Source organism: Mucilaginibacter litoreus, from assembly GCF_042676805.1.
In the GTDB taxonomy this organism is placed as follows: domain Bacteria; phylum Bacteroidota; class Bacteroidia; order Sphingobacteriales; family Sphingobacteriaceae; genus Mucilaginibacter; species Mucilaginibacter litoreus.
In genome coordinates, this window is sequence record NZ_JBHTHZ010000001.1 from 57,672 (window position 1) to 115,342 (window position 57,671).

A 57,671-nucleotide genomic window follows, 5' to 3' on the forward strand; every position below is an offset into this window, starting at 1 on the left:
CACCTCCTTATACCTGCGTTTCGGATCATTCGCCCGGTTCATTGACAGAATGATGGCCCGGTCCTTATCCGTGAGCCCCATCAGCTCCTGGATCGCATCGAACTTGTTCTGGTACTTGCTCTGATCCAGCAGGATCTTACAATCCGCGTTATTGATGATCGCCTGTTTCACAATGGGTGAAGAGATGATATCCTCCACCTCCTGGGTGACCACCACCGCTTCACCGAAGAACTTCCGCACGGTCTTGAAAAGATACTTGATATACTCTGACATGCCTTCCTTGGCGATCGCTTTCCAGCACTCCTCGATCAGGATCATCTTGCGTACCCCTTTCAGCTTCCGCATCTTGGAAATGAACACCTCCATAATGATCAGCGTGACCGCCGGAAACAGGATCGGATGATCCTTGATCGCATCGATCTCGAACACCACCAGCCGCTCATTCAGCAGATCCAGGTTCTCCGTCGCGTTCAGCAGGTAATCAAACTCCCCGCCGCGGTAATAAGGGTTCAGCACATACAGGAAATTAGCCACATCAAAGTCCTTCTCCTTCACCCGGCCCTTTTCCAGCACACCCAGGTAATGCTCCTGTAAGTACTCATAAAAGGTATTGAAGCAGGGAAATACGTCCGGATAAGCAGCCAGGTGTTCGAAGTAACCCGTCAACGCATTCGATAAGGCCACGTACTCCGAACGGCGGAAACTTTCATCATCCTTCTTCCAGAGCGCCAGCAATAAGGTCTTGATACTTTCTTTCTTCTCCGTATCCAGCGTATCCCCTTCCGTCAGATAAAAAGGATTGAAACGGATCGGGTTACCTTCCCCGTACGTAAAATAATAGCCACTCACCAGGTCACACAAGCCTTTATAACTATGCCCCACATCCACCAGCACGATGTGCGTACCCTGTTCGTAATACGACCTGACCATGTGGTTGGTAAAGAAAGACTTACCCGAACCCGAAGGCCCTAAAATGAACTTATTGCGGTTCGTTGTCCAGCCGCGTTTCATCGGCTCATCCGAGATATCCACCTGTACCGGTCTGCCGGTTAAGCGATCACCCATGCGGATTCCGAAGGGACTTAAACTGGAACGGTAATTCGTTTCCAGGTTAAAGAAACAGGTCGCCTGCTCCAGGAACGTATCAAACGTATCGTTCATCGGAAAATCCGCCGCATTGCCCGGAATACCCGCGAACCAGATCTGCGCCTGTCCGTCCGTTTCCAGTTTTGCCACCGCGTCCATTTGCGCCATCGCCGACGAGACCTTATTCTTCACTTCCTTCAGCCGCGCAGGATCGTCCGACCAGGCCAGCACATTGATATGCGCCTTGACCGGCAGACGGCCTTCCGCGATCGCTTCCTGCAGGAAATCATTACAGGCGTCCCGGCCCACCGCATTTTCCCTGGAATAACCCGACAAAGACTGCAGACGCAGCTTCTTCGCTTCCAGGCGTTTGATCGTCTGCTGCGCATCATCGATCAGCACATACTGGTTCAGGATATGGTTGCAGTCCAGCAGCGCCCCCAAATGGCTGGCAAAGCCGATACTGAACTTTGTGCGGTCCGTCGAATACTTATCGTAACTGATCCGGCTGCCGCACAGCGCAGGCAGGTCATCCGCATCTGCCAGCGTATACAGCTCACAGCTTTTCTCACCCACCTTCAGCCCCTCCTTCACCCGGATATCCCGCAATAAAGGAATCGTCTCACCCGCCGATAAAAAGCAATACTGCTCGATCACTCCTGCGCTGAGCGTCGTACCCGCCAGTTCTTCATCACCCAAGCGACGTAGCCCTACAAAACCCGTATCCGATAAGATCCGCTCGAACTGACCCGCCTTATCCAGGAAATCCTGCTGTAGCAATGGATTTAACAATTGCGGCGGCACCATGGATTTGCGTAATACATTCGAATACACGGAGGAAGATACCTTGCGTCCTTCCGGCTTCTTGGTCAGAAAGATCAGACAGCGGTGATCCAGGAAAGGCCGTTCATTAAAGAACCGTTCACTTGACCGGGATAAAAAGCGCTCTCCTAAAGCCTTAAAATCAGCCTGTACCGCGCTCTCTGTGAACCAGTCCTGCTTATGAAACACCGAATGCTGCGGCAGGACCCTGATCGCCCTGACCCGGGCCTGGTGATAGGCCTCATACTCCCGGTCGGACAGCGTAAACAGCTCCGGCAGTTCCACGGCATAAGCGACCGTGACATCACCCTGCATCGAGACGATACAATTGTGTTCTACCTTGAACACCGGCAACAGATCAGCAGCCTCTTTCATCATCGCCTCCTTTGCCATTGATAATTTTATGGATACGACCACCGCACAAGCCCACAAATAAAGACCGCGAATCAAAACGAATATAAGCCGGTAATCCCCGTCTGGCCAGAAACTTCATCAGGCCAGGCTCACCGAAGCGGTGGCTCAGCCGAAACACGGAGAACACCAGCAGGCCGCCCGAACCGAACACCAGCGGTAAAATGAGCCACAAGGACAGCCCGCAGATATAAAGCACCGCGAACAGAATCAGCAGGACCACCAGCCCTATGGCCAGATAAGCGATATACTGCGCTTTCAAACCCTTGAACACGATGGGTTTGGACACCCCTTTATTGATATGATAGATCGAACTCATAGCAGAAAAAGAAAATAAAAACCAACAAAAACCACGCGCTAAGCCTCCAATTATGAAACCTATGCCGGTCATCATTTAAAAACCGGATCAGATCCCGAAAAAGGATTTTAAGACAGTTGCCACGATCACCAGGAAAACACAGGAACCAAACCAAGCCGCGGCCACCTTATTCGTATCCGGCTCCCCGGCGTTCCATTTATTAAAGACCTTGATCGCCCCGATGATCCCGACCACCGCGCCGATCGCATACATCAGGCTGCAGCCCGTATCGAAATATCCCTTGACCTTATTGGTCGCCTCCTGTATACCCGCGTTGCCATCCTGCCCGTAACCAAGCGTGGCCAGCAGATCCAGGCCAATGACGGCCACTGCGAAATACACCCGCCTGAGCGATACCTGAAACGGCCTGTTCCAACTATTTTTGTTCATAAAAGCACTCCTATTTTAAAAGATCCGGCAACAGTTCTCCGATCAGCATCAGGAGCTGCTGTCTGCCGGAAACCAGAAATCAGTAAATCATTAGTTTAACAACCAGGCTACTCAGCCCTGATGGCGAACCCTTCCGGGTCATCCAGGAAAGCTTCGACATCCGCAGCCTGCAATTCAAAAGGCAATTGCTCCGTACCCAGCCCGACGATATGCGCCAGCACCGCCTGCCAGTTCGGGCTTTGCCGGATCTCCGGATAACGGCCCAGTAAAGCCTCCAGGTGTTCCAGAAAAGTAAGCAGCCCTTTGCGGTAACGCCCCGCATAATCAAACACCGGCTTCAGCTCTTCCAGGAAATCCGCCACCGTCCCCTGCAGAAAGCCGGGCTGATCCGCCGCCGGGTAAACCACTTCCGGCACCGCAAAACGGATATCGGACATACTCACCCGACTCAAACCCGGTACTTCCTGCGCCTTACCCATCAGCTCCTCCTCGCTGCTTTCCAGCACATCCACGCCGCGTTCCCACTGGTGCGGCAAAGGTTCATTGGCTACCAGAGACGAATCCGCAGCGCCGCCTGCCCTTCGGCCGATAACAGCCTGGTCAGCACTACCACCCGTCTTCCCTTTCAGGTACCAGGAGATCAATAAAAAGCCGTGCCAGACCAGGGTCAGCACAGCGGCAGCGATCAGAAAATGCTGCCAGGTGAATTGATGTAAGATCATCGCATTTGGATTTAACTGCCGCTGCATCGCGACAGCATTAACGAAAGCAAAGTTGTACCGAATCGAAAAGGCAATTAGGCAAGTTGTCACAAATAGCCAGAATCTACGTGAAAAACAAGACTTTAGAAACCGACTGCAAATCCGGAATCTGTTCTTAAAACCAAATCTTCCTTTACCCATCAGCCCCTCCATCCTTAGTCCCATTTTGAATTTCCTTTACCCGGTACATAAGCATCCCCCTCATCCGCCTTCTTATTCACCGCATCTCTTAAGCTATCCAGGAACTTCGTCCGGCTCAGCCGCTTGCGGCGGCTGATCTCCACAAAGCGGCGGGCCGGTATCCCGATACTCACCTGCAGGTTTTCCTCCAGCCAGGAAAAGATCTCGCCGATCCCGGCCTTACCGTTGTTGAACTGACCGGAATAGAACAGCCCGTAACCCAGCTCCACCAGGTTGATACTTTCGCCTGTCCAGCGCAGCGAACGCAGGCGTTTGACCGGACCGCCCTGCGGTTCCAGCGCGCTGATCTGCGCCAGCAGCCATTCCTGCTGCCGTTCCAAAGCCCTGAATTTTGAATAGAGATAATCCGCCGCGGTCGAAAAATTAGGGTCGGGTTCCGACACATCCGGCAGCAGCAGGTGCTGCACCCTTTCCCCGCGGATAAAATACAGATGATCCATTTCCATCATCCCCTGGCGGAAATAGGCATACAGAAAAGCATACTGCCGGAAAAAACGACGGATCGCCTCCAGCTCCTGCAAATAATAATCGCGCAGCCCTCGCGGGTCGCTGCCGGCTGCTGCTGTTCCAGGTTATAGCGCGAAACCTCATAGATCAGCAGCGCATAAAACTGCGGCTTCATCGTCTTAAAGAACCAGATCTCTTCCGCCGCATCCGCAAAACCGGAACCCGACACCAAAGCCCGCAGCTCCTGCAGCTCTTCCCTGACCGCTGTAACAGCGGTCGTCATTCGCTCCAACGCCGGGGCGTCCTGTACGGCAATTCCTTCCAGCAGGTCCTTCAGACGGACATACCGGTTTTCACAATCTTCTCTGAACATCATACTACATTTAGTGAGCGCCGGGCGAACGGTGCGTTCCCGCACCTGACCATTCGACCCGGCAAAAAGTAGCCGTCATCTCATAAACATTAGAATTAAATTTTTAACAAAGGCGTAGCCGGACCCAGGCAAAAGCATGCGTCAGAGCAAAACCATCAAATAAACTGTAATTAAAAAACCCGCTTAATACCGGCAGGGCTGCCGAAGGAAACCTTAAAAAGGCGCGGGACATTGCCTGAATCAACAGAAAGGGAGTCGAAGCCCTAAAGGAAAAGACAAGCAAGCCCGCGCTTTGGCAGGCGTTGCACTCTTGTTCTTCCTTTTTATAAATTTCGACTTTTATCTATTGGAACGTAGTGAACGCTGTAGGTTATCTATATGTAATTAAAACGTATTTCTGTGTTGTGGTATTATGTTAAATCCTCCGTAAAAATATAAATAAAAACCAGTTTAACCCGCCTTCTTTTCCGTCGCCTTCTCCCAGGCCCAGGTCAGCACCTGTTCGATCGCGTCGAGCACCTCCTGCCGATCCTTCTCACGACGGATATCAATACCGGCCACCGTACTCTTATTACTTTCCGCATGCAGCACCAGATAATAGATCCCGCCTAACAATAAGGCCACGATCGCCCGAAAACTGATCGTTGTATCCGCGAAGTGCGCATTCGTCAGCGCGAGCAGCTTCGCGCCTTCCTCTTCTCTTTTCTCCGAGATGCTCCGCATCAGCGTATTCACCTCTGAGATCTGCCAGAGAATGAACTTCTGCATCTCCGGCTCCGCATAAAAGAACCGGAACTGTTCCTGCAGCAGACCCACAAATAAGCGTAGCAGCTCATCTTCCGTCTCCAGCCGCGCGGTATTTAACTGCTCCAGCAAAGGCATCCAGTAATCCTTACCGCCGATATACGTTCGGAGTAAGTTGTTCAATCCATCAAAATACCGATAGATCAGCTCTTTCGCTACCCCCGCCTGTAAGGCGATCTTATTGATCCCCAAGCCTGTGTAACCCTTTTCCCTGAGGATCTCGCCTACCGCGGCGACCAATCGCTTCATTGTTTCGTCCTTGTCTCGTTTTGCCATATATAGATTTAAGTAAATGCTTCATTCACCTCCTTTCTCAAAGAAAGTTTCTTACCTACCCATTCCCAGGCGTTCAGTACCCTGTCCAGGTGCTCCCGCGTATGCGTCGCCATCAGGCTCATCCGGATCCGGGCATTCTTGCGGGGCACCGCCGGATAACCGATCTGGTTCGCATACACCCCTGCTTCCATCAGCAGCTTACAGGCCTCCGCATTCAAAGCCGGATCCCCCGTCATCACCGGGATAATGGCCGACTGCGTATTCCCCGTATCCACTCCCAGCTCCCGCAGACCCGCCTTCAGGTATTCAATATTGTTCCACAGCCGCGTTTTCCAGAACGGCTCCTCATCGATCAGATCGATACTTTTCAGGATACCAACCGAAGCGGGTGTCGCGGTTACCGAAAAGATATGCTGCCGCGCCTGGAACTTTAAAAAGTTGATCAGGTTCGTATCCGCCACCACATAACCGCCCAGGTGGGCAAAGGTCTTGCTGAACGTCCCCGTAATAATATCTACGTTCTTAAACTGGTCATACAGCTCGATCACCCCGCGTCCCGTTTTTCCCAGCACGCCGACACCATGCGCATCATCCATCGCCAGGTAAGCGCCGTAATGTTTGACCAGTCTGACGATCTCATCCAGAAAAGCGATATCCGCCTGCTGCGAATACACCCCGTCAATGATCACCATCCGTGTCCGGTACATATCCTGCGTCTCCTGTAAGATCCTTTCCAGCTTTTCCATATTGTTATGCGGAAAGGTCTTCACGTTCGTCAACTGGCAACCCTCGTAAATACTCGCATGCACACCCATGTCCAGGATCGCCAGATCCTCCTTTTTCAGCAGGGCCTGCATCGTTGCGCTGTTGGCGGTATAACCCGTCGTATACAGCATCGCCGCCTCCCGTTTAAAGAAAGCCGCGATCTTCTCCTCGATCTCCCGGTGATAACTCATATGCCCGCCGATAGCCGGACTGGCCGCAGCGCCCACCCCATACTTTTCAATACCCGCGATCGCTGCCGCCTTCACTTGCGGGTGCTGCGCAAACCCCAGGTAATCATTGAATACCAGCGCCACAAAGGACCTGTTCGGATTACCCGGCAGGTTCAGTTCCACCTCCGGCGCACAACCCGTCAGGCTCTCCTGCTGGTAGTTCCAGTGGCCCCGCCTGTTCCAGTTCGCTACATAGCCCGCAAACTCCCTGGCCCAGCCGTAAGCATTCAGCCCGGGCATATTCTCAAAGTCCTTGAAACTCGCTTTTTCCAGTTCTAATTTTTTCATAAGCATCCTTTATTTTATAGGTTCAACTCAAAATTAAAGTACAACCTCCGGTGGTAGTGGTCACATAGCCGCGCTTTTCTTAACTTTTATTTAAAAATTTAACCGACTAAAATAAAAACGCTCATAACCAGCACTTTACTATTTAAATTTCACTACTTGCCTATTCCAATCCAGCTACCAACAACCAGCGATAAACCCAATAACGGGCTATCAAAAAAGCGCACCCGGCTACCCGGCATGCGCTCCCCTAATTAAACAAACTATTCAACTGCCTGTACAAACAGATGCAGAAGAGCGCAGACAGTAATACACTGCCCTCTTCCCCACCTTTGCTTCAGCTTCCGCCATACCGAATCCGGAACCTGCCATCCAACAGGGCATTAAATAAGGAGCCCGTCACGCCTTGACGGCGCTCCCTTATTTTTTTAACTATTTTTTTAACTGAAATCATTTTAACGGCAAATGAAAAAAACGATAAAGAACGAAGCGAATATTATCAAAGCAATGGCGCCCCGACTTGCGGAGCTGCCAAAGCACCTAAACCATCAATTTTATTGGAGCACGCCCAGCTCCTTACCTACCCGGACAAAAGCCGTAACGGCCGCCGCCAGGTGATCCGGCTCATGTGCCGCCGAGATCTGCACCCGTATCCGGGCCTTGCCTTTCGGCACCACCGGATAACAGAAACCCACCACATAGATCCCTTCCTCCAGCATCCGGGCCGCAAAACGCTGCGTCAAAGCCGCATCATACAGCATCACCGGAACGATCGGATGCCCGCCTTCCTGAATATCAAACCCCGCCGCTGTCATTCTGGCCCGGAACAAAGCCGTATTCCGCTCCAGCTTATCCCGCAGTTCCGTACGCTGAGCTAACAGATCCAGTACCGCCAGCGAACCGCCTACGATCGCCGGTGCCAGCGTATTGCTGAACAGGTAGGGGCGTGAACGCTGACGCAGCATTTCAATGATCTCCTTACGTCCAGAGGTGAAGCCACCGGATGCCCCGCCCAAAGCTTTTCCCAGCGTACCTGTGATGATATCGATCTTATCGATCACCTGATGGTATTCATGCGTACCCCGGCCCGTCTTCCCCAGGAAACCCGTACAATGACTTTCATCGATCATCACCAGGGCGTTATACTTCTCCGCCAGCGCGCAGATCTTATCCAGCTGCGCGATCGTACCATCCATACTGAAGGCACCATCGGTCACGATCAGCCGGTGCCGGTAATTCACCGCCGCCTGCAGACATTTTTCCAGGCTTTCCATATCATTATGCGCATAGCGGAAGCGGTGCGCCTTACACAAACGAATGCCGTCAATAATCGAAGCATGGTTCAGCTCATCCGAAATGATCGCATCCTGCTCAGTGAACAAAGGCTCAAACACCCCGCCATTGGCATCAAAGGCCGCCGCGTACAGGATCGTATCCTCCATACCCAGAAACTCACTGAGCTTCACTTCGAGCTGCTTATGGATATCCTGCGTACCGCAGATGAAGCGAACAGAAGACATCCCATACCCGCGATAGCAAAGCGTATCCACTGCTGCCGATACGATCCCCGGATCCGCCGATAAACCGAGGTAATTGTTCGCACAAAAATTGATCAGCTCGCGGCCATCCGCTAAAGAGATGGAGCCCCCCTGTTGCGAGGTAATCATTTGCTCCACTTTATACAGGCCCAGCGCCTGCAGATCCCGCAGCTCCTGCTGCAACTGTAATTGTAAATCTTTATACATGGCCGGTAAGTTCCTTATAGGCCGCTGCGTTCAACAGCTGGTCCAGATCGTTCAGGTTATTGAGTTTCACTTTGATCAGCCAGCCTTCGCCATAAGGGTCCTGGTTTACCAGTTCCGGTTCATCGGCGAGCAAATGATTTACGGCCAGGAGTGTGCCTCCGGCAGGCAGGAACAGATCAGATACCGTCTTAACCGCTTCAATACTGCCAAAGACCGCGTTGGCTGCCAGCGTTTCCCCGATCTTGTCCACATCCACATAGACAATATCGCCCAGCTCCCCTGCGGCAAAATCGGTGATACCGATCACGGCCTCATCGCCTTCGCGACGCAGCCATTCGTGATCCTTACTATATAATAATTCTTCAGGTGTCATTTCTTTTCAGGTTCAGATTTTAACAAATTTTTCAGCATATCCTCAACAATTGACGGCAGGTCAAACTGCGGCTTCCAGCCCCAGTCCCTGCGTGCGTATCCGTCATCCAGCCCTTGCGGCCAGGTATCTGCGATACGCTGCCGGAAATCGGCCAGATAATTCACCCTGAAATTTGGCAATCTGGCGCGGATATGCGCTTCAAATTCCAGCGGGCGCACGCTCACGCCCTGCAGATTGTAACTTGTACGGACCGTCAGCGTATCGGCCGGTGCGGACATCAGTTCTAACGTTGCACGCACAGCGTCGGGCATATAAAGCATCGGCAAGGTGGTCATGGGTTTAAGGAAACACGTATAAACTTCGCCCTTCGCCGCGTGCAGAAAGATATCAACCGCGTAGTCCGTCGTTCCGCCACCCGGTGGCGCACTATAGCTGATCAGACCGGGATAACGTAAGCTGCGTACGTCCACCCCGTATTTTTCAAAGTAATATTTGCACCATAGCTCGCCGCTGGCCTTACTGATACCGTAAACGGTCGCCGGCTCCAGGATACTGAATTGCCTGGTAAATGTGCGGTCGATATGAGCGCCAAAAACAGCGATGCTCGACGGCCAGAATACCCGCAAAGCATGCGCTTTGGCTATTTCCAGCACATTGATCAGGCCCTGCATATTCAGGTCCCAGGCTACCAGAGGCGATTGTTCGCCGCTGGCAGATAACATCGCAGCCAGGTGATAGATCTCCGTGATGCCTTCGTCGATCACCATACGGTGCAAGGCGATCTTATCCATCACGTTCAGGGGATTGCCGCCGCGGATATCTGTTGCAATGACTGCCGCATTACCATGACGTTCCCGCAGCGCGTTCGCCAGTTCCGTTCCCAGCTGACCGGCAGCTCCCGTAACCAATATTCTGGTAGCTCTGGTTTTCATCATCAGGTGGTTTGAGGGTTAAGCGCAGCAGGAGCCCCGGAGAGAGGCCCGTCTGCGACAACCAATTGATGAGCAGCGTTATGACCTGTCACCTGCGCGCCATCTGCACTTTTTAACAAATAATGCTTCAGGTCCTTTCCGCTGAACTCAGCGTATTCTTTGCCCAGGCTGGCCAAGCCGCCCGAAGCAGGCATTTTGGTCAGGTTCAGCGTGCAGCCGCCGAAGCCGCCACCCATCAGGCGCGCACCCAGAAAATTGTCGCGCACCGCCGCCATCCGCCAGAGCTTTTCGATCTCCGGACAGCTGACCTGGTATAAATCAGCCAGCCCACGGTGGCTTTCATTCAGCAACCGGCCGAATGCGGCCATATCCCTGGCTTTCAAAGCGGCGACGGCTTGTTCCACCCGGCTGTTCTCCTCCAGGAAGAAGCGTGCGCGCTTATAGGCAACCGCATCCTCGTGCAGGACACATTCCTGCAGGTGGCTGACCGACAGATTCCGCATGGCGGTAACGCGCGGGTAACGCACCTGCACCAGTTCCAGCGCCCGGCGGCACTCCTGTTTACGCAGGTTATATTCTGTGGCAGCCAGGCTGTGCTTCACCGCGCTGTCCAATAGCAACAAACTGTGCTTGGGTAGTTCCACCCGGATATAATCGAATTGCAGCGTGCTGAAGTCCATTTTCAGCGCATAGCCCTTTTTGGCGAACAGGCAGGCATACTGGTCCAGCAGGCCGCACTGTACACCGGCAAAAGTATGTTCCGCCCTTTGGGCCAACAGCGCCATTTCATGGCGGTTCAGCTTTAATTCAAATAAGGCATTCAGCGCCATCACCGTTGCGCAGCACAGCGCGGCCGACGAGGACATCCCTGTACCGACCGGTATATTGCCGCCGGCATCCAGTTCAAAGCCTCCGAGGCGGTGACCGGCTTCCAGCAGCGCATGACAAACGCCCTGCACATAAGTATGCCAGGTACCCGGCGCCGGCCGAAGGTCCTGCAAAGGCAGGTTGATACCACCAAATTCGGGTGACCATAGCACCAGAAGTTCATCGGTTCGCGGGCGAACCGTGACCTCGATATAACGATCGATAGCCATCGGTAAGGCCAGACCACCATTGTAGTCGGTATGCTCACCGATCAGGTTGATACGGCCGGGGGCACGTACAATAATTTTTTTTCTTAAACTCATGACAGTTCAGGTGTTGTTTTGAAGGTCTGCTGAATATAGGTCGCCAGGGTCAGCAGCACACCGGTCATCCCGGCCAATGCCCAGGGACCGGGTGGCCGAAGCTGACGCACCAGACTCTCGCCTAATAAAGTAAAAAAGATCACCAGCACCTGCATCGCTTCCACCGCTGCCATCGCCATCGGCTGGCGCTGCGTCAGGTTCAACGCCTTAAAGAATAATACACAACCGATCAGCCCGGCAAAAAATGCTGCGCTGAGACTGCCCGCCAGCTGCACCTTGCCGGGCAGCCCGGATTGTACATAAGCATAAACCGCCAGCGTGATCAATACCGGCAGACTACCCAAAGTCATGCCCAGCGAACGCTGCAAAGGATCCAGCTTCAAGCGGCGCGCTTCCAGCCGCAGCAATAACATTCGATTACACAACGGCCATAACACCGCTGCTAAAAAGGCCAGCAGCAAACCGATGACCGCCCACCATGAATAATGCATATGCTGCAGCTGGTCAAACTCCATCAAAGCCAGACAGGCCAGTAAACCCAAAGCCAAGGCCAGCGCCCGGCGCGGCACAACCGCCCGGTGATCCCTATAGATCAGCGGCGCTAACAGCAAACCCGTCAGGATCGTCGTCATAAAAGCCGCCGTCACCAGCCAGGCCGGTAAAAAATGCGTCGCACAGACCAGTAAAGTATAAAACCCACCAAAACCCAGGTTCCCCCAAAGCAGAAACGCCAGCGGTAAAGAACGCAAAGCCGCCAGTAAAGGCAATAAACGCTTCCGGCTGGCCACCACCCCGACCAGCATCGGCAGCAGCAGCAAAAACCGTAGCGAAGCCGTCCAGGTCCAGCTCATTCCCTGACCCTCCAGCAGACTGTTCACGATCATGCCCGTAGACATAAACGCACTGCTCAAGGCAGCCAAAATAAAAGCAGTAATCAGATGAGGTTTAGACATAACAAATTCCAAATAAGCGCCCGCCCTGACAACGGGCGCTCCGAACTATATTAAAAGATCAGTAATTTTTATAAACCGACAGCAAAATTAGCCTCAGGCCTCATCGAACTCCGGTAGATTCAGGAGAAAACGCGGTAGTTTTAATATCGTTAGAACAACTTCTTTTTTAATAGCGAGCGCCACGCTACAAAACCGGGAGCCAAAATACAGGCTGTTTGAACTAAAACTTAACATCAAATAGAGGATAAATTAATGGTAATTTGCTTTATGCAATTGTGTTACCTATCTTACCTTACCAAATCTTATCCCTGATGTTTACGCTTGATTTTAACCGACCTACACAACCTCGACTAACAGATTTTTCTGCCTGGCTCAGATTTACGCTCATTGAAAAAAAAGAGCACCTGGCGGCTGAGCTCAGGAAAGAAAAACAGCAGATCGTATATCCTTATTTGCTCATAAGTGAATCCGACGAGGTGCCCAAATCGCTGGCTGCGCACAAAGACAAAAAGCGGATCTATCTCTGTATTAATCTCGAGCACCAGGCAGACATTAATCTGATTACAAACTTTATTGTTAAGTGGCAGGAACGCATCCAACTGGTCATTTATAATATCAGCGAACACCTTTTCAGAGGGATAGAGGGACAAATCAACCTGCAGCAAACCATTTGTTATATCTATCGAGTAACCTCCCATGGTAAAAAATTCACCTGTACGCGCAACCTGGTCACGGCACCTTTTGAGCTATTGCTCAAAACTAATAATGGACAGCTAACCCTTTTTGAACAAAACACACTCGTAACCCTTCAAACCGATCTTAAACCGCAATTATCCAAGGAAAATGATGCTGATCGAATTCAGGGTTACCGTATAAAAGATTCTCACTTCCGCATCGGATCTAAAATTCACACATCGAATTTTTATTACGCGAAACGTCTTTTTCAAAACAGTGCCTACGCATCCTGTTTCGCTTTTATCATTGCTAAAGATCTCATCCGGGAGCACTTTCATAAACCGGCTTACAATAAGCCCAAACGAAATAAAAAGCAAAAGCCTGAAGGTATCACACTGATCGGATATGGTCTTTATTCTGAAATGCTTTTGAGTCTTTGTGTAAAATTCCTAAGCAGTTATCTTACATCAATACCTGTAAATCATGACATTATCAGTGACGAAGAGAACTTGCAACGAATCAAAAAACGCCAGGAGGTTTACCGAAATATTGTATTGATCATACCAATTGCCAGCACCTTTTCTACCTCAATCAAAATCGAAGAGGTGATCAGGCGTGATTTTGCCCAGGCGCATATTCTGGAGCCTCATTTAAATCTCCTTCATATTTATGATGACAGCGAAAAAAATGAGGATGGACTTACCGTCAACGAGGTAAAGTTCGGCTGGAAAAAACGGGATGCTGGAAAAAAAACGGTATGGATCAATGCACTTTCTGCGAAAAAAGACCAGCAAAAAAGGCAGCGTTATTTTATCGAGTTACCAACCACCTGGTACGATGTAAATAAATGTAAATTATGTTTTCCGGACAAACCGGAAGATGAAAGACCGCTGTTGATTACCGACAAAACTTCTGTTACGCCTATCTTGGTATTCGACACCCCACGCTCAAGAAAAATCACCGATAATCATGCGTTAAACCTTCCTAAAAATACGCTGTATCATGGGCACTATGCAAGTGATCGCGACCATTACATGTTCTATCTGGACAAAGAAAATCTTTTCAGAAGAAATCAAAAGGGTCTGACGCCCTGGCTTAAATCCCTAGCTAATCAGCCGATTTTTGAAGATCGTACCAAAAAACAATATGTTATTCTGGCTCCCGGCAACCCGTCAAACGCCGGTTTTGTTAACTTGGTTAACACCGTGTTGCTTGACGGATTAGCAACCATTATCCACTATGACCCTTCTCAGGATCATATTCAGAACTTCAGCGCATTTTACGACTCAGTAATTAATCCGGATCAACAGGAATCTGTTATTCTTTTCGTTGATGATACCCTGGTTTCAGGCGCCACATTTTTTAAGAGCAATTATTTTTTGAAGCATACCCGCTCAGATAATAACGGATTTGATGGCTGTATCATCATGCTTAATCGCTCAAGCCATTTTGTTAACAAGAATATTGTGCGAAAGCTCAAGGGTAAAGAAAAGACATTCTTCTCCTATGCAAATTTGCATTTACCTTCGATAATAGAGCTGGATGAAAGCTGTCCGCTTTGCAAGGAAAAGGAGCGCTATGAACTTCTAGCCTCGAAATCATTCCTGGACAAACTTAAAGTTCATTTTCTTGCCAAATCTGCCAAATTGCGTTTAACAGATACGGCCCACTTAAATGAAAAAAAAGACGACAACAAATACCTGATCCGCGTAGAATGCACACATTTGATTTATGAGTGGTTTGCCGATCATCACCGTCAAGGTGGGTACCATCACTTTGATAAATTGACAGATTACGAGTTATGGCGGGATCAACTACTTGGCCGAAGAACTTTATTGATAAACCATTCTGTTTTTAACAGTGCTAAAGAAATGGAAGCTCATCTCACTGAAATAGATGATGCAATTTTGAAAATTCTAACCCAATCGCCTTTTACTTACTATAAACCGGTGCGACAAAAAGTCTTCGGCTGGGTCATTACACTACTCGAACGGCAAATGCAGCATCTGCTGGCAGAAATGGAAGCAGGTCAACTCGGTTTTGAAAGCATCAGAAACCTGAAGTTCCTGATACGCCGCGCGGGCTTGCTCAATGCGAATTACCTGATATCCATCCCTTTTCTGGAATTTCTGCATCAACTTTTCGGGCCTAAAGGGGTGCCACAGTTAAGCGTAGACGTGGAAAGTGAAATATACAGTGAACGCGGTACTAAATCTAATACCGACCGTGCAGTTCTTGAAAAACAGCTTTTCACTTTGCGCAATCTTAAGGTCTTTTATCTGGCCCAAGTCAAAGAACTGCTTTATTTGAATGAGGCGCGTAGTATACGATTAGAAGAGAGGTTAATAGAATTTAACAAGAGATCGGATAATTCACCGGATTTTTTGCAGCTTCTGCGAATGCTCAGAGAAGAAAACGGTATTCTGGTACAAAATTTTTTGGAATTCATGTCCCGAGAGCCAAGCTGGAAATCGGAGCTGACGCAATATTACGGTAATCGGCTGGTCGCCGATTTTATTCAGACAACTGCAAGCAAAGACCATTATCGTTCACAAACTGCCAACGATTTTTTCAACCTTCAGGAAAACAGTGGTGTTCAAACAATCGCTTTTCAGAACTATCTTTATCTGACACACTACCTGACGAAAGAACAGACCGAAGAGAAGGAACTCAGTAAAAAAACAGGTCTGATCATGGAAAAACTTAAAGAGATCGTCTGTCCGCAGCCCGAACAATCCGGAGTATTGTTTCTTGTCAAATATAAAACAAACCGTCCGGACAACATTTTTCTGGCTTACAATGAAGCAGAACCCAGCGGCCTGCCTGAATTTGAATTAGACAATCCGGAGAATTACCTGATCCGTTTCCTGAACGGTAAACCCGACGTCAGCAAACGTTCCATCATCACCATAGTCGAACTATGTAAAAAAGATCATAAATGGAGTGACCTTTATGCCACCCTGGAAACCGGCAGTGACGGTGTACAGCTAAATTTTGAAGTACCGGAAATTTATGATCGTCTCCTGCTTTTGAGAATCAATAAACGCTATCTTAATCACAGTAACGATCCGGAATTGATTGACGAAGCTCAGGGAGTCATTTGTTTTTATTTTAAAGCCAGTGATGGAAATCCGACTGATGTTAACCGACTTCGTTATCTTCTTCTATTGAGATCGGCCATCAGTGACTTTGTTCAATCTCATCATGAACACAATGAATTCCGCGATTGGATGGATGCGGACAGTAAAAAAAGGACGGCTTTACTTACCGGACATGGTCGGGAAAGTCTGCTACTGATCCATGCTAACTATAAGGAAGACCGCTATGAACGAATTTTGGGGGCTATGCTCGTTACACAACGCTATATTATCGACCGGCAGGATTTTTTGCGGGTTGGTTTTAAGGAAGAAGCTATTGCTTTTTACAAGGAGATATTTGATAATCGGAGTGTGATTAATCGCTCGCATCTTGCGAATGAAATCGTTCCAATGGTCAAACAACTGTTTCGTTACGAAGAAATTGAAAATACAGAATCAGTCTCCGTAGATCTTGACCCAAAAATCCCGGACTTCATCTTTTCTAAGCGAATATTGGAAATGATCTGTTTTGAACTGATTGTCAATGCCAAGAAAAATCGCTGGATCTTTGCGGACGGCAAATCTGTCGAAGCTGCAGATGGAACCCATATTTATGAAAACAAAATCTGGATAAATGTGAAGCGCAGCAAATCATCCAAAGACATCATTTTTGAACTTTCTAACACCTGCCCGATGGTTCCCGACAAACGTATCCAAGCCCTCAAGTCTCAGCAAAACAACCAGCGAATTAAAGGTGCAAATGCTATAGCTGGCACAGAACTGATTGCCAGCGTACTCAATAAATTCAAATTAGGTAAAATTGACTTTTCCTGCCTTCCACTTGGGGAAGGAATGTTATTATCAAAATTTACCGTATCACTCACTTTAACAGATGCTTCCGCTAATAAATAATGGCCAAACCAAAAGTACTTATTATAGAGAACCAATATTTTCAGTTCAAACTGATTTACGATAACCTGGATACTAATTTCGAAATCGTCCCGAAACGTGATCCCGCATCCTTTAAAACTTTGATGGACCATGTCCGCATCGCGCTTGATGCAAGATATGGTAAGGATCACCTGGAAGAAGATTCTATGAGAAAAGAGAGTTTCGACTGGTTGATGCAGGAAATCAGAACATTTCAGCCGAACATTATTTTGATGGATCATATCCTTTTGGGCTATTATCTGGCCAATGACGGTATTACCCTGGCAGAGTTCCTTCGGAAAGAAGAAATTAATACGCCAATTCTTTTCTTAAGCCGGACGGAACAGAATGACAGCCGGGTCATCAAAGTTAAAAGCAAAGTCAGCCGCTGTGAATGGATCCATAAACAGCTTTCCGGTCACGAGCTGCTGAGTGAAAGTTATTGCGAGGAAGTACTTATCCCCCACATGCACGCACTAAGAACCAGCATGGATTTTGAAGAATTCACCCAGATCACGGTTGCGCTGCAAGAAGAGCTCAAAAAGATGCAAGTTCCCGACAATTACGATAAGGCCCTAAAAAAAATTGCACGGATCAAAACCAGGCAATACATTGAATCAACTGAGTTGGAGAAGTTGAGGGCATGGTATAACACCCTAGGCGACCGGGCAGAACTTGATCGCTTTATGAAAAATTTTGATCTATGAGATATTACTACAGAACACTCGATTTTTTTAACAACTACGGCAACAACACCCTTTTAAATATTTATATCGGCATGTTCGGCGGCTTGCTGATCAATGTATATACCGGTACGCCTGATACCCAGATTTACCATCCTGCAATGATCCTGCTTAGCACCGACCTTATAATCTCCATCATACTGATCATCCTAAACGAAAAAATCAGCGAATACCGCCCGACAGGAACCGGCGAGATCCGCAGCGAAACTATGCGCAAAGCATTAAAAGTTATTGGCAAGCAGGCTAACTGGCTATATTTAGCCGGTTATATACTTTTCTTTATCTTACTCATTTTAGGTGTCTGGAAATATGTCGATGCCAAACACGAGACACTTAAAAAACCGGACGAACAAAAAACGCTTATCGAAATGATTGAAAAGTTAGAAAAAAGAAGCCAGCACAATGAACAACTACTCCTTGAGCTACAAAAAACGGTGCGACGACCGGCAGCTTCAACCAGTAACAAGCCACCTACCAACTCTGCTCAACCGGCGACGAGACGGTAATCATGCGGACTCATCCCTACCGCGCGCCGAAATACTTTGGCGAAATTGGAGGGATCTTCCAATCCTAACATAAAAGTAATCTCCCTTACCGAACGATCTGTGGTAGTCAGCAAAGCTTTTGCTTCTAATACCGTTCGCTCAGCGAGCAGACCGGCCACGTTCGTACCCAGCGATTCACGACACCAGGCATTCAGTTTCCACAATGGCACGTCCAGCACCGAGGCATAATAATCCGCATGCGGCTGTACCATATAATGAGCTGCGATCAGCCTTTTCAATTCCTTCAGCACCGGATAATTCCTACCATGCGAGCGAACCCGTTTACACTGATCCGCACATTGCAATAAACAACCCAGTAATACCCGCAGCTGGTTGATCAGCATCGGACTCAAAGCATTCTGCAACACCGTTCGCTGCAGCAAAGCCCACAGACAGCAAAAATTTGCTGATTCCTCTTTATTCAAATCAATAAAAGGCTGGTCAAAAATCTCCTCCGCATCTATCCCTCCTACTCCTTCCATCAATCCCGAAAAAACAGGAGCCGAAAAGGTCAGCATCCAGCCATCCAAGACGGGTTCTACAATCTTATGCACCTGCCCTTCCGAAACGGGAAACACCCTTCCTGGAAGCAGTTCCAAAGCTTCAAAATCCACCTCATGTACACCCGAGCCTTCCGTAATCCACAACAACATATAGAATCGATGCCGGTGCGGAACAAAAGATCCGGGATTGATATAATCCCGGATCCTCGTCACCTGTAAAGGTTCCTGGCTTAACATCGTTTGAAAAGGTAGTAAACCTGACATGACTTAGCTAACTGATCTTAAACCCATCTATTTATCATCATTTCTTGGGAACCAACACAAACTCCAGCAAATCCTCCGTTAAATATTGCTTAGCCGCCGCCTGTATCTCAGCCGCACCCACACCAGCAATACGCTGCTGTTGTCCAAGAATACTATGTGTATCCTCCCCATTCTGCAATTTCGTCGTCAGGTAACTCAGCCAATAGCCATTACTCTGCAAACTCAGTTCCAGCTGACGGCTTTCCTCTGCTTTAAACTTCTGCAGATCATCCGCAGAAACACCACCCGAAGTCTTGATCTTTTGGATCTCCTCCTTAGCAGCAGCAATCAGCTTATCCACATTCGCCGGTGCACAACCAAAACTGATCGTGATCTGGTAGCGATCGCTGGAATCATGTTCCCGCGCAAAGCTTACCGACGGCGCATAGGCACCACCTTCCTGTTCGCGCAAGCGCTCCACCATACGAAACTGCACCACATCTTTCAACGCGCTCAACCTTGTCGTTTCTTCCGGACTGAACACAAAATCCCCATGATACAGCATCACCACCGTAGCTTTATCTTCGCTGCCCGCATACACCGTTTTCCGAATATTCCCCGAAGGCATCCGGATCCCCGGATCCCTGGCTTTTTCCGAAACCCCACCACCCGGTAAAGAAGCAATATATTGCTCCACCAAAGGCCTGATCTCTTCCGGCGTAAAACTACCGGCAAAAACAAACGTAAAGTCCCCGGCATCCGCAAACCGTTCCTTATAGATCTCAAAAGCGCGATCCAAAGAGATCGATCTGATCTTATCCAATGACGGTCCCGTCCGGCGTACATTATAGTTACTCAACACACCGGCTACCGTATCCTGAAATACCGCCTGCGGGCTACTGTAACGACCGGCAATCGCCTCTGAAGAATGGCTGATGATCATATTATACACCGCTGAATCCTTACGCGGTTCCGTAAAGAAACTATAAAGCAGCTCCATTGCTGTTTTCAGATCAGCTTTCGAACTCGCGCCGCTAAAACCTTCAGATCGTTCACCGATGGCAGGCTGCACGCCAACCTGTTTACCCGTCAATAATTTCGGTAAACTCAAGTAATCATGTTCACCCAAACCCGAAGCAGCAACCAGTCCGGCCGCATTTGCCGCCGATTGAAAATCTTTATCGCTGTACAGGGAGGTGCCACCCGGACTAAAGGCATTGAACAGGATCTCATCATTTTTATACGTCGTCGGTTTCAGCACAACCTTCGCGCCGTTTGATAACTTCCAGGTTATTATTCCCAATGACTCATCCTTGCTTTCGCTAACAACCTTACCGGCAACCGGCGCCTGGCTCAGGATACCACCGCTGGCTGCTTTATCTGCATAAGGCAAATCGCTTTTCTGATCCAGCGCGGCAATCCAACTGTTGATCGTACTTTCCGTTGGCAGCACTGCCTTTTTACTTTCCGGGCCGGTAATGACCACATCACGGTTCTTATCGCTGATCAGTGATCCGATCTCTTTTCTGATCAGCTCCGCAGTGATACCCGGCAGCAGCTGTTTAACCAGTCCGAGCTCATAAGCAATACCCGGCGCAGGTTCCTTATTCAGGAAATGTCTTTTCAGCTCATCGGCAAGATCCGTCGAGCTCTGACGGTCCTTTTCACGCTCCAGACCTTCCAACTGACTGAGATAAGCGGTCTTTACACGCTCAATTTCCGATCCCGTGAACCCAAACTGTTTTAACTGCTTCAGCGCGCCATACACAAAATCAAAACCCTCTTTAACTTTACCCTCCTTAGCGGTGTATTCCACAGATAATGCATCAATACCTTTGATCACCGGTTGATAACCACCGGAGGCATTCAGCACCGGCGCATCGGGTGATTTGCTCAGTTCAGCCAACCTTCCGGCCAGCAACTGGCTGCACACATTACGTAACAAATTTTGACGGCATTGCTCTTTCGTTCCCTGCGGCAGACTATTGGTTTTATAGTCAATCTCCACCGCAACCTGGCTCAGCTCCCGGTCGGTCAGCGCTAAAAACCTGCTTCGATTCAGTAACGAAGCTTTGTACTCCGTACGCGGTCTGGAAACTGCAGGATTCTTCATGCCAGAAAAAAGCGCTTTGACCTGCTTTTCGATCACAGCTACATCCACATCGCCCACGACGATGATGGCCTCCAGATCGGGGCGGTACCAGTCCTTATAAAAAGATAGAATATCCGGCTTCTTAAAACTGGTCAATACCTTTTCCGAACCTATCGGCATACGCAGACTATAACGGGAATTATTCGTCTGAAACGGATACAAAGCCGCCTGCAGACGTTCCCCCGCACCTTTCCGCAAGCGTTTTTCCTCGATCACCACCCCTCTTTCCTTGTCAATCTCCACCGGATCCAATGTCGCTTCCCCTGCCCAGTCCCGCATGATCTGCAGTCCATTCTTTAACAATTCAGCATTATCCGTCGGAATCGGTAACTGATAAACCGTTTCATCAAACGAAGTATAAGCATTCAGATCAGCGCCAAACCGAATTCCGGATCTTTGCAAATATTCCACCAATTCATTCTTCGGAAAATGTTTAGTGCCATTAAAACTCATGTGCTCCATGAAGTGGGCTAAACCCAGCTGGTTATCCTTTTCCAGGATGGAACCTGCCTTCACTACTAAATAAAGGGTAGCACGCTTTTGGGGTTCGACGTTCTTACGGATAAAATAGGTGAAGCCATTCGCTAACTTGCCTGTCCTGACTGTTGGATCAAGTGGGATAGACTGTGCCCGTGTTACAATACCCCAGCCTAAAAATGGCAGGGCTATCATTAATTTCTTGAAGTTCATAATTGATTTTAAAACTAGCGTGTATTCGCACCGACCTTTTACGCCCGTGCGATTACTCGCGATTTCAGGTTTACTTACCAGGTCTTTTCGCCTTTTTGCATTTTTTCGTAGTTGGCTTTGATCTCAGCGTTGCCATTGCTGGCAGCCAGTGCTTTTGCTTCCCATTCGAGCGCTTCTTGTTTTTTACCGAGTTTATAAAGGAGATTCGCGTAAGTGTCCATAACACCGGCTTTGTCAGCTTCAGCTGATTGTTGAAGTGATTTTTTACTCCAGCTGAGGGCCTGTTCCAAGTATTTTTGATTATCACTGTTTTGGAATACTGCCCATGCCCAGTCGTTATAGGTGGCCAAACCGGGGAAGCGACTATCGTAAATGTCGGCGAATCGCATAAAGTTATCTAAAGCATTTTGCTCATGTTCTGCAATTGCTTGAAGGTATTTAAAAACACTGAGCCCGATGATGAATTCACCTGTACTGACTTCCGGGTGTTCCCTTATTATTTGGTCTATTTTTTCATAATCTGGACTTTGTGTCAATACGGGCTGAACCATTTCATCAAATACAATTTTTTGGAATTTACGGCTGACGGTTGTACTGTCGACCACCTTCAATAGCTGATCAACATGAGCAACAAGGAACGGATAACCCTGCCCCTGTGAGTTTAAAGTAAACTGAAATATAAAACGCAGGTCAGTTACCGAAACGGGTTCTTTCAGAGACTGAAGGTATTCATGCGCAAGCTGCTTAGCGCGTTCGCCATCGTTCTGATTAAAAGCCATCAGAGTTAATTCACGTAAGAGCTGTGGGTCCCTGCTGCCAGCTTGATACAGCTTCAGTTTGGTTGCGTACCCATGATCGCTGGTGTCGGCCACAGTGGCAGAAAAGCCTTTAGTTGCGGTTGGCCAATTCTTGGTTGCAGGCCATACCTTACTGTTGATGTTACGGATGATTGCAGCGGGTAGTTTGATGATCTCACGGTCATACGTCATGAGGCCATTAAGTTCGGTCTCTACGTCAAAAGGCTGAGTGTAGATGCTGCCGGTTAAACCAAGTTTTTCTAATTGACGTAAACTATCTGCCATTTCTGCATATTGTACTTGCATTTGGAGTGGCCCTTTTGTCCCATCATATCCCCAGCCGCCTTTCATCTCATCCCACATGTGTTTTTCTACCGGTACGCCGATACCGCCGAATTCGCCCACTACCAACGCTTTGTTTGGCAGCTTCATCGGCATCATTGGGTTAGGATAAGCATGAACGTCTGCTATGTCTGAGTTGATGTAAGGCTGTTCTGACGGTTGTCTTAACTGGTGGTTGACATAGAGATATTCACCCGTATGTCCGTTAACGATCCGGCTGGGATCAAGCTGTTTAAGCCAGGTGGTCAATCTAGCCTGATCATATTGTCCCCAGCGTTCATTGAAGAGTACCCAGGTCACGATAGATGGTGAATTGTAGAGTTGCACCACTGTGGCTTTAGCTTCTTTTTCGAACTCTTCTTTGGCGCCGGCCGGTAAGCCTTGATTAGGGTTGACGATGTCCTGCCAAACAAGCATGCCCAGTTTGTCAGTCCAATAGTACCAGCGGGCCGGTTCTACTTTGATGTGTTTGCGGATGGTATTAAAGCCCATGGCTTTAATGGCCTGGATATCGAACTTCAGTGCTTCGTCGGTTGGGGCAGTATATAGCCCATCGGGCCAGAAGCCTTGGTCCAAGGTTCCGAGGTTGTAGGTAAATTTGTTGTTGAGGAATATCTTGTCTATGCCATCCTTATCCTTTTTGATCTCGATTTTTCGCATACCGAAATAGCTTTTGATCTGGTCGCTGCCGAGCTTAACAGTAAGATTATAGAGATACGGATCGTCTGGTGACCATAAGTGAGCATTAGTAACCGGAAGGCTGATTTCGCTATTGGCTTTCCCTTTTATTGTTTTGCCTGCTCCTGTTATGGATACCGATACGTTCGTGTTGCTGTTAACCGTAATCTTTACAGATGAATGGTCGACATCAGGTTTGATCTTGAGTGAAGTAACATGATCAGCCGGTACAACCTCCATCCATACGGTCTGCCAGATACCAGAACTTGGCGTGTAATAAATATTTTCAGGATGTAGCACTTGTTTGCCGCTTGGGCCGAAGCCTTCGTTTGTTGGGTCCCATACTTTGACGCCAAGTTCATTGCTGCCACTTTTCAGTTCATCGGTGACATCAACACTGAATTCCGTATAACCACCCTGGTGTTTGGTGATCTCTTTTCCGTTGAGGTAAACGGTTGCTTCAAAGTCAACCGCCCCAAAATGGAGGATCACGCGTTCCCCTGCCTTGAGGTTCGGTTTGACGATGGCGCGTTTATACCAAAGGCTCTGGTTGGGCTGCAAGTTTTTCTTTACACCTGACAGAGCGGATTCAATTGGATATGGCACAAGTATGCTGCCGCTATATGCCGTCGGTAGTTCGTCCTTTGCCGTAATAGCATAGCTCCATAGGCCATTGAGGTTTGTCCAGTTTGTCCTGACCAATTGTGGGCGGGGATATTCTTTAAGGGCGTTGGTCGGTGAAACTACTTTAGCCCAGCGGGTAGGAATTGGCACCTCACCTTGTTTATAGGTTTGGGCGTACGTTACGCTTGCATAAGCGCATAACGCGCCCAGCATCAAGCTTTTTTTGCTTAAATTCATGTTATAATTGATATGTAATTGCTATTTTATTTCATCCAGTCGGGCATGGGTTCCCCTTTGAGGTAGTGGCCAAAAAATTGTTGTTGTTTGACGGTAAAGTCAAGTTGGGATACTTCATCGATAATTAAGTGTCCGCAATCATATTCCAGCAACCACGCAGGTTTCTTTAAACGCCTTAGAGCAGTAAACATTTCGAGGGCTTGGCTAAAAGGGACGGAACTATCGCCTCGACCATGTTCAATTAAGATTGGAGTTGTTACCTCATTTGCTTTTAATACTGCTGAACTTCTAAAATAAGCGTCTTGGTCCTCCCATATACTGCGTCTTATATTAAATTCGCCATTTTCAAGCATGCAATCCATGCCTGTATGTTCCCCGTACATGCCTCCTCTTGCATTGATGATGTCATAAAAGCCAGCCGAAGCTTGTGCCGCGGCGAATAGATGGCTGTTAGTGATTAGGATCGCCGTCTCATAGCCGCCGAAACTATGGCCTTGTATTCCCATGTGACTTCCGTCAATCCAGCTGAATTTTTTCAAATAATTTGCTGCTCCCTCGACTGATCCCACAGTTTCTTCTACAATCTTTGCACCATCATCATTGATAATATCAGGCGTGCATACAATATAACCGTTACTCACATACCATGGAATGCTGAGTAAACCAGCACTTAAATCCGGCGTTTTAAACTCGTTCATCGTCTCCGTCAGATTTTGATAATAGTAGAAAATTACCGGATATTTCTTTTGTGGATCAAAACTTTCTGGCTTATAGAGAATTGCAGCACCATTTTTATATCCGGTTATTGGATAGTGAATGAGTTCTCCATTCATCCAGTTATATTTCCTTTCAGGATAAATGTGACTGATAGTGTCAATGATCTTAAAGTCTTTCGTGTAAAATAAATTCGGAGACTCTGCTACTGACTGCCGGCAAAACAGATAAGCGTCTGCATCTTGAGCCTTTTTGAATGGCAAGCCCCAAAGGCCGGTGATAGACTTAAATTCCATTAAAAGTTTATAAGGTTCTCCTTGAACATCTACTTTTTTAAAAAAAAGTCCATTTTGTTGATTTTTCGGATCGTTTGCCTTTAGGATTAACGTTTCGTTTTCAACATGCACCTTGTTCAAATCGTTTTCAATAAGACTTAAGTTGACATTATGGTTTCTCCCATAGCTATTTGTAATATTAATCGGCGCTACTTTCATTTCTGGATCTACCTTAAGGATATCGTAATCCCCGCCGTCCGCTGTCAAAAACCATTTATCGGCGATTCCCCATTGCACAGGTTGTCCTGGTGTAATTGATAGTCTCCTTGAAACAATTGAATAACAAAATGACCTTTTCTCATTTGACTCATACCACGTGAGATATTTCTCGGATGGGGAGAGGGATGTGCTATAATCAGTAATTTTATCCTTAAGAATTACTCCAGTACGTAGGTCTATCAGGCGGCAATAACTTTTAATTGAAGGATTGAAATATGCGTCATTGTTGTTGCCGATCTTCCTGACCAGTATCACATTGTTGCCGAATTCGCTAATAATCTCGGTCGAATCATTTTCCATTTGAATAACCCTTGAATTAGTACTCAGTAGCTTCGACACCCAATATGTTTCTTTTGCTTTATAGGTTAGGCCGTTACTATTCAAAAACACATCTTTATACGACCACACACGAGCAATTTTACCTGTCGGCCTATATGCCTCAGTAGATATATGATTTATTTTTCTTACTTTGAAATAAATGGTTCTCCCGTTTGGGCTGAATGTTGGAGCCTCGTCAGCGATGGTCAACGAGGTAGTAGGATCAAAATCGGTAATGACTGGTTGTGCAGCCGAGAGGCCAGGACCGTATTTATACAGAATTGTTTTATTATTTGTCTTAAGGATAAATGCGAGATTCTCACCCGATCTATCAAACGTCCATGATGAAATATTTCCCTTTAACAGACTCTTACGTCGGAACTGAGGAAGGCTGACTAACGCAAGTTCATCTCCTTGCTTCACCAGCATTTTACTCCCTTGCTTGTTGACCAAAAATTCGCTAACACCATCTAAGGTTTGAGCAGATGCTGTTGAGAGACTTTGCATAATAAGATGATTTTTCTTTTGCAATAACAAGGATTGTTCATTCCCTGTGCCGATTAGTTGATACTTAATTACACCAGTTAACCATTTTACTTGTCGGATAGGCAGGGTAACAATCGCTAGGCTGTCTGATGTTTGATAAAGCAGAAATTTGCTATTGGCAGAAAAAACACTTTCGTTACCTTTATTAAGCTCATACGATTTTTTACCTAAAGCATCATATAAATATTGCCTCAAATTTTTGGTTCTATTAACAGAATATAAAACAAATTTGCCATCACCACTAATTTTATAATCTTCCAGCTTCTCCCATGTTTTGAAAGTATCATTTGTGATCTTTTCTTTTTGTGCTGTTGCATTCCCAATAAACGATAGGATGCCAATTATAGCTAAATAAAGGTATTTCATGCAGTCGGTGTAATAGTAAATGATAAAGTGGAGGAGAGACTTGACATCCATAATAATGACTTAGATGTGCTCGGGATAACCTGGATTTTGGTGTCCTTTCAAAGCGGGATTTAAAGTAAATTCTAAAAGAGGAATGGCAAACAACGCAGCAAATGGTTGCCATTGGCCGTCTTTTAATTTCGTTTGAATACTCATCACTTCATCGACTTTGCCAGTCCTTTTTAAATCGAGCCAACGATGGCCATTTTCTGTAAATAACTCTACCTGACGTTCATGCATTATATTGGACAGCATTGTATTGTCGTCTGAAATTGTGATTCCCGAAAGTCCAGCACGCCGCCTGATAATGTCAAGATCTGATTTAGCGCCAATAAGATCGTGTTGTCGCGCCCTGGCTTCTGAACGAATTAAATATTGTTCTGCAATTCGGAATACAATTGAATATTCGGTTTGTGGCTGAGATGTTTGCGAGTCGTTAGAACCATTTTTGTATTTATAAAAAAACGAGTAAGTTATTGCCGGCGATTGGCTATTATCTACAAAAAACTTAATCCAGTTTTGTTTCCTTAAATCTCCTTGTTCAAATGAAGTCAACAAGTTTGTGCTTGCCTGACTACCAGATATGTTAGTACCTGGTAGTGGTAAAAAGGCTTTACCTTCATATGTACTTGTAGTCTCTCCGGGAGTCTGATTATTGTTCGGCTGAAGTGCCCATATCGTTTCTTTACTATTCTTTTCAAATACGTCGTTAACAGCAACGGTATCAAACAACGACGAATTTTGTATTACAGCTGACGATTCGAGCTCCGCGTTTTTCCACTCACTTTTGTATAGATAAACTCTGGCAAGAAGTGATGAGGCTGCCCACGTTGTCGGTCTAACCCTCTCTGCTGTCACCGTACTCAGATCAGTACCAACAAAATTGGAAGGAAGATTTTCTTTTGCAAAAGTCAAATCTTCTATGACCTGTTTATAAACAGTATTAACGGGGCTTCTTGCTATATTAGAATTCGTGACCAGGCTAGTTGTCGTAACCAAAGGCACGTCCCCATATAAATTCACTAGATAAAAATACATCAGAGCCCTGGCGAATCGTGCCTCGGCAAGCAATTTGGATTTTGATGCATCTGGAATATTCTTGGAAGCAGTTACACCTTCAATCACGGAATTACAAGTATATATTCCGGACCCATAAGAAAAACTCCAAAATTGATCTGATTGACCACTATCGTTTACATCAAAAGCGTTTTTATAAAATGGAGTCCTTAGAAAAGGGGCTGCATTTATATCATCTGCTACACCTGCTAATCTGACACTTGTAGATCCCAGATAATCTACTAGTTTTGCGTACAGTCCATTCAAAACAGCAACAGTCGTGTTTGTATTTGAATAAACAGTTTCCCCAGTAATCTTGTCTGCGGGCAGGTTTATTTGTAGCATCTTTTTGCAAGACGTTGCAAGTGTAAGAATAATTATTACTGAAATCGCAAACGCTGCGCTGCGAATTTTACAAAAAAAATGTACCATCAAACTAAAAAATTACGTTAAAACCTAAACTAACTTCTCTTAATGGGGCAAGCGAATAAATACTTTGCGCCTCAGGATCAATGCCTTTATACTTTGTAAATGTGGCCACATTTTGTGCATTCGCAAATATCGTTAACCCTTTCATACCAATTTTTTGTATCCGTACAGATGGCAATTGATAAGATAAGGAAACGTTTTTCAACTTAAAGAATGAAGCGTCGACCCAAGCTGCGTCACTCTGGGTTAAGACTGCATAATCAAAATATCCGTCGATATTGTTGCTAACCTTTTGAATGGAAGATATGTCTCCAGGATTTCGCCATCGGTTGACATTAAATTCAGGCGAAGCGAAAATAGTCGACCCCGGAGCACCGCCATCAGTTTGATAAATTGGGTTCTTACCCATTTGTTTGGAGAATTGTATGAAAAAAGAAAGCGAAAGACCACGGTAATTAAACGAATTAGTAAATCCGCCGTAATACTTGGGAGCTATATCAATAAGTTTAGCGTACTTGTAAGAAGAAAATGCATCGAAATTTGAGCCCGTGGTACTGGTTCCATCTTTCTTAGCAAAAGTGTAATAGCCCGTTTGTGGATTTACCCCGCGAAATTCGTAAACTGCAACTATTCCAGCGAATGGCTTACCGACAGCGTTGAAGTTAGGATCCGTCACATCATAAATGTTGTTTATGCGATCTGGAAAGGATAAGTCATCTTTTGGCGGAAAGGCTAAAATTTTGTTTTTGTTTAAAAAGGAAATATTACCGGTAATTTTCCATTGAAAGTTATGATGGCTAATTACTTCGGCTGAAATTGTTGCTTCCATCCCGGTATTTTGAATGCGTGCGTTTTGGTTAATTGCCACTCGGCCTGCACCGGTTGTAAGTGCAGTAGACTTTGATAATAACTGACTTCCGCTGATCGCATTAAAATATGAAGCAGATAGTAAAATTCTATCTTTAAAAAAACCGAGATCAAATCCAATTTCTAGATTTTGTTTACTTTCCCAGTGATAATTGGGATTGACTGCACCAGAACTCCCAATCACATTTAAACCTTGGTAATTAACTCCCGAGATGGCGCTAAAAAGTTCGAGAAACTGATAGTCTCCAATACCGTCATTGCTGGTGGTTCCAAAGCTCGACCGAATTTTCCCGTAACTTAATACGCTTTTTTTATCTTTAAGAAAATCTTCATTAGAAAAAATCCAAGCACCGCCTACTGAGGCAAAATTGCCAAACTGGTTACCAGGACCAAAACGACTACTGCCGTCGTGACGGCCATTTAAATTAACAATATATTTATCCTGCCAATTATAATTAATCCTTCCAAAGGTACCCAGATATTTATACTCCGCAGATGTGTTGCTTTTGTCACCAATTCCATCAGAGTTTCCCAACGCAAGCGAACCGATTAAAGCATCGCTGGTATATCCACGCGCCGTGATTACTTGGCTCAATTGTGTGTTAGTTTGATAAGACGCGCCTAAAAGAACATCCAATCTACCTCCAAAAAGATTTTCTACATAATTTAATTGAGGAGCAGTCGAGAATGTACTTGTACTGTTGTCCGTCGTAGCAGAATAAGCAGTCGCGTAACCAAATGTCGCAGGATCCTGTGCAGCTATTGTGTGTGGAGAGAAACTATGAATCGTTGTTTTAGTAATTCCAATATCATTAGTAAATTTCAAACCTTTCGCCAGTTGATAACTTAAGTTGATATTACCTCTTATAATATTTGAGGTAGTTTCAGTCATTTGTTTAAGTAGCGAGAGGGGGTTTGTCCAGGTGCCCAGTCCAATGTCCGATCCGGGGTTAGGCTCCCAATTAAGATTTCCACTTGCTTCGTATACGGCCGGTGCATTGGGAGCTAGTGTAAGTGCAAAACGTGTAAGGTCATCACTGGAATGGTCGGAAATATTATTATACCCCCCTGAAATACCGATTTGAAATTTTTGATTTGCAGAACGTCCGTTCAGTGAAAAATCTATGTTGGAGGTTTTAAACTTACTGTCTCCAGGGGTCAGAGTGCCTCGGTCACTATATTGGCCCGCAACCCGATATTGGAGCAACTGATTCCCGCCTGAGACATCAAGATTCCCATAATAAGTAACGCCTGTACCACTTAGAAATTCTTTTTGCCAATCTGTATAACGCTTAGGGTTCCACACAGTCAAGTCGAAGTTAGATGCATCTTTTTCACCATTTGGCGTAGAATGATCGGGAATAGGCAAACCCGAATTGCTATAACACTCACGGCGCATCTCCAAATATTGGTCAGTGTTCATCATTTTAAATGTCTTTGGAACTGTTGTTAAGTTTGTGCTAAACCGACCACTTACTTGTGCATCACCCGCCTTGCCCCTTTTAGTAGTAATTAAAATTACGCCATTAGCTCCGCGACTACCATAAATAGCAGTTGCATCTGCGTCTTTTAGTACATCTATAGATTCAATGTTATTCGGGTTAATAAAACTTAGGGCCGATATGGTTTCTAGCCCAGGCTGTTGTACGCCAGCAATACTATTTAAGTAAGGCACACCATCAATTACGAATAACGGTTCACTATCAACATTTGATAGGCTGTTCTGCCCGCGTAACTGTACTTTAACGGCTGCTCCGTTTAGTCCGGATGTTGGCGTGATAATCAACCCCGGTACACGGCCCATCATGGCATAAAGCGGGTTCTGTACAGGCTGGTCCTCTATTTCTTTTGCTTTTATAGTAGTGATATTGGAAGTACTGATCCTTTTGCTGGTTTTACCATACGCTTGCACTTGTACCTCATCAAGTTTTGAATCACTGAGCTCCATTTTGATATTGATCAGTTCTTCATCAATATTAATTTCCTTCTCCTTGTAACCAATATATGTTATGACGAGAATTGAATGTTCCGCTATCCCTTTTAATGAAAAAATACCATCTTTATTTGTAACAGCCGATTCCTTACCGTTTTTGACACGTACAGAAGCGCCGACCAATGGTTGTCCATTTTCATCAATAACGCTGCCTGCGGCATCCCTGGCATCCATAACTTTTTTGATCCGGTCCAAAATTGTCACCTCCTTCTCCCTCACCTCAATCGAATTATCCTGAATCTCAAACTCCATATTCTGATCCCCCAGGATCTGATCCAGCGCCTCCTTCAAAGGCACATTCTTCAGCTCAACGGTCACCGGCTTTGCCTCCTTGACCAAGGCAGAAGGATACAAGACCAGATACCCGGTCTGCTTCTTAATATCCGTAAAAATGCTCTTCAGGCTAGCATTACTTTTAGTCAGGGTCACATTCTGCGCATGTGTCGCCGCACTAACCTGTAAAAGCGTAACTAATAATATAATGGTCGTGAGTCGCATGATCAGCCATATTTCGCGGTACAGCCGTCGGGGCATACCAGGTTCATACGTATTTTTTTTATACATTTGTGTGTCTTTGCTATAAGCAGTCCGCCGCTATTTTGAACGGTCGTGGCGGCTGCGGTTAAACATAAAATCTTTAACTGGCGGGATTGAACCAGAAGTTCAAAGCTTCTGGTTTTTTCGCGTTTAGCCCATTTGCAATTGTGCTCAAGAGGACTTAGGCGTTTTTTATACCCGTATCATCGTCGTAAATATCTCATCATGCGGCTCGCTGTTTAAGGTTCATCATTCAGTTAACAATCAGGTTTTTCGTATGATAGCATATTATTAGTAACTTATCTCGTAACATAGATCACCCTTCCCTGTAGCTTAAAATGCACTAAACGCGTGCTTTCCAATTGCTTCAGCACCTTCGACACATTACTGAAGCGCGGCAAACCACCGCCAAAAGTCTCCGCCTTATCCACATCCCCACTGTACTGAACATCCACATCATACCAGCGCGACACCTTCCGCATAATACTCTCCAGCGGCTCATCATTAAAAACAAACAGCCCATTCTTCCAGGCCAGCACCTCCTCCTCATCCGCATCCTGCACCTTCAGACCAGCCGCATTCAACACCGCCTGCTCACCGGGTTTGATCACCCGCTGTACCGCCGCCGTACTCACCTTCACACTGCCTTCCAGCAAAGTCGTCTTTAAAGACGGCTCATCGCTATAACTATTAATATTAAAATGCGTACCCAGCACCTCCACCGTCTCCTGAGCCATCGTCACTTTAAACGGATGCAGCTTATCCTTAGCAACCTCAAAATATGCCTCACCGATCAGCTCCACCTTACGCTCCGCGCCGACAAAAGCTGCCGGATACCTCAACGAAGAAGCCGCATTTAGCCAGACCTTCGAACCATCCGGTAATACCACCTGGTATTGTCCGCCTCTTGGTGTCTCGATCGTGTTATAAACCATTTCCGCATCAGTATGATTATAATGCGAATCATCATATTCCACTTTCCCATCCGCGGTTTTACGGATCGTCTGACCACCCTGGCTGGCGATCGCGCCATTCTTCGCATCGGTCAGGGAAATACGCTGACCGTTACCCAAAGTCAGGTAAGCCTTATTGCCACCGGGACGGATATCCTGTTCCACTTTCGTTACCATGACCTGCTCCGTCTTTTTAGATCTCAGGAAAAAGTAAGCACTGATCGAAACTGCTATTAAGACAGAAGCAGCAACTGCAATGCGCGGCCATAAGCGGATCGTACGGGCACCGTTTCCTGAACCGATACGGACATCAATGCGCTTCTTCAGTTCTGCCAGCTTTTCCGCTTCTCCTGCAATAGCCACTTCCTCCTCCTGCTCTGCCAGTTCGGCACGGATCAGCGCATGCAGACTTTCCTCGTCTGCCGTACCGAAGTAAGCGATTAGCCTGAGCACTTCTTCCCGGCTGCATTCGCCGTTCAGGAACCTGCGGTATAAAAATTCGGGTTGTATCTGTTTTGCCAAAGTAATGTCCTTTTATAGCTATTACGCTTCTCAAAAGGGTGTCAATGACAAGGAGTGAAAAAAAATTTAAAGATTTTTTAACATTCTTATCACACAGAATGATTTTGCTTTAAACATTGTCAATTAACAGGGAGATGTCTAAAACTTAGACGCTTCTTCCAAATGCATCGAATAATTGCTAACTTCAAAATCATATTTTAAAACCTGGCCACACAACAGCATGCGCAATATCATAGCATTCGCCGATGAATACGGCAATAATTCTTTTGACTTTACTAAACAAGGCAGTCATTTCATCGTGGCCGGCGTGATCTTTAACAAAGATCAACTGACAAAAAACGAAGCCGCTATAGAGCAAATCAGATCGAAACATTTTCAGACGGGCGAAATCAAATCAAAAAAAGTAGCCGATAATCATAGCAGGAGAACCAAGATACTTAAGGAAATTCTTGAATTGGACTTTTCTATTTATGCTGTTATCGTCGATAAAAGAAAACTCGAAGGAGAAGGATTCAAATATAAGCCATCTTTTTATAAGTTTTTAAACGGTCTGGTGTACAAAGAACTGTTCCGTACATTTCCTGATCTTGACCTTGTCGTCGATGAGCATGGAGAAAATGATTTCATGCGTCAATTTAAAAAGTACGTTCAGAGCAAACATATTCCTACGCTTTTTAGCGGCAGCGATTTTAATTTCGGTCATAGTCATGGCAATACCATGATACAACTTGCAGATTTCATCGCCGGGACATTAGGGCGCTGTTTTGATGAAAGCAAAATCTCAAAAGAAAGCAGTGAGTTTTTAGCCCTGTTGAAGCCGAAAATCACCAGCTTAAACCATTTCCCTCCGGATCACCGCTCCTATTACACCGAAGCGGTAAAGGATGAACAAAACTTCCATCCAGAAATTGCTGCAGCAGGTTTCAATAGTGCCAATTTATTCATTGATCAAAAAAAGGTTGATGGCCAGGACGACATTGATCAGATCAATTGTGTCAAACTCTTACTTTTATACTTCAACAATTATGGTTCTGACCGCTATATTCCTACCAGAGAGCTGATTCGTCATTTGACCGTCGGAAGGCCCGAGCCATTATCAGAGCATAATTTTAGAACAAGAGTAATCGGTAAAATCAGAGATGCAGGTGTATTAGTCGTAAGCAGCAGTACCGGTCAGCATAAAGGATACAAATTACCTGCATCGATCGAAGACCTTCATAAATTTTTAAACCATGGCAATAGCATGATCCTGCCTATGTTACATCGGATCAAAATCCTTCGTGACAAAATTAAACTTTCAACGCTTAACGCATTGGATATTGTGGAGCGTGAAGAATTCAAGGAATTGAAAAAGCTATTGGATAATTTTGATTAGGGCTGTAAAAGCTAAAAATCAAAAAGATCGTCATCGCGCTTTGGCTCATAAATGATAACTCGTGGATTTCCGTTCGGGGTTACGTCAGATTGCTTTGGATCAAATAAAACAATATTTGGGTGCCAACCTACACTTGAGTTATAGCGTATACCACTGTAGCCTGCAAGTTTTGCTGTATCAGCTACAAAATTTGTCAATAGATATTCCGGTTTCCAAGTTGAACCTGAGGTTGTCTTACGCTCTAAGACAGCATTATTTAGCAATGCGGTGAAAAGTATACTATCTAAGCTGTAATATTTATCCCAGTCCATAGTAAGATCAAGAATATTTGTCACGTCCGTTACAACATACTCCTGCATCCAGATAAGCGCTTTGATAGAGTCGTCACCCAGCACCTCTGTGATAGAACCTTCTTCGCTTTCTGAGAGATAAAGAACACTTTGACCAGCGTGATTGTAACGACCGACATTGGCAATACCAATAGTTGGCGCGCCAAGATGTTCGGAGGTGAATACATCAGAACCACGAACTAATCGCCCCCTAAAAAACCTCGCTGAATCTATTTTGTAAACCGGTAGTGTATTGCCCATAATTTCCTTATGAATCCTCTTTGCTAAGGGATTATTTACTACCAGCGAAGGGTAAGCCGTTATGAAGTTTAACAACTCATCAATTTTCTTTTTATATTTTTTGTCCGCATCCGCAATTTTCGCCTGGATCTCCAAATCTATTCGACTCTCTGTACAGACATCAGAATACAATTCAAAATCGTCGTGACCACATCCTTGACAGACCATATTCGCGGCGATAACATCATGATATTTTTCAGGAATATTGTAGTCATTAAAAACGTCTATCAAATCGGTTTTTTCACCCAATAACCATATGACATCGCCTCCGTCATAGGGTTGGTCATACATGCAATACTTGATCACATCTTTTACTTTGTCATAATACTTCTGTGCTTTAGGCGGAATTTCAGGTTTGGCAAAATGATCCATCGTAAATTATTACTTTATAGCTTCCTTGCCAGATCCGTGATCACCGAAGCAATGATCACCTGCATGGCGACATGATTGTAATTGTACATAAATTCCTTGATGCTTTTGGTTGCCCGGAAAATATGCGTATTGATCGTTGCGGTAGAAATCCCCAGTTCCTGGCTTACCTGCTGGTAGGTCTTCCCCTCCAGCTTGCATAGTCGGAAGACGAGTTGCTGTTGCGCCGGCAACTGATCGATCGCCTTATGCAGCAACTCTTCCGTTTCCTTGGCAAACAGCTCCTCTTCCGTATGCAGATAACTTTCGGTAAAATCTTTCAGTACAGCTGTCTGTAAGCGTTCATCCCGGTTAAGCTTGCGGTAAAAATCATAGACCAGGTTCTGCGCGATCAGAAAAAGATAGGCCCGCAAGGGTTTTTCAGGATCGATCAGATGCCGCTTATCCCATAAACGGACAAACACATCCTGCAGCAGTTCGTCGGCCAGTTCCTCGACCCGAACCATTTTTTTCAGCTTCCTGTAAATGACAGCGCTGTGAGAATCGTAAAAGTAAGTAAAGGCCCGTTCGTTCCCTTCCTTCAGCTGCCTTAACAGCAGCTGTTCATCCAGGTCATATCGTCCGTCCGCGCCCATTTATCGTTGAATCTATCTTTTAAATATAAGAAAAACAGGGCTAATGATAAAAAAAATATTTTACAAAGTTCCAAACATAACCTTCGGAAAATCAAAGGATAACAAGAGAAACCAATGGAAAAGATCAGCTTTGAACAACTACCTGAAATGATGGCCCTCCTGCTCGAAAAGGTCGAACGGCTGGAGACCCTGTTGACCGGCGAAAAAAAGGACGGCCCGCAAATAAAAGAAATGCTCACCATCGACGAAGCTGCAGACTATATGGGCATTTCGAAATCCTGGCTGTACAAAATGACCATGAGCGGCGAGCTCCCCACCTATCGTCCCGGCGGCAAGCGGATATACCTTAAACGCTCCGATATCAACCAATGGATGAGCAGCAAAAGACGCAGCAGCGCCTCCGAGATCGAACAGGCCGCCAATGACTACATACGTAAACATCCGCTAAAACGTTGAAACCACCTTTCACCCGCGAAGAATTATATAACCATGTCTGGAGCAAACCCATCTCCAAACTTGAAAAAGAACTAAACCTGAGCAACTGGGACATCAAACAATGGTGTAAAAAGCTGGAAGTACCGCTCCCACCCGTTGGCCACTGGACACGCCTGCAATTCGGTAAACCCGTTGAGCAAATACCGTTACCACCATTATCAGAAACTGCTGAAAAGGCGCTGGCTGTAGCGGAAGCTGACCCTCCCGACCTCGCCGCATCCAGGCAGGTACATGCCCCCCCTATCCTATTCCCAGGCGAAACAGAACTGTCCTTCGCCGTTCCCGACCGCCTGATCAACCCGGATAAACTGACCCTTGCTGCCGAACATACGTTGCGCTCCCGGATCACTAAACCTAACCCGGAATTCGGGACAGTCCACACCGAACTGGAGCAATTGAATATCCGGGTCTCGCCGGGCAATATCAATCGTGCGCTGCGGATTATGGATGTACTGGTCAAAGCCTGGAAACGCCGCGGTTACCGGATCGGTTTTGAAGGACGCGATATGTTCGTCTATATCCGTACCAAGGTCAAACAGCGGGTTCACCTCTGGGAGATTACAACCAAGCGACCAAAGGAAAAACTCCACGGTTTCCAGCTTTATGATGCTACCGGCAAACTGGCCTTTAAGATGGAGTATGTCCTCGGTAGAGAATGGCGGGACGGCAAACAGTTTCTGGAAGATCAGATCCTGGACATTCTTAACCAGATGGAACTGGCAGCGCGATATCTGGAAAAGAGCTGGGCGGATCAGGCGGAAAGGGATGTACAACGTGAAGGAGCACGAGCAGAATCGATCGTGAGTTTAGAAACGGAGATTATCGAAAGACAGCGACCTAAAAACCCAAAAAAGAAAAAAGGGTTTAAAAAGTTATTAAAGGAAGCTAAACGCTGGAAAGAAAGACAATTAGTGGACGAATATTTAGCGGATCAGTTTCTGAATGGCGAACATACCACCGAGTTTTTAGAGTGGATAGAGTGGGCTCGCAAAGTTCGCATCGCTAAGTAATTCAAGTCATAAGCGTAATATACCCTTACTAGTTACTGAAACGATACTTTAAACTATTACTTTCAAATTCTTTGATAGACTTCATTGCGAAATTTTCAGACTGTTTTTCAGTTAAATGGAGATATACATTAGCATATTCGTTTAAAATATTCGTAGCGAAAATACCTGTGTCATCAGTACCAATTACGATTGGAGGTATCGGATGTTTCTCTTTCCTGAATTTCAACCAATTCCATAAATGGTAGGATTGGAAGCTACGATGATGCCCAATCCTTACATTGGAGGTTGGAAGTGCTTCAATAATAATCAGCCGGTCCGACATTATTTTTAAAATAATTTGTTGACATATTTCCATCGTTTTAGCAGTTAATAAATCATCCGGTGTAATTTCAATTATACCTTCGTAAGCTTTCCGGAACTTTTCGTCATGATATTTTCTAATTAATCTTTTCGCATCCTCCGAAACGCTCGCATTTTTTATTTCGTTCCATTCTATGGCGTCAAAAACACTGTAATTAGCAGCCTCTTCACGACTTTTGGCAAGCAACAGCATTGGTTCAAATTTTCTATTGAGCCAAGCTTCTATTAATTGCTCCAGAGAGACAGTTTCATCATAAATAGATTCTGCTAAATCTATAATTATGCCTGGAAGAACATCTTTTAAGTGTTCTAAACGACCAGCCCCATAACTATTAATTAAATAATAAATAAAAATTAAGTTATCCAACCATTCACCACGTCTAATAAGCAATCGGTTCCCTACTGCACTTAACCAAAGATTTGGCGCTAAGCCAGTTGCAACTGCATGACCAATCCGATTATTAGGCATCATTTCCGTAAACTCAATTGCTTCGAAAATGGCTCTTAGGCCGCTGACCAAGTGATGAAAATCTTCACCAGCGTGATAAGTAAAATTATGAATTTCGCTACGACGCAATTTACGAAACAAGGGCGCAAAAACTTCAGGCGGGGCGTCGAACTCACTTGATGCAGCATCTATACCTACTACAAGTTTTTTATATTGCGGATGATTTTTTAAAAGTATGGCAAGTACTTTTCCCCTATCCCATATTTCATTTCGCAGCCATTTATGTCTAATTCTTGAATCGACGTTTATCCCTTCTGCGCGCTTAATAAAGTGAGCTACTAATTTGAGATCCGGTTTATTGAGCACATCAGAATGACTTAATTTTAAAGTATCTAGCATACTTGACCATCCACCGTTGATTTTATTCAACATTCCTACCAATTTCTCTTCGTTTTCTTTTGGTGAAAAACGTCCTTCGAGGAATCCAAAATTTTGAAATTGATTACCCTGTATTTGTTGAAATCTTGATGCATACTCTAGCTCACTGAACTCTCGCATACCATTTATCGTTAGCTTTTGAAATTGCTCAAAGCCGTATTGATGGGTTTGCTGTACCAAAAGCCGGTTGCATAACCCTAGAATCAAAAGATAGAAATGAAATAAGGATTTACAATGATCATCAGGGTACAATGCAATGTGATTCAATACTCTGACAAACATCAAGGCTTCTACAGCTAATTTTGAAGATTTTACATTTTTATCGGCTATGAGATTAAAGAAAGGATTCCGCAAACTGTCCTCAGGTAAAGGCGTATAAAGTTTCTGAACTTTAATAAGTATTTGATTGATAGTTAACTTTGCATTTTCACTTTCAGGGGCATTTATCAAATCATACATCATATTACGAAGTCTTCTTGCGATCATTAGAAGATCTTTGAACTTGTTTGGTTCCAATAAAGACGATTCTTGTTCAAGAAGTTCTTTTACACGCCCCGAAACCCACTCCCTTTGTAACTCCGCATATATTTTGTCTGGATGGTCCAAATAATCTTGCCAAGCGACATCGGTTTCAGTAGAACCATTTAAATGCATGTGCAAATCGTGAAACCCTCTATTTAATTTGATAAATTCATCTAGCTGCTTTATTGAAGGGGATGCTAATGCTGTATATTGAAAATTAGGTAAAATAATATTATCAAAGAAATCGCGAACATCCTCTGCGTTATTCCAATTTCGATCGAACCGTTTTGAAATCAACGCAGACTTCAAAACCAAAGGCGGTAAGTAAGTAACCTTTTCTTGCCATTGATGTTGTTGCTGAGTTTTAACGATAATTAAATTGCCACTCCAACCTAACATTTTGTCTGCTAAGTCAACGAGACCTTTAGAGAAAATACCTGAAATATTTGTAATACCGTTAAACGTCACTTCTGTCAACAATCTGTAATAATGATCAGGTAATAGCCTGTTTTCGGATCTCTCCCTAAGAAACATTCGTCGATTGATATCTTCAAAAGTCACAAGCTGTTTTGAAAGATACTGTTCTAACGATTCGCCATCGTTAAGTAAGTGCTTTAGAACTGAATCAGTATTCATTAATTTTCTTCTTCAGCTTCAAGGTATTGTATAATTCTACTTAATTTTTCGGGGGTCATTCTTTCTGCCGGATGCAAATTTGAATACAATGTCGACAACTCGATTAATGTGCCCTCATCGTTTAGTGCATCAATCATACGAAAAACTGTAATGCCGGCATTAGCAAAATTCTGTACAATCATATCGAGGTTACGCGGTTTAACAATCCGATACTTTGTTTTTACTTCCATCAGATGATGAAATACTGAAATGGTGAAGCTTGGTTCTGTTAAAGAAGGTCCTGCATAATTGGCAATCGCCTTTTTGAGTTTGGATGAAGGATCGATATAAGCGAGTAATAATGGACAAGCAAATAACCATTTTGAAAGTGTTAATTCGGTTGTATCCCCTTCGACAGTTCTCTGAAGATTATTAATTAGTATGTCGTCTGACATCCTAGTGTTATTCAGACTAATAGCCGGTCGGGTAATATGCTCTTTTATATCCTCTATAAAAACAGAGTTCAAAAAAGCGACTGTTAAAGCATGCATTACGCGCCCCAATTTTTCATCTTTTTGAATACTTTGAATAGCATCTGCAGCAAAAAAGAAACGTGTCGATATTTTTCCAAGCAAATGCGGTGGAATGGGCTTCTTAGGATACGCGTTAACCCATGTCGTTAATAAACTTTCTAATATGCTTGGGTTGGTTGATAGCTGATTGGCGTTAGTATCCAATTCTTCCGCGCTATCATCACTGTCAATAATGCCAGAAGATCGTTGCCTGAAATCAGGCATTGGATAACTTCTCAATTGAGATAATTCTAGAATTCCTCTGTAAGTATCTCCACTATGTACTTTTCTAATAAGTTCGGAAATAGCGGAAAGTAATACGTGGAAAGAGTAAACCAAAACACTACTTTGACTTAGTGTACTCTGACTTATTGAAAGTGGCAAATAAACCAAAGCTTTCGCGTCCGGATTGAGATTCGACGCAATATAATCAATTCTGTCTATGCGACTACTTTGCTTTTTCTTTGATGTGCCAGCAAGGCCTAATAGCGGAATTATTCCGGCCCATGGCCTATCGCCGCGACTACGCAAATCACGAAAGGCAACCATATAGGCTGTAGTCATACCGATATTATCTTTAAGTACTTTATCTTGCAAGATACCTGAATGCCGACAAAGATCTTCGATTCCAGGATCTTCTATATTGTCCTTTTCTCGATTATACCCCAGACTACTAAGCAAATTTCGCAAGTAGCCAATACGGACAAAGTAGTCAAAGATAATTTCTGGCCCAGCTGCACTGGACTTACTAAACAAAAATGTCAGAGCTGTTAGCGATCCATTTAATGCAGGCTTAACTGTCGTAGGCTGCATTTGATGTGTTTCGCTCAAGATCCTTTCTCTTAACAGTAGATCCAAAATTGTAATGTTTAGATATTGAGGAGAACTGGTTATACGTGCGATATCTAATCTCATTTCATATAGATCACTTACAAACGGATCCAGAAGGCTTATTGCATCTCCAGTCGATTCTTTTAGATTGGACTCAAAAAAGCGTACCTGCATACGTAGCGGCGACTCCAATAAAAATGCTCTATAAATTTCGGCCTGGTAAGAATTAAAGATACCAAAGCCCTTAAGTATACTATTATAAGTGTCTATTATATTCTTGACTTTCGTGTTTTTATAAGCCACCGCAACGTCGAAGTTCGGATTTAGAAACAACTTCTCTTTTAAGGTATTTAAATGAATCCTTCTTACCGGCTTCATTACTTTTTGCAAATACTGGCTTTCTGTTTCAGTCACTAAATCCCTAAGGTAATTCATGCCGGCATCAGAATTCCCCTCAACCTTGAGTAGTTGCTCACCAAAGTTTTCCCACTGACGTTTTCTAACAGCAAGGGAATATAATCGCATGTCTCCACTTAAAATTGTGATCAATTGCGGAGAAACAAAATATTTCCTTAATAATTCCAATACCGGCCAGCCTTTTTTAAAGTCAATATCGATATCATCAAAAGCTACAATAAAAGCTTTCTTATCAATGATATTCAAAGCCATAGTAACCAGTTTTCTAAAACTTTTTTCAAGTTTTCGAGAAGCTGTTACAGAACGTATTCCGCGCTGCATTATATATTCAGGATCTTGCCAACTAGTGTCAGTTAAATTGCCCCCAATGCCATCAAGTGTGGGAAGCGCGTGCGCAAGTGCTTCAAATTTGATACGCCATTCTTCACTGGTGTGTTGGAACGATTTTATTCTATTATTGTCAGATTGCTCGAGAGTCTGAGTTACCCGATCATCAATCAATGATAATACGTTTAAGAATATATGCCCTTTCTCTTCAATAAGTGTTGGATCAATGATTTCTAAAACTTCAACATCTTCGGATTGATTTTCAAAGGAGCTTAGTAAGCTCAACAAAAAGCTAGTTTTGCCACTTCCTCTAGTTCCAAGAATAGTGATGGTATTATGATTCCGCTGTCTATTGAAATTCGAGGTTTCTTCATCACCTACTTCGATATTTTCTAGGGCTTCATTAATCCAAGAGACCACTCGATTGTATTCATTGAGATGAATAAGTTCTTTTTCTTTAAAGGCACGCGCGTCACCGCTTTGATCTACTCGTAATTCAATTAGAGTTTTTTTATCCATGGAATAGGTTTTAATTGTAAATATGAAGTTTTTTTTACAGGAGCACAACTCATAAAAAGTTCCAATATGGATTGAATGTGAGATCTAGTGTTAGATCGATACTTTTTGGTTACCTTCAATTATTGGCTTAAATGAAATAGAAAGATTAAATTAGCCGTGCTAAACCTAATATTATGTTAAAAGAGGTCATTTGGCCGGATGATCAGTCTTATCTTTCGGGAAGTAGCTGGGAACCCTACCAGTTTTACAATGATGCGTTAAAAAATAGTAACCGGCTGGAACTTCTATTGGGTTATTTCAGCTCTTCAGCAATTAATGCTCTGTCTGAAAGTTTTGCGCAATTTATTCATGGGGGCGGTGTAGTACACATGATAATAAACGATATCTTATCATCGTCGGATAAAGCTGCAGTTATCGAGGGTCAAAACTTCGGTGAGCATTTATCGGTGTTTGATTTAAGTGACATCAGTCAATTAGCTCAAACGCTTCAGGGTTACGATCGCCATTTCTTTGAATGCTTAGCTTGGTTGATTTCCCAAGATCGCATCGTTTTAAAAATTGTGCGACCTAAAGACGGCAAAGGTATATCTCATTTCAAGTCCGGTGTATTTTATGACGGTCAAGAAAAAGTGGGCTTCAAAGCTTCCTGTAATTTCACGTCCTACGGATTGTTAGAAAACCTTGAAGAACTTGATATTTATCTTTCCTGGGAAAATGGCAGATCAGGCACATTCATCAAAAAAAGGATCGATTACTTCAAACAAATATTCACTGGCAAAGCAGATTTTGTAGAATATTTGGATGCTACACAAATCAAAGAAGCGTTGCAAAACAATTTTGGTGGTAAAGATGAAGAAGAGCTTTTGATACAAGAAAAGGAATTACAAGCGCAGAAAAAGCGTTTTCGAAAACGCCATACTAAAGTCAAAGATAATAGCATTGCGAAATCGGAACCTCAATTTCCTTATTCGGAAGGCCCGCGCCCCTATCAGGAAGAAGCTTATACCAATTGGGTTAAGCATAACAAAAAAGGTCTATTTGCCATGGCCACGGGCACAGGGAAAACCCTTACTTCACTAAATTGTCTCTTACATGAATATCAAGATAGTGGAAAATACCGAGCAATTATATTGGTCCCAACAATCGAATTGGTCACGCAATGGAAGAAAGAATGTCAAAAATTTACTTTTCAGAATATAATAACGGTAAGCTCAAAAGAGCGATGGGATAACAATATTGCATTTATTAATTTGGCATCGCGTTTTATATCCAGTTCTTTTATTATTATAACAACCTATGCATCTTTCCATCGGAAAAAATTTCAAGAATATTTCCGGCAACTACCAATAGATACCTTGTTGATCGCTGACGAAGCCCATAATTTGGGTTCACCGTTATTAACAAAGCTTTTACCATCAATTCATCTTGAAAAAAGAATAGGCCTTTCTGCGACACCAGATCGGCAGTACGACACGTTAGGCAACTTGGCTTTAGAGCAATTCTTTAATGATGCACCACCGTTCGTTTATAGCTATACTATGGAAATGGCGCTTAAAAGCGAGTGGCTTTGCCCTTATGCCTATTATCCGCATGTAGTTTACTTAACTACCGAAGAAACTGATCAATACATGAAGCTCTCGCGGCAGCTTCTAACTTATTTCGATCAGAAAACAAAAAGCTATCAGAAATGCCCAGAAGTCGATTTTCTACTTCTAGCTCGAAAACGACTTGTCCATAAGGCCACGAATAAAAAACAGGTATTCGAGCAAATCGTTAATAATGAATTCGATAGAAAAGGCAGTCTAAAATATACACTCGTTTATGTTCCTGAAGGCCTGAACGATGGTCAAGGAGATGATGACCATGATATCCATGTTTTTGATGACCAAGACGAATTTCAAGAAAGTACCGATGAGCTAAGCCTAATCGACCAGTATACCAAAATTATACGTTCGGTAGATCCACGGATTATGGTAAAACAATATACCGCAAAAACCGGGGACAGGCCACAAACGATAAAAGATTTTCAAGAAGGTAAAATACATGTATTAACCTCAATGAAATGTCTGGACGAGGGCGTAGACGTCCCTCGTTCCGAATTAGCGATTTTCTGCGCAAGTACTGGCAACCCTCGACAGTTTGTTCAGCGTCGAGGGCGTGTATTACGTCTTCATAAAGAAAAGGCCTTTGCAGTCATTCATGATCTTGTCGTCGTACCCCAGGTTAGTGAAGACGATAGTACTTACGCTATGGAGAGAAGTTTTATTCAAAAAGAACTATTACGCGTAGTAGATTTTTCCGTACTTTCAGACAATAAGTCAGATACTTATAAAGAATTACGATCAATTTTAGAATATTATAATTTAAATTTGAACGATCTCGCTAACCTTTAAACCTAAACATATGGCTAGACACGATACCATTCTTCAAACTTTTCTTAAACACCGACTGCTGGTTGATAAATATCATCTTACGACCGAAGATCAGCATTTACGTCTGCGTGAGGCGCTTACTTCTGATAAACCAATTGTTAAAACAATCGCTCTTATTGTACAGGGTTTGGAAAGTTCGCCACAATCTTCTGACCAGGCTTTGCGAATCACAGTAACTAACTATTTAAATGAAGCAGGGTTATGATCATTAAGGAAATTACATTACAGAACTTTCTGTGCTATTTTGGCCGTAAAAAATTCGTGTTGTCTGACGGTTTAAATATTATTCTCGGGGAAAACGGTGAAGGAAAAACCAAATTCTTTGAAGCGCTAGATTGGTTGTTCAGTGGTGATGATAAGGGGTTGTCACAATTGATTTCAGCTAAAGCTCTGCACGATGCCGCGATTGGTGAGACGTTTACTGTGAGCGTGATATTAACGGCAGAACAATTCGACAATACAAAAACAATTGTTCGTTCGTTCTCTGTTGAAAAAACAGAAGATGGTAGCCCTCGAACATTTGCTTTTCAATTGGAAGGCATCGAAGAAAACCAGTCAGGTGAGCGAACACCTGTTGACGGATCGATGCTAATAAAAAATCTGTTTCCAGAGGAAATTCGCCGTTACTCTTTATTCAAAGGAGAAACCGAATTAAATATATTCCGTGAGGATGCGACATTGATGAATCTTGTGGAGTTATACTCTGATGCACGTCACTACAACAAATACGCAGAAAAAGGCGAATTCTTGAGAGAAAAAGCCGAAAAAGCTGTGGGCGATGCCAGTCGTAATGATCAACGAATTATGGCTAAATACACGGAGCTTGAAAGAGAAATAGCTGACCTATCTGCTGATATTTCCAATCGCACTCGCGTGCTGCAACTTGCACTAGAAGACAAAGCAAACATCGAGGCTGGACTTCAAGAAGTAGAAAAACACGTTGGTAATGCTGAGGCCTTAGAAACTGTGAATAGGCAGATCAGAAACTTAGAAGAACGTATCAATAGTGTAGGAAGCAAAATTCAAGAAGATTATACCACCTGCTTATTTGATGAACAGTGGTTATTGCTTCATTTTGAACCACTTCAAGTCGTCTTTTCCGAAAAAATCAAACAACTAGACGCCACAAAACGAGAACAACAACGTGCATACGACCGAGAGATTGGACAGCGGCAAGGTGCCGCTCAATTAAGCGCAGCTTTAATTGATCCAGCTATTCCTTTACCGTTGGGCACGCCTTCGCGTACTCATATGGAAGAAATGATCAGGGATGAAAAATGCAAGGTCTGTGGACGCGATGCTAAAAAAGATTCTCCGGAATATAAGTTCATGGAAATGCGATTGCAGGAATACTTGGATAGTCAAAAGCCTGCAGAAGAACCAATTGAAGAGGAGGTTCTATTTCCAAATAATTACACCCACCGTTTGACAAACCTGAGCATGATGCAACAGGACAATATGGTTAATATCAGAACTATCCGAACTAAAATAAAAGATCATTTTGAATTTAACCAAGCCCGTAAAATAGAATTGGACGAGCTAAATGAACAGTTAGCTGAAGCACAACGGACACGTCAAAATATTATCGGCAGTGAAACCGGTGGAGCACAAAAGTTAACCGAGGTATTTAAAAATTACAACGGATGGCAAGCTGATCTTAAAGAAGTAAACAGGAAACTGAACAACATTGAATCGATAATAGAGAGTAAAAACGAAACTTTAGAAAGAAGAAGAGCTGAAAAAGCAGCGCTCGATACTCGCTCGGTTCACCCATTTTTACTAAAAACGCAAGAATTACTTCGAGACATTGAACATATCTTCAAAGAAACGAAAGAGCAGAAATTTGATGAGTTTATCAATTTATTACAAGATACTTCGAACAAATTTTTCGCTAAGTTAAATACCGGTGCTTTTACAGGGTTTATACAGTTCAATAAAATAATAAGAAGAGAGGAAACTTTATTGCGAATTGAACTACAAGAGAGTGGCAGAACACTATATAAACCTAACCAGTCGCTTTTGACTTCAATGTATATCTCTGTTCTATTCGCTGTTGCAGAACTGACGAAGACCAAGCGAACAGAAATCTATCCATTAATCTTTGACGCGCCAACCTCTTCATTCGGAGAAACTAAAACAGGTGAGTTTCTAAATATCATACATGGCAGCGGTGCACAAATTATCCTTTTATCCAAAGACTATATCACAACCGATAAAGAAACCGGACAATTATCAATTAAGGAAGAATTTAATGCTATTAAAAAAGACCGAGCTTTTTGGATAAGACTTGAACGACCATTTGACTCACAGAATTTGACGACCATTAATACAGAAGTCATCACTTATTAGCCATGAACAATTTATTTGACAAATTTAAAACCAAAGAACCTAAATTTAATGAAGAATTTAGGACTTCGCTATTTGATCGATTAAGCCGAAAATTTGGAGGAGCCGAGTCCACACGTGAAGATTATGGTAAGCACTTCAGCAACAACTATGAACTGTACGTCTATGCCTTTTTCCTTGGACTATATAATAATCAATATGAACCAATTCCCGATCAGGCAAAAAAAGTAGATTTTAGTTTCGCCATCCAAAACTGGGGGAGTAAAGGAACAAGAATTGGCCGTAAAGATTTCACGGGTATACAAGAGTATATTTTTTCAGCCCTCATTGCAAAAACCGATATTGACCTTTTAGCCTTAGAAAAAGGATTAATTTCTGAAGAAGAAGCTGTAAAGCTCTTATTGACAACAATGGAATCCTTTACCAATGGTGGTCTCATGCTGATCAAAGAACAATTAGAAGAAAATCCTAATCTATTACTACAACCGACAGGTTTTTTGCAGTTAATAGAATCTCAAATCAATTGATTAATACTGAATCAGCGATTTTTTAATTCTATCCATTAACTAAATAAATGGAGTTACTTACGAGATTACTGCAAGCCAATAATGAACAGGAAGTAACTGATGCTCTCACAAATACCGAAGTATATCTAAGTAATTTAGGTGAATCTTGGAAGCCATTTTATTCCCGCTTGGAGAGTTTAAATTCAATCGAACCCTTAGCTTCACTTTTACAAGAACTAACCTTTCAGAAATTAAGTTATTTCAACCAGATAAAGGGTTATCCATTACCCTCTTTAGATCTTAGACCTGAGAAAATCCGCGAAAAGTTATTTCCAGAATCATCTGGTTGGCAAACGTACCGAGCCTTAGAAGAATTTTCAGACCAAATCCTGGTAACTGTTGATGGCGAAAGATTCGAAACTAATTTAATTATTAGAGGTCAAGCCGGAGCACCTGATACAAATCGTGTAGCTTCACTATTAATGGCATTTTGTGGCTTAAATCAATATTGTTTAATTGTACAAGAGAGTAAGAAGCCCCAATTTACACTCTTTAGGCGGTCAGCGTCTGGTGGCGCCGAATCATTAGACTCATTTAAAATAAATCCAAACTCCACTACCGACAGCTGGATTATTAAACTTTACAATTATACGTTACCTATTGGTGGCCGGTCAGTGATATCGAAAGATCTATTGGATCATTTACAACAATATCTGCACGACACGACGCTACCGATTACTTTACGCGACAAAAGTGAGAGATACTCATTTGATCGCTTTTTAACCAAAACTACACTGGGTCTGACTTTCAAAATCCAAAAGTTTAAGGCTCAGCAAATTGAATATTGCGAACAAGTTTCTATAGGAAAAGCAACTATAAATATTTACTTATTTAAGAAAACATTTCCAGGTAAACACGAGCAGACCACAATGAATTTGATCAAACAACAATATTTTAGATACAACATGCATATTGTATTCCTTTCAGGAGGAATAGTTAAGCGGTACCTCGATCAAGATTTTTTAACATATAAAGCAGGACTACCGCATCTGTCGTTCTTTTTATTGATTAGTGTTGAGAATACAGAAGGTAAAGATTTCAATCTCTTTAAGGAGGACCTAGCTGGATACTTAAGAGGCCATCATAGACTATTAGCTTTAGAAAGGCAATATAACGACGAATTAACCTTAGGTTAAAAATTAAAATTACTGGGTGAAAATTGATAATTTTCAAAAGTTAATTTAATTAACCTTGCAAGTCCTCTGAAGATACATTTTGCCGCTGGCTACTGAAAGTTTTTTTGGCAAGTTTAATCATTCCGAAGACACCTGTTCCAAATCCGACGACCTGGCCGCCTATGGTAACACACCCCGAAATAGTTTGCATTATTGTCATTCTCAAAGTTAATGTTAATACCAAACTTTTTCAAATGTTCATGCATCAAATAAGCGACTGGATAATTTGATAAATTAGATTATCAACTAATAAGCCCCTCGAGTTCAGTTAAAAAGTCGAAGACTTCTTGGTGATTGTCTTTTGGGCTATACGCAATAACTTTTATGTTAAAGTTCTTTCGCCAACTTTCTGCTTCTGCTGAATTCATTTGATCTTCAGAAATTAGTGCATAATGTGTCGGCCCTCCCCCATGAAAAGAACTATGAATAAAACTCAATAATAATTTCAATTCAGGATCAGATAACGATGAACCTAAAAACAAAATTGTTTTAGTTGTAAAAAGAGATTGTAATATGCTCTGATAGCCGCGTTCCTGAAAAAGTATTTGACGGTAATCCCTTTCCGTTAAAATAATACCTTGCTGCGCTTTATTGGCGTCGCCATGTGCTTTAAGAATAAACTGTGTGCCATTCCATAAGTCATAGGCTATATCAGGACTATCTTTAAAAGTATAAACCTTAGCTTGTTTTTGATTCACTAAAACGTAGGCGTTTTCTAAAAGAGTATCGTAGTTAGTAGTTATAAAAAAGGTAAACGGCAGTTTGATCAATAGCTTATGTAAATCGGACGGCGGCGGACATTTATCGGCGAACTTATTGATAATGTATTTTCTTAAATCGTCCTGCAAAAAATCCTTCAATTCTTGAGCAGCCACCAAAAATTTTGCAGGGTCTGCTATTAACGCATTAACGTCATCGATGAATTTTTGATTAGGTTGATAACTTACCGTTTGAGATAATTGTACTAATTCTGAAAGAAGCGCACCCCAACCTGGTAACCCTACGGCTTGTGATAATCCAGCGCCGACGTAAACGCCTGCTTTATGCTTTTGGAGAGAATCTATTAAATCACTAGGAATTTTCGTAGGATCAAATGCCATAAGTATTACGAGAAGATAAAATTAAATTGCCCAGTAAATGCTTCATTACGACGTCTTAAATTATTCTTAAGTGCTCCATCTTTTTGAAAGGAACTAATATAAGTATATAGTCGCTTATCTTCGTCTGTCGATTGAAGATTTTCAATTAGCCTATTGGGGGCTCTGTTATTCTGCTTTCGCTTAACTTCGAATTTTTCTAACTCCCTTGCAAAGGGTTTCGGTGGTGCGACTCGACCTTGCTGTAGATTCTGATAAATTAAAATGAACGCATCGACAAATGCCCATTTATTTTTGAAAATACCGTTCGCGTAAGAATTTATCTTTTCCATTTGCTCAAGTACTTGATTGATTTTCCTAACGAGATCGCTTGCACCTTCAGGGGAAATGGTCGTATAAACGTCCTTTAAGTACTGCCCTTTCAAATCCCTATCAAATCCATTAACGATGAAAGCAATCACATGGTCGATATAGTCCTGGTGTTTATTACGGACATCGGAAATTCCGCAATTTTTAAAAAAATTATTTGTGTTAACAATAGTTTCTACGTAGACGCCAATATTAGTAGATAATGCTCGTCTTAATTCAGCCTGGTTCAATCCCATTCCCTTTTGCAGTCTTGCAAAAAGATCTCGGATCTCATTATGCGTCGCCTCAACAATTACCGCGTAAGTAAGCTTGTAATTATTTAGAGAGGTCTTTACTTCGGCAGGAAGATCTTCAAAAGACAAGCCTGATAAATTTCTGGAGTCGATTATCGTGTCTTTTCCCAACGAAAAACCGCCATTGATAAATTCGTGTATTGTTCGAAGCCGTTGCTGTCCATCGCAGACTTCAAAGTCAAAAAATGCATTTCCATTCAATCGATTAAGATAAAACTTTGGTAAATCATATCCTCGAAGAATTGAATCAACTAGCAAACGTTTCCGGTCAATTTGCCATACCGGCGTCCTTTGGTATTGAGGTTTAGGATCGATACGATCCCACTGCTCAAAAGCGTCTTTAATGGTGATTTCTTTAGATTCGATTTTCATTATATGAAGCAGGCTGCACAACCTTCTTCTTCCGCATCAAGAATATCAATAAGTTTCTTAGATGTCCGATTTTTGGCTGCCGCGATTTGTTTATTTAGAAACTCTTCTTTAATCTGTTTAATTCTAGCAGGATTGATTAAATCTTCTAACCGTTCGTTTTGCATCCAGGTGTATCCATCTTTCTCATATTCCATTGCTAAAAAGAATTTTGATGGATTCTTTTCATACAGCCAAACCCACTCAATCTTCTGTTGAAAAAAGCAAAAGAAACACCCTGATCGACTTCTGTTATAAAATCCCTGCTTGCCTTCAACTTCGTAAGGTACTTCCTCATAGTATTGCGGTACCCCTACACCACTTTCGCGAAGGATCCGGAAAATGTCATCCCTTATAAGGATTTCTTCGTTATCTAGTAACGGAAAGCGCTCAACTGAACCAATTGGTAAATCTGATCCCTTCAATGTTTGAAAGACCACATGATTAAACTCTTTTACACCAAGTTCTAATAAATTTTTCAATTTAAGATCTTGATCAAAAGCAGGTGAGAGCGGAGCGGCTATAAGATCTTTCGCTCTTTCGTATAAATTATGCGGCAAAAAATCCTTATAAAGCTTTTGTAGTATCTCGCGCTTATCGTTTTTCAGAACACGCCTGATAACTTCTTCGCTCCAGATATTCTTCCGAAAAGGAAAAATAGACTGCACATTGTTTTTAGTAGAGATATATCCTTCCCTATCCTCATCGCCGCGTATTCCCACGTAAGAAATAACCGGCTTAGTTCCTATGTACGCTTCAAATGGCTCGATCTTTAGCTTTTGGGTACACCATCTTGCGTTTGAGGACGGCAAAAAACCACCGTATAAACGATGGTAAAAGTCAAAAGGATTATCATGGTCTGCTGTTGGGGCGTAAAGCTTATGGATCGACACGCCTAAACGAGATTCTAAATTCGCAATAAGCTGATAAGTTTCATCAAGCTCCTTACCGGTATCACAAGTGTAATATTCAATAGCTAGCTCAGGATATAAAGATTGCATATATATCGCTAACGCAGCACTATCTTTACCGCCTGAAATTCCAAGTACGTGTCGAACCACTTTATTCTCCATTTTTTTCTAATTCTTTACGTAACATTTCCGCTAAAATAGCGATCCTGGTAAATTGATCTTCCTGCTGGATCAACGCATTCATTTTTTCCTCCAACGCATCTTGGCTCATAACCTTTTCCTTAGGCATGCGGATCAACCGATGACTTCCCTTTTGGCCAGGGATCGTAATTTCTAACCTAAGGGCTTTTTCAGTTTCCAGATCAACATTGTGTTTATCAAAATCATTCAAATTATCCATTTCATGAATGATCTGAATAAATTTATCAAATAATTTTAACTCATCCTCATCAGTAATATTTTCTAGAGTTTTACCGATAACCGCTTGCGCAACCGAAGAAAGCCAGGCATTTCTTTGCTCCAGTGGTGAACATATACGATCATAAAATGTCCTTTGATAAGGTAATAATAGATAATGTTTCAAGGTAAGCTGGTAGCGCGCGCGTAATCTGTCTTTATACTGGCTAAACTCTAAATCTTGATTCCATAACGTGTTGATAACCCTTTCAAATCGGTTTAACAGATCATCATATGCGGAACGTAGTTCTCGCATTACCGCCATCAACTTTTCTGAAAAATCCTTCAATAACTCCGGACTTTTATGGAGTTGCACGATATCAAAACCTAAAGCCCGAGGAAAATCCTCAAAAAATAATATTTCCGGATCTGTGGCATTGGTCAAAGCTTGTCTTACCTTTTGTGCCTGGCGAGATATACGCTTGGTGTGCTTTACATAAGGATGAAGTCCCTTATAAAATTTTATATAAGGGACAACTGTTTGAATAAATGAATCGGTCGAAGTTTGAGATGCAGGATCTAAGCTTAACATTATTCGGTATTGATTGAACAAATCGATGCGTATCCCTTCGGTATCAAATGCTTTGATAGCATACTCTTTCGGTCGCTTAATTAAAAGTTCTAATACCTCACCATCGAGGTCGGTAATAAAACCCTTTTCGCCATACATAGCGAAATCGTCACGTTTAATCAATAAATAAATCGGTATCCAAAAGTCTAGGAAGCCTCTTTTTAGCTTGAAAGGCCTTTTGGACAGCTTATCGTAAAGTTCCGATAAACTCCTTTTGGCCCCAATCGTGGTTTGAACAAATTCATCACAAGCTTGAAAAAGTGGTAAAAAATTGCAGTTATCCACTTCTGGTTGATCTATAACCCACCCCGAGGCAGCTAAGTGATGAATACCTGTTTCTCGCAGCAATGAAAAATAAATACTTTTTTGAGGGGGGAATCCGGTGATTCCTAGAAAATCGTCTGCAGAATGTTCAATGATCCCTTTAAAGAGATCCTTTCGTGCAGTGGAGGCTGCTGGAGAAAGTTTAGATTTATTGACGATCTCGCTTCTAAAAATTGGCTGATTAACATATACCTCTTCACATATATCCGACAACAGACCATTAAAATCTCTGTTATTTTGCACAAAATCGATTTCCCTATCGCGATAAAACCATTGAACAATGTTATCATCGTACAAACTATGCAAAACATAATGGCTTAACAAGTTCTTTTGAGCGTCGATAATAGAATCCAGCTCTCTCCGCGCTATTCGATCATCTTTATATTTATCTTTTGCAATTTCCGCCTTCTCAATTTCCTCTATGGAATTCTTAATATCATTGGCGTTTCTAAATAAACCATATAATATCGCCTCTTCATTTCTGCTAGCAACAGCGGCAATATCATCCGACTCTAAATAGGGATTGAATATTAAATTGATGTAACCATCTATTTCCCCTTCAGGAACGGATGAAACATATGGGTTATCAGTGATCTTAAATTGGAAAACCCGCGGCGTACCATAATGGAAATAAGCACGTTTGGCAGTAATCGTAGGAAATGCAAAATACGCGTTGAGGTATTTTACGACATCATTAGCCAAGCTTACTTCAGATGCAGCTTCATGAAGCGCCAAATCAATATCCACATCACTAACTTCGTGAAGAGAATAACGTCCCCTCCTGTTGTAATAACGGATAATAAACTTTTGTTCCAAATCAGAGATTGCCTTGTCGACAACATCTTTTTCCTTATCGACACCTAAATATTCAATCAAAAACTGTCTAGATATCCGAGCGCTTCCAGGTAGGAATATCTGAAACAAACCAATTGTTTTGATAACACCCTGATAAAGATTTTGAAGTTGATAACCAAATTCACCTTCTACCCTTTCTAATGCGTTGCGAATTTCTGCCCACTTTGAATAATGCGGATTGGCTTTGGAAAGTAAAAAAGAGTTAAGATTATAATTTAAAAAATCATATACCTGACTAACTTTATAAAAAGCTTTCTTGTTTTGTGAAAACTCTCTGAGGTCGTACGCACTTTCACCCTTCAAGAAACTAAATAAAGATCTTTCATTTTGTCCGTATTGCTGCAGGGAAAGCGCTAATATGGCTGCAGAAAGAATATCCAATGGGTATAGTTTCCGGGCAACGTCAATATCAAAAAAGTCTCTTAAAGGATAAACTTTAGCGTTCGATATTGAATCCCATAACTGAGCAAATTGTTTTTCCAATACAACTGGTACATTAGAATTCAATTGTTCACTAGCTAAATAAATCAGCTGCTCGACGGGTTCGTTAAACGTGATTTCCTTAAAGCGACCCTTTACTTTAATCCACTCATTACGTTGATTTTTATTCAGATCAAGTGCATATCCAGCGAAGTCCTGATGTAACGTTGTGAGCCATAACACGTCTTGGCCACCATTATTAACAAATTCTGCAAGCTGTTGAAGGAAGAATAATTCTCGTTCAGGGTCATTCTTTGCGGCATACTCTAATAATTTACCAAACTCATCAACAATCAGGACAACTGAAACTTTTTGTTGAGTGCGTTGGACGATATATTCCTGAAAAGCTTTCAAAACATGACCAGATTTTTCACTGTCAGTATTAAGGGTTGTTCCAAGTAATTGAATGAACGAGCTATATTCTCCGACTACATTAATAAATTCGAATTTTTTTAAAGAAGACCATTTACCTGCTTCAAAAAAAACTTTATTTCCAGCCAAATGCTGAGAAAATGCTGATAGAAAGGATGATTTGCCAGTGCCATAAGCGCCAATCAAGTTAATTGACCGAACACCTGATTTATAGTTGTTAATGACACTGTCAAAAACACCTTGTACATTTGAGGTTAAGAAATAACCAGCTAGGTCGATCGGATTGATCGATATATTGACTGATGGAGAAAAGTTGCTAGTCATAGTATTCTCCCAAAATAATCCATTTATCTAATTCTCTGTTAATTTGTAATACCCGGTTTCCCGCAGTATCACTAAAACTCATTTCTTCGTGGTACTCATTTGCCAAATCATGTAGTTTATTTTCTAAGGCCCGCTCGCTTAATCTAAAAATTGAACCCGGAGAATCCGTACCTTCTAGTAACTCATTAAAGGCGATAGATTGCGTACTTTCTCCATACTTATCTAATATCGCGAATAATAAAATTGGTAAAGGGAGATCTCTCCGATCTTGTCGATTAACGCGATACCACTGTACGGCCCGGCCTTCCGTATTTTCTTTATAATACATAGAGATCAAATTCAGTTCAATCAAAAGGTTAGCAGTCTCATCCTCGACATCAACTTTACCATCATTAGCTCTCACATAGGTTCTTAAAAACACCGCTGCATCAGATTCATAAGTTTTATCACTGAAAAGCTTAATTTCTTCTTCTTCGGTTTTACGCTTCATAAAACCAATCAAATGCTCGCGGGTAAACTCACTTTTTTCTTTAGTGAACTCATTAAAAAAAGCATTAAAAATAAAAACCTTTTGACTTTTAACTATGGAGTGATGCAATAACCAAAGAGATGCGGAATCTTCTAAAAAAGGATCATGGCCTTCAAACAGAAAACGACCCAATTCAGTAGCCTGGTTATTCTCTCGATCATAAATATTAAAACCGCGTAACCAAAAATTAATCGCGGTAACCATGTTCTTACCTACACCTAAAAAAACGACCGCATCTTCTTGTGTAAAAGAACGACCGGCCATAACAAAATCATAGCCTTTTTTTAACCAAAAAGTGCGGCAAACAAACGTCTCATGGCCCGAAAAGCCTATCTTCATATTAACTATCCTCTCTTAACAGATATTCTTATCCAAGAACAAAGCTATTAATCTCCTTAAGAGTAAAGTACAAGATTTATCAACAACGAAATGCTAAACAATCTAATTCTCAAATACACAGGTTCATTGTCAACTTTTTTAGTGTTGAGAAAAATTGAACTGTCTTGAGATATCTTAAATGGAAATGTCTTGATCTCAGTTTAGGCAATCTTTTAATGTTAAATATATCTCTTCTTGAGCAACTATTCAAATTATTCAAACTTAATCTCAATGATACTTTTCACTTCGTCACCACAATATCCCTCCAGTCCGTCGTATACTGCTTACTCAGAAACTTCTGCTTCATCACCCAGCGCTTCTCATACCCTTCCGCCGCCATCCGCAGCACACCACGTCCATACCTGGCATTAATCTCATCCAGCAGACCACTCAGCTTTTGCTGTTTACTGTTATCATAACCCCGAAACAAATTAAACTGCACCTCACCCGCCGGAATAATCCCCGTCGCCCTCACCCCCGTTTTCAGATAATTATAACCAGGCTGCCAGATCGCCCGCAAAGCCTGCACACAGATCTTCGTCAGCTCCTGCGTACTGTTCGTCGCAAACGACACCTTCACCGTAATACTCGGATAATGCTGATCATGCGTGATATTATGCTTATTCGTCCGCAGATAGATCGTCAGCGTCAAAGCCATACTCCGCTGCTGCCTTAACTTCAGCGCCACCGT

The 57,671-nt window shown here is 43.3% G+C and carries 41 protein-coding genes (2 of these 41 cut by a window edge); 11 read left to right on the forward strand and 30 right to left on the reverse strand.

The genetic code is table 11. The features are described 5' to 3' along the window. The 13 genes from ACFQZX_RS00310 to ACFQZX_RS00370 all read right to left on the reverse strand — a co-directional run. A protein-coding gene (locus ACFQZX_RS00310; protein WP_377110745.1) for a TraG family conjugative transposon ATPase crosses the window boundary here: on the reverse strand, positions 1-2,301 show its 5' portion. 180 nt of this gene lie to the left of the window's left edge; only the first 2,301 of its 2,481 coding nucleotides appear in the window; it begins with the start codon at positions 2,299-2,301; the stop codon falls past the left edge of the window. Then, a complete protein-coding gene (locus tag ACFQZX_RS00315; protein ID WP_377110746.1) occupies positions 2,267-2,713 on the reverse strand; it encodes a DUF4133 domain-containing protein in 447 nt (148 codons plus the stop codon). Before ACFQZX_RS00315 ends, ACFQZX_RS00310 begins: the two co-directional genes overlap by 35 nt. 12 nt (positions 2,714-2,725) lie before the next feature. Beyond that, positions 2,726-3,067, reverse strand: a complete 342-nt coding sequence (locus ACFQZX_RS00320) for a DUF4134 domain-containing protein (RefSeq protein ID WP_377110747.1) — start codon at positions 3,065-3,067, stop codon at positions 2,726-2,728. Between the two features lie 107 nt (positions 3,068-3,174). Further along, on the reverse strand, positions 3,175-3,816 hold the full coding sequence (locus tag ACFQZX_RS00325) for a hypothetical protein (RefSeq protein WP_377110748.1): 642 nt from the start codon (positions 3,814-3,816) through the stop codon (positions 3,175-3,177). A gap of 167 nt (positions 3,817-3,983) precedes the next feature. After that, positions 3,984-4,550, reverse strand: a complete 567-nt coding sequence (locus ACFQZX_RS00330) for an RteC domain-containing protein (protein ID WP_377110749.1) — start codon at positions 4,548-4,550, stop codon at positions 3,984-3,986. Next, complete coding sequence (locus tag ACFQZX_RS00335) at positions 4,475-4,852, reverse strand: hypothetical protein (protein WP_377110750.1); 378 nt, start codon at positions 4,850-4,852, stop codon at positions 4,475-4,477. The genes ACFQZX_RS00330 and ACFQZX_RS00335 overlap by 76 nt, the downstream gene beginning before the upstream one ends. A 447-nt stretch (positions 4,853-5,299) precedes the next feature. Next, a complete protein-coding gene (locus ACFQZX_RS00340; RefSeq protein ID WP_377110751.1) occupies positions 5,300-5,929 on the reverse strand; it encodes a TetR/AcrR family transcriptional regulator in 630 nt (209 codons plus the stop codon). Positions 5,930-5,937: 8 nt separating this feature from the next. Then, positions 5,938-7,212: an aminotransferase class I/II-fold pyridoxal phosphate-dependent enzyme gene (locus tag ACFQZX_RS00345; protein ID WP_377110752.1), complete on the reverse strand. Its 1,275-nt coding sequence runs from the start codon at positions 7,210-7,212 to the stop codon at positions 5,938-5,940. Positions 7,213-7,763: 551 nt separating this feature from the next. After that, positions 7,764-8,954, reverse strand: coding sequence for a glycine C-acetyltransferase (gene kbl, locus ACFQZX_RS00350; RefSeq protein WP_377110753.1), 1,191 nt, complete (start codon positions 8,952-8,954; stop codon positions 7,764-7,766). Continuing rightward, positions 8,947-9,327: a glycine cleavage system protein GcvH gene (gcvH, locus tag ACFQZX_RS00355; protein WP_377110754.1), complete on the reverse strand. Its 381-nt coding sequence runs from the start codon at positions 9,325-9,327 to the stop codon at positions 8,947-8,949. Before gcvH ends, kbl begins: the two co-directional genes overlap by 8 nt. Further along, on the reverse strand, positions 9,324-10,262 hold the full coding sequence (locus tag ACFQZX_RS00360) for an NAD-dependent epimerase/dehydratase family protein (protein ID WP_377110755.1): 939 nt from the start codon (positions 10,260-10,262) through the stop codon (positions 9,324-9,326). The genes gcvH and ACFQZX_RS00360 overlap by 4 nt, the downstream gene beginning before the upstream one ends. Further along, on the reverse strand, positions 10,262-11,449 hold the full coding sequence (gene galK, locus ACFQZX_RS00365; RefSeq protein ID WP_377110756.1) for a galactokinase: 1,188 nt from the start codon (positions 11,447-11,449) through the stop codon (positions 10,262-10,264). Before galK ends, ACFQZX_RS00360 begins: the two co-directional genes overlap by 1 nt. After that, positions 11,446-12,402, reverse strand: coding sequence for a multidrug resistance efflux transporter family protein (locus ACFQZX_RS00370; RefSeq protein WP_377110757.1), 957 nt, complete (start codon positions 12,400-12,402; stop codon positions 11,446-11,448). The genes galK and ACFQZX_RS00370 overlap by 4 nt, the downstream gene beginning before the upstream one ends. Before the next feature lie 311 nt (positions 12,403-12,713). Between ACFQZX_RS00370 and ACFQZX_RS00375 the strand changes: the two genes are divergently transcribed. From ACFQZX_RS00375 to ACFQZX_RS00385, 3 genes are read left to right on the forward strand one after another with little or no spacing between them, the layout of a single operon-like run. After that, the gene (locus ACFQZX_RS00375) at positions 12,714-17,066 is read left to right on the forward strand and encodes a hypothetical protein (RefSeq protein WP_377110758.1); all 4,353 of its coding nucleotides are present in this window, start codon (positions 12,714-12,716) and stop codon (positions 17,064-17,066) included. After that, entirely contained in the window at positions 17,066-17,791 is a 726-nt protein-coding gene (locus ACFQZX_RS00380) for a hypothetical protein (protein ID WP_377110759.1), read from the forward strand. Before ACFQZX_RS00375 ends, ACFQZX_RS00380 begins: the two co-directional genes overlap by 1 nt. Then, on the forward strand, positions 17,788-18,333 hold the full coding sequence (locus ACFQZX_RS00385) for a hypothetical protein (RefSeq protein ID WP_377110760.1): 546 nt from the start codon (positions 17,788-17,790) through the stop codon (positions 18,331-18,333). Before ACFQZX_RS00380 ends, ACFQZX_RS00385 begins: the two co-directional genes overlap by 4 nt. Here ACFQZX_RS00385 and ACFQZX_RS00390 read toward each other — a convergent pair. From ACFQZX_RS00390 to ACFQZX_RS00420, 7 genes are all read right to left on the reverse strand, one after another. Continuing rightward, a complete protein-coding gene (locus ACFQZX_RS00390) occupies positions 18,312-19,139 on the reverse strand; it encodes an AraC family transcriptional regulator (protein WP_377110761.1) in 828 nt (275 codons plus the stop codon). The genes ACFQZX_RS00385 and ACFQZX_RS00390 overlap by 22 nt on opposite strands. A gap of 37 nt (positions 19,140-19,176) precedes the next feature. Continuing rightward, entirely contained in the window at positions 19,177-21,960 is a 2,784-nt protein-coding gene (locus ACFQZX_RS00395; RefSeq protein WP_377110762.1) for a M16 family metallopeptidase, read from the reverse strand. Positions 21,961-22,034: 74 nt separating this feature from the next. Continuing rightward, positions 22,035-24,638: a glycoside hydrolase family 2 protein gene (locus tag ACFQZX_RS00400; protein ID WP_377110763.1), complete on the reverse strand. Its 2,604-nt coding sequence runs from the start codon at positions 24,636-24,638 to the stop codon at positions 22,035-22,037. 26 nt (positions 24,639-24,664) lie between these two features. Continuing rightward, positions 24,665-27,136, reverse strand: coding sequence for an alpha/beta hydrolase family protein (locus ACFQZX_RS00405; protein WP_377110764.1), 2,472 nt, complete (start codon positions 27,134-27,136; stop codon positions 24,665-24,667). Between the two features lie 60 nt (positions 27,137-27,196). Continuing rightward, the gene (locus ACFQZX_RS00410; RefSeq protein ID WP_377110765.1) at positions 27,197-28,663 is read right to left on the reverse strand and encodes a RagB/SusD family nutrient uptake outer membrane protein; all 1,467 of its coding nucleotides are present in this window, start codon (positions 28,661-28,663) and stop codon (positions 27,197-27,199) included. Between the two features lie 4 nt (positions 28,664-28,667). Continuing rightward, positions 28,668-32,084: a SusC/RagA family TonB-linked outer membrane protein gene (locus ACFQZX_RS00415; RefSeq protein ID WP_377110766.1), complete on the reverse strand. Its 3,417-nt coding sequence runs from the start codon at positions 32,082-32,084 to the stop codon at positions 28,668-28,670. A gap of 272 nt (positions 32,085-32,356) precedes the next feature. Next, the gene (locus ACFQZX_RS00420; RefSeq protein ID WP_377110767.1) at positions 32,357-33,532 is read right to left on the reverse strand and encodes a FecR family protein; all 1,176 of its coding nucleotides are present in this window, start codon (positions 33,530-33,532) and stop codon (positions 32,357-32,359) included. Between the two features lie 220 nt (positions 33,533-33,752). Between ACFQZX_RS00420 and ACFQZX_RS00425 the strand changes: the two genes are divergently transcribed. Next, entirely contained in the window at positions 33,753-34,907 is a 1,155-nt protein-coding gene (locus tag ACFQZX_RS00425) for a DUF3800 domain-containing protein (RefSeq protein ID WP_377110768.1), read from the forward strand. A gap of 11 nt (positions 34,908-34,918) precedes the next feature. Here ACFQZX_RS00425 and ACFQZX_RS00430 read toward each other — a convergent pair whose 3' ends face one another. Continuing rightward, positions 34,919-35,908: an RES family NAD+ phosphorylase gene (locus ACFQZX_RS00430; protein ID WP_377110769.1), complete on the reverse strand. Its 990-nt coding sequence runs from the start codon at positions 35,906-35,908 to the stop codon at positions 34,919-34,921. A 14-nt stretch (positions 35,909-35,922) separates the two neighbouring features. Beyond that, a complete protein-coding gene (locus tag ACFQZX_RS00435; RefSeq protein WP_377110770.1) occupies positions 35,923-36,540 on the reverse strand; it encodes an RNA polymerase sigma factor in 618 nt (205 codons plus the stop codon). 114 nt (positions 36,541-36,654) lie between these two features. Here ACFQZX_RS00435 and ACFQZX_RS00440 point away from each other — a divergent pair, with 114 nt between their 5' ends. Beyond that, positions 36,655-36,996: a helix-turn-helix domain-containing protein gene (locus ACFQZX_RS00440; protein ID WP_377110771.1), complete on the forward strand. Its 342-nt coding sequence runs from the start codon at positions 36,655-36,657 to the stop codon at positions 36,994-36,996. Continuing rightward, a complete protein-coding gene (locus ACFQZX_RS00445) occupies positions 36,993-38,045 on the forward strand; it encodes a hypothetical protein (RefSeq protein WP_377110772.1) in 1,053 nt (350 codons plus the stop codon). The genes ACFQZX_RS00440 and ACFQZX_RS00445 overlap by 4 nt, the downstream gene beginning before the upstream one ends. 28 nt (positions 38,046-38,073) lie before the next feature. On the opposite strand, the gene ACFQZX_RS00450 is transcribed toward ACFQZX_RS00445, so the two are convergent. Together ACFQZX_RS00450 and ACFQZX_RS00455 are read right to left on the reverse strand one after the other, a co-directional pair. Further along, complete coding sequence (locus tag ACFQZX_RS00450) at positions 38,074-40,449, reverse strand: hypothetical protein (RefSeq protein WP_377110773.1); 2,376 nt, start codon at positions 40,447-40,449, stop codon at positions 38,074-38,076. Then, positions 40,449-43,094 carry a hypothetical protein gene (locus ACFQZX_RS00455; RefSeq protein ID WP_377110774.1) on the reverse strand — a complete coding sequence of 882 codons (2,646 nt, stop codon included), beginning with the start codon at positions 43,092-43,094 and terminating at the stop codon, positions 40,449-40,451. The genes ACFQZX_RS00450 and ACFQZX_RS00455 overlap by 1 nt, the downstream gene beginning before the upstream one ends. Positions 43,095-43,267: 173 nt before the next feature. Between ACFQZX_RS00455 and ACFQZX_RS00460 the strand changes: the two genes are divergently transcribed. Genes ACFQZX_RS00460 through ACFQZX_RS00480 form a run of 5 tightly spaced genes read left to right on the forward strand, consistent with a single transcriptional unit; the run spans position 43,268 to position 49,574 of the window. Then, a complete protein-coding gene (locus tag ACFQZX_RS00460) occupies positions 43,268-45,487 on the forward strand; it encodes a DEAD/DEAH box helicase family protein (protein WP_377110775.1) in 2,220 nt (739 codons plus the stop codon). 10 nt (positions 45,488-45,497) lie between these two features. Continuing rightward, positions 45,498-45,731, forward strand: a complete 234-nt coding sequence (locus ACFQZX_RS00465) for a hypothetical protein (protein ID WP_377110776.1) — start codon at positions 45,498-45,500, stop codon at positions 45,729-45,731. Next, the gene (locus tag ACFQZX_RS00470) at positions 45,728-47,875 is read left to right on the forward strand and encodes an AAA family ATPase (RefSeq protein WP_377110777.1); all 2,148 of its coding nucleotides are present in this window, start codon (positions 45,728-45,730) and stop codon (positions 47,873-47,875) included. Before ACFQZX_RS00465 ends, ACFQZX_RS00470 begins: the two co-directional genes overlap by 4 nt. Positions 47,876-47,877: 2 nt before the next feature. Then, a complete protein-coding gene (locus ACFQZX_RS00475; protein ID WP_377110778.1) occupies positions 47,878-48,399 on the forward strand; it encodes a hypothetical protein in 522 nt (173 codons plus the stop codon). A 47-nt stretch (positions 48,400-48,446) separates the two neighbouring features. Continuing rightward, on the forward strand, positions 48,447-49,574 hold the full coding sequence (locus tag ACFQZX_RS00480) for a hypothetical protein (protein ID WP_377110779.1): 1,128 nt from the start codon (positions 48,447-48,449) through the stop codon (positions 49,572-49,574). A gap of 281 nt (positions 49,575-49,855) precedes the next feature. Here the strand turns inward: ACFQZX_RS00480 and ACFQZX_RS00485 are convergent, their stop codons facing one another. The 6 genes from ACFQZX_RS00485 to ACFQZX_RS00510 all read right to left on the reverse strand — a co-directional run. Further along, positions 49,856-50,713, reverse strand: a complete 858-nt coding sequence (locus ACFQZX_RS00485; RefSeq protein WP_377110780.1) for an SIR2 family protein — start codon at positions 50,711-50,713, stop codon at positions 49,856-49,858. 5 nt (positions 50,714-50,718) lie between these two features. After that, on the reverse strand, positions 50,719-51,744 hold the full coding sequence (locus ACFQZX_RS00490; protein WP_377110781.1) for a DUF262 domain-containing protein: 1,026 nt from the start codon (positions 51,742-51,744) through the stop codon (positions 50,719-50,721). Beyond that, entirely contained in the window at positions 51,744-52,853 is a 1,110-nt protein-coding gene (locus ACFQZX_RS00495) for a phosphoadenosine phosphosulfate reductase domain-containing protein (RefSeq protein WP_377110782.1), read from the reverse strand. The genes ACFQZX_RS00490 and ACFQZX_RS00495 overlap by 1 nt, the downstream gene beginning before the upstream one ends. Further along, a complete protein-coding gene (locus ACFQZX_RS00500) occupies positions 52,843-56,073 on the reverse strand; it encodes a hypothetical protein (RefSeq protein ID WP_377110783.1) in 3,231 nt (1,076 codons plus the stop codon). Before ACFQZX_RS00500 ends, ACFQZX_RS00495 begins: the two co-directional genes overlap by 11 nt. Beyond that, complete coding sequence (locus ACFQZX_RS00505; protein WP_377110784.1) at positions 56,066-56,941, reverse strand: DUF4007 family protein; 876 nt, start codon at positions 56,939-56,941, stop codon at positions 56,066-56,068. The genes ACFQZX_RS00500 and ACFQZX_RS00505 overlap by 8 nt, the downstream gene beginning before the upstream one ends. A gap of 280 nt (positions 56,942-57,221) precedes the next feature. Continuing rightward, on the reverse strand, positions 57,222-57,671 hold the 3' portion of the coding sequence (locus tag ACFQZX_RS00510; protein ID WP_377110785.1) for a DinB/UmuC family translesion DNA polymerase. The gene runs 99 nt beyond the window's last position; the window shows 450 of its 549 coding nt (coding positions 100-549); the start codon falls outside the window, past its right edge; its stop codon occupies positions 57,222-57,224.

Excerpts from the sequence above, each read along its gene's own strand:
- ACFQZX_RS00315 (WP_377110746.1), bottom strand. The coding sequence starts at position 2,713 with ATGATGACCGGCATAGGTTTCATAATTGGAGGCTTAGCGCGTGGTTTT.
- ACFQZX_RS00320 (WP_377110747.1), bottom strand. The coding sequence starts at position 3,067 with ATGAACAAAAATAGTTGGAACAGGCCGTTTCAGGTATCGCTCAGGCGG.
- ACFQZX_RS00325 (WP_377110748.1), bottom strand. The coding sequence starts at position 3,816 with ATGCAGCGGCAGTTAAATCCAAATGCGATGATCTTACATCAATTCACC.
- ACFQZX_RS00335 (WP_377110750.1), bottom strand. The coding sequence starts at position 4,852 with ATGATGTTCAGAGAAGATTGTGAAAACCGGTATGTCCGTCTGAAGGAC.
- ACFQZX_RS00340 (WP_377110751.1), bottom strand. The coding sequence starts at position 5,929 with ATGGCAAAACGAGACAAGGACGAAACAATGAAGCGATTGGTCGCCGCG.
- ACFQZX_RS00345 (WP_377110752.1), bottom strand. The coding sequence starts at position 7,212 with ATGAAAAAATTAGAACTGGAAAAAGCGAGTTTCAAGGACTTTGAGAAT.
- kbl (WP_377110753.1), bottom strand. The coding sequence starts at position 8,954 with ATGTATAAAGATTTACAATTACAGTTGCAGCAGGAGCTGCGGGATCTG.
- gcvH (WP_377110754.1), bottom strand. The coding sequence starts at position 9,327 with ATGACACCTGAAGAATTATTATATAGTAAGGATCACGAATGGCTGCGT.
- ACFQZX_RS00360 (WP_377110755.1), bottom strand. The coding sequence starts at position 10,262 with ATGATGAAAACCAGAGCTACCAGAATATTGGTTACGGGAGCTGCCGGT.
- galK (WP_377110756.1), bottom strand. The coding sequence starts at position 11,449 with ATGAGTTTAAGAAAAAAAATTATTGTACGTGCCCCCGGCCGTATCAAC.
- ACFQZX_RS00370 (WP_377110757.1), bottom strand. The coding sequence starts at position 12,402 with ATGTCTAAACCTCATCTGATTACTGCTTTTATTTTGGCTGCCTTGAGC.
- ACFQZX_RS00375 (WP_377110758.1), top strand. The coding sequence starts at position 12,714 with ATGTTTACGCTTGATTTTAACCGACCTACACAACCTCGACTAACAGAT.
- ACFQZX_RS00380 (WP_377110759.1), top strand. The coding sequence starts at position 17,066 with ATGGCCAAACCAAAAGTACTTATTATAGAGAACCAATATTTTCAGTTC.
- ACFQZX_RS00385 (WP_377110760.1), top strand. The coding sequence starts at position 17,788 with ATGAGATATTACTACAGAACACTCGATTTTTTTAACAACTACGGCAAC.
- ACFQZX_RS00390 (WP_377110761.1), bottom strand. The coding sequence starts at position 19,139 with ATGTCAGGTTTACTACCTTTTCAAACGATGTTAAGCCAGGAACCTTTA.
- ACFQZX_RS00395 (WP_377110762.1), bottom strand. The coding sequence starts at position 21,960 with ATGAACTTCAAGAAATTAATGATAGCCCTGCCATTTTTAGGCTGGGGT.
- ACFQZX_RS00400 (WP_377110763.1), bottom strand. The coding sequence starts at position 24,638 with ATGAATTTAAGCAAAAAAAGCTTGATGCTGGGCGCGTTATGCGCTTAT.
- ACFQZX_RS00405 (WP_377110764.1), bottom strand. The coding sequence starts at position 27,136 with ATGAAATACCTTTATTTAGCTATAATTGGCATCCTATCGTTTATTGGG.
- ACFQZX_RS00410 (WP_377110765.1), bottom strand. The coding sequence starts at position 28,663 with ATGGTACATTTTTTTTGTAAAATTCGCAGCGCAGCGTTTGCGATTTCA.
- ACFQZX_RS00415 (WP_377110766.1), bottom strand. The coding sequence starts at position 32,084 with ATGTATAAAAAAAATACGTATGAACCTGGTATGCCCCGACGGCTGTAC.
- ACFQZX_RS00425 (WP_377110768.1), top strand. The coding sequence starts at position 33,753 with ATGCGCAATATCATAGCATTCGCCGATGAATACGGCAATAATTCTTTT.
- ACFQZX_RS00430 (WP_377110769.1), bottom strand. The coding sequence starts at position 35,908 with ATGGATCATTTTGCCAAACCTGAAATTCCGCCTAAAGCACAGAAGTAT.
- ACFQZX_RS00435 (WP_377110770.1), bottom strand. The coding sequence starts at position 36,540 with ATGGGCGCGGACGGACGATATGACCTGGATGAACAGCTGCTGTTAAGG.
- ACFQZX_RS00440 (WP_377110771.1), top strand. The coding sequence starts at position 36,655 with ATGGAAAAGATCAGCTTTGAACAACTACCTGAAATGATGGCCCTCCTG.
- ACFQZX_RS00450 (WP_377110773.1), bottom strand. The coding sequence starts at position 40,449 with ATGAATACTGATTCAGTTCTAAAGCACTTACTTAACGATGGCGAATCG.
- ACFQZX_RS00455 (WP_377110774.1), bottom strand. The coding sequence starts at position 43,094 with ATGGATAAAAAAACTCTAATTGAATTACGAGTAGATCAAAGCGGTGAC.
- ACFQZX_RS00460 (WP_377110775.1), top strand. The coding sequence starts at position 43,268 with ATGTTAAAAGAGGTCATTTGGCCGGATGATCAGTCTTATCTTTCGGGA.
- ACFQZX_RS00465 (WP_377110776.1), top strand. The coding sequence starts at position 45,498 with ATGGCTAGACACGATACCATTCTTCAAACTTTTCTTAAACACCGACTG.
- ACFQZX_RS00470 (WP_377110777.1), top strand. The coding sequence starts at position 45,728 with ATGATCATTAAGGAAATTACATTACAGAACTTTCTGTGCTATTTTGGC.
- ACFQZX_RS00475 (WP_377110778.1), top strand. The coding sequence starts at position 47,878 with ATGAACAATTTATTTGACAAATTTAAAACCAAAGAACCTAAATTTAAT.
- ACFQZX_RS00480 (WP_377110779.1), top strand. The coding sequence starts at position 48,447 with ATGGAGTTACTTACGAGATTACTGCAAGCCAATAATGAACAGGAAGTA.
- ACFQZX_RS00485 (WP_377110780.1), bottom strand. The coding sequence starts at position 50,713 with ATGGCATTTGATCCTACGAAAATTCCTAGTGATTTAATAGATTCTCTC.
- ACFQZX_RS00490 (WP_377110781.1), bottom strand. The coding sequence starts at position 51,744 with ATGAAAATCGAATCTAAAGAAATCACCATTAAAGACGCTTTTGAGCAG.
- ACFQZX_RS00495 (WP_377110782.1), bottom strand. The coding sequence starts at position 52,853 with ATGGAGAATAAAGTGGTTCGACACGTACTTGGAATTTCAGGCGGTAAA.
- ACFQZX_RS00500 (WP_377110783.1), bottom strand. The coding sequence starts at position 56,073 with ATGACTAGCAACTTTTCTCCATCAGTCAATATATCGATCAATCCGATC.
- ACFQZX_RS00505 (WP_377110784.1), bottom strand. The coding sequence starts at position 56,941 with ATGAAGATAGGCTTTTCGGGCCATGAGACGTTTGTTTGCCGCACTTTT.